This is a genomic window from Rhizobium leguminosarum (assembly GCF_002953715.1).
Classification (GTDB): domain Bacteria; phylum Pseudomonadota; class Alphaproteobacteria; order Rhizobiales; family Rhizobiaceae; genus Rhizobium; species Rhizobium leguminosarum_V.
The window spans coordinates 4025001-4080841 of the sequence record NZ_CP025012.1; the positions used below are offsets into that span (position 1 = coordinate 4025001).

The 55841-nt window shown below is 61.8% G+C and carries 52 protein-coding genes, 1 tRNA gene and 5 pseudogenes (2 of these 58 cut by a window edge); 29 read left to right on the top strand and 29 right to left on the bottom strand.

Annotated elements, in window-relative coordinates:
• Positions 1-884 carry the end of a M23 family metallopeptidase gene (locus CUJ84_RS19995; RefSeq protein ID WP_105007483.1) on the top strand. Its footprint begins 1057 nt before the window's first position, so 884 of the gene's 1941 nt are visible here — the last part of the coding sequence; its start codon lies off the left edge, out of view; its stop codon occupies positions 882-884.
• Between the two features lie 98 nt (positions 885-982).
• Here CUJ84_RS19995 and clpB read toward each other — a convergent pair whose 3' ends face one another.
• The 6 genes from clpB to CUJ84_RS20025 form a co-directional block, all read right to left on the bottom strand.
• Positions 983-3583 (bottom strand): ATP-dependent chaperone ClpB, encoded by a 2601-nt coding sequence (gene clpB, locus CUJ84_RS20000; RefSeq protein ID WP_105007484.1) that lies wholly within the window; start codon positions 3581-3583, stop codon positions 983-985.
• A 252-nt stretch (positions 3584-3835) separates the two neighbouring features.
• A complete protein-coding gene (locus CUJ84_RS20005) occupies positions 3836-4606 on the bottom strand; it encodes a DUF4167 domain-containing protein (protein ID WP_105007485.1) in 771 nt (256 codons plus the stop codon).
• Positions 4607-4947: 341 nt separating this feature from the next.
• A complete protein-coding gene (gene prmC / locus CUJ84_RS20010) occupies positions 4948-5808 on the bottom strand; it encodes a peptide chain release factor N(5)-glutamine methyltransferase (protein WP_105007486.1) in 861 nt (286 codons plus the stop codon).
• A complete protein-coding gene (gene prfA, locus CUJ84_RS20015; RefSeq protein WP_027666756.1) occupies positions 5805-6884 on the bottom strand; it encodes a peptide chain release factor 1 in 1080 nt (359 codons plus the stop codon). The genes prmC and prfA overlap by 4 nt, the downstream gene beginning before the upstream one ends.
• Before the next feature lie 29 nt (positions 6885-6913).
• Positions 6914-9181 (bottom strand): phosphoenolpyruvate--protein phosphotransferase, encoded by a 2268-nt coding sequence (ptsP, locus tag CUJ84_RS20020; RefSeq protein WP_105007487.1) that lies wholly within the window; start codon positions 9179-9181, stop codon positions 6914-6916.
• Positions 9182-9270: 89 nt separating this feature from the next.
• Entirely contained in the window at positions 9271-10545 is a 1275-nt protein-coding gene (locus CUJ84_RS20025) for an aspartate kinase (protein WP_011653679.1), read from the bottom strand.
• A 295-nt stretch (positions 10546-10840) separates the two neighbouring features.
• Between CUJ84_RS20025 and ubiG the strand changes: the two genes are divergently transcribed.
• Positions 10841-11587, top strand: coding sequence for a bifunctional 2-polyprenyl-6-hydroxyphenol methylase/3-demethylubiquinol 3-O-methyltransferase UbiG (ubiG, locus tag CUJ84_RS20030; RefSeq protein WP_105007488.1), 747 nt, complete (start codon positions 10841-10843; stop codon positions 11585-11587).
• 85 nt (positions 11588-11672) lie between these two features.
• Here the strand turns inward: ubiG and CUJ84_RS20035 are convergent, their stop codons facing one another.
• From CUJ84_RS20035 to CUJ84_RS20050, 4 genes are read right to left on the bottom strand one after another with little or no spacing between them, the layout of a single operon-like run.
• Positions 11673-12101 carry a DUF1178 family protein gene (locus CUJ84_RS20035; protein WP_105007489.1) on the bottom strand — a complete coding sequence of 143 codons (429 nt, stop codon included), beginning with the start codon at positions 12099-12101 and terminating at the stop codon, positions 11673-11675.
• Complete coding sequence (locus CUJ84_RS20040; RefSeq protein ID WP_105007490.1) at positions 12098-12955, bottom strand: carbon-nitrogen hydrolase family protein; 858 nt, start codon at positions 12953-12955, stop codon at positions 12098-12100. The genes CUJ84_RS20035 and CUJ84_RS20040 overlap by 4 nt, the downstream gene beginning before the upstream one ends.
• Positions 12956-12965: 10 nt before the next feature.
• Positions 12966-13223: a glutaredoxin 3 gene (grxC, locus tag CUJ84_RS20045; protein ID WP_011653683.1), complete on the bottom strand. Its 258-nt coding sequence runs from the start codon at positions 13221-13223 to the stop codon at positions 12966-12968.
• Positions 13224-13254: 31 nt separating this feature from the next.
• Complete coding sequence (locus tag CUJ84_RS20050) at positions 13255-14031, bottom strand: ComF family protein (RefSeq protein ID WP_105007491.1); 777 nt, start codon at positions 14029-14031, stop codon at positions 13255-13257.
• Positions 14032-14208: 177 nt separating this feature from the next.
• Between CUJ84_RS20050 and CUJ84_RS20055 the strand changes: the two genes are divergently transcribed.
• A complete protein-coding gene (locus tag CUJ84_RS20055) occupies positions 14209-15093 on the top strand; it encodes a methyltransferase domain-containing protein (RefSeq protein WP_105007492.1) in 885 nt (294 codons plus the stop codon).
• Between the two features lie 15 nt (positions 15094-15108).
• Here CUJ84_RS20055 and CUJ84_RS20060 read toward each other — a convergent pair whose 3' ends face one another.
• From CUJ84_RS20060 to argJ, 5 genes are all read right to left on the bottom strand, one after another.
• Entirely contained in the window at positions 15109-15276 is a 168-nt protein-coding gene (locus tag CUJ84_RS20060; protein ID WP_105007493.1) for a Flp family type IVb pilin, read from the bottom strand.
• A gap of 74 nt (positions 15277-15350) precedes the next feature.
• A complete protein-coding gene (locus CUJ84_RS20065) occupies positions 15351-15668 on the bottom strand; it encodes a hypothetical protein (RefSeq protein WP_027682734.1) in 318 nt (105 codons plus the stop codon).
• A gap of 126 nt (positions 15669-15794) precedes the next feature.
• Complete coding sequence (mutT, locus tag CUJ84_RS20070; protein WP_012759141.1) at positions 15795-16208, bottom strand: 8-oxo-dGTP diphosphatase MutT; 414 nt, start codon at positions 16206-16208, stop codon at positions 15795-15797.
• Complete coding sequence (locus CUJ84_RS20075) at positions 16205-17011, bottom strand: GNAT family N-acetyltransferase (protein WP_105007494.1); 807 nt, start codon at positions 17009-17011, stop codon at positions 16205-16207. Before CUJ84_RS20075 ends, mutT begins: the two co-directional genes overlap by 4 nt.
• The gene (argJ, locus tag CUJ84_RS20080; protein ID WP_105007495.1) at positions 16992-18233 is read right to left on the bottom strand and encodes a bifunctional glutamate N-acetyltransferase/amino-acid acetyltransferase ArgJ; all 1242 of its coding nucleotides are present in this window, start codon (positions 18231-18233) and stop codon (positions 16992-16994) included. Before argJ ends, CUJ84_RS20075 begins: the two co-directional genes overlap by 20 nt.
• On the opposite strand from argJ, the gene CUJ84_RS20085 reads away from it, so the two are divergent.
• Positions 18232-18426 (top strand): hypothetical protein, encoded by a 195-nt coding sequence (locus tag CUJ84_RS20085; protein WP_105007496.1) that lies wholly within the window; start codon positions 18232-18234, stop codon positions 18424-18426. The two genes, argJ and CUJ84_RS20085, sit on opposite strands and share 2 nt — an antisense overlap.
• A 38-nt stretch (positions 18427-18464) precedes the next feature.
• Here the strand turns inward: CUJ84_RS20085 and CUJ84_RS20090 are convergent, their stop codons facing one another.
• Entirely contained in the window at positions 18465-19346 is an 882-nt protein-coding gene (locus CUJ84_RS20090) for a peptidylprolyl isomerase (RefSeq protein ID WP_105007497.1), read from the bottom strand.
• A gap of 246 nt (positions 19347-19592) precedes the next feature.
• Between CUJ84_RS20090 and secA the strand changes: the two genes are divergently transcribed.
• From secA to CUJ84_RS20105, 3 genes are all read left to right on the top strand, one after another.
• Positions 19593-22310 carry a preprotein translocase subunit SecA gene (gene secA, locus CUJ84_RS20095; protein WP_105007498.1) on the top strand — a complete coding sequence of 906 codons (2718 nt, stop codon included), beginning with the start codon at positions 19593-19595 and terminating at the stop codon, positions 22308-22310.
• A gap of 180 nt (positions 22311-22490) precedes the next feature.
• Entirely contained in the window at positions 22491-23906 is a 1416-nt protein-coding gene (locus CUJ84_RS20100) for a lipopolysaccharide biosynthesis protein (RefSeq protein WP_105008254.1), read from the top strand.
• Complete coding sequence (locus CUJ84_RS20105) at positions 23907-25184, top strand: GNAT family N-acetyltransferase (protein WP_027682726.1); 1278 nt, start codon at positions 23907-23909, stop codon at positions 25182-25184.
• A gap of 45 nt (positions 25185-25229) precedes the next feature.
• Here the strand turns inward: CUJ84_RS20105 and CUJ84_RS20110 are convergent, their stop codons facing one another.
• Entirely contained in the window at positions 25230-26861 is a 1632-nt protein-coding gene (locus tag CUJ84_RS20110) for an AMP-binding protein (protein WP_105007499.1), read from the bottom strand.
• Positions 26862-27084: 223 nt separating this feature from the next.
• Between CUJ84_RS20110 and CUJ84_RS20115 the strand changes: the two genes are divergently transcribed.
• Positions 27085-28065 (top strand): aldo/keto reductase, encoded by a 981-nt coding sequence (locus CUJ84_RS20115; protein ID WP_105007500.1) that lies wholly within the window; start codon positions 27085-27087, stop codon positions 28063-28065.
• 89 nt (positions 28066-28154) lie between these two features.
• On the opposite strand, the gene CUJ84_RS20120 is transcribed toward CUJ84_RS20115, so the two are convergent.
• Positions 28155-28733 carry a TetR/AcrR family transcriptional regulator gene (locus tag CUJ84_RS20120; protein ID WP_105007501.1) on the bottom strand — a complete coding sequence of 193 codons (579 nt, stop codon included), beginning with the start codon at positions 28731-28733 and terminating at the stop codon, positions 28155-28157.
• A gap of 128 nt (positions 28734-28861) precedes the next feature.
• Between CUJ84_RS20120 and CUJ84_RS20125 the strand changes: the two genes are divergently transcribed.
• Both CUJ84_RS20125 and CUJ84_RS20130 read left to right on the top strand, forming a co-directional pair.
• Positions 28862-30157 (top strand): MFS transporter, encoded by a 1296-nt coding sequence (locus tag CUJ84_RS20125; protein ID WP_018495858.1) that lies wholly within the window; start codon positions 28862-28864, stop codon positions 30155-30157.
• Positions 30158-30281: 124 nt separating this feature from the next.
• Positions 30282-30366 (top strand) — tRNA-Leu (locus CUJ84_RS20130).
• Positions 30367-30478: 112 nt separating this feature from the next.
• Here the strand turns inward: CUJ84_RS20130 and CUJ84_RS20135 are convergent.
• Positions 30479-30937 carry a DUF3237 domain-containing protein gene (locus CUJ84_RS20135; protein ID WP_018069222.1) on the bottom strand — a complete coding sequence of 153 codons (459 nt, stop codon included), beginning with the start codon at positions 30935-30937 and terminating at the stop codon, positions 30479-30481.
• 109 nt (positions 30938-31046) lie between these two features.
• On the opposite strand from CUJ84_RS20135, the gene CUJ84_RS20140 reads away from it, so the two are divergent.
• Positions 31047-31904, top strand: coding sequence for a LysR family transcriptional regulator (locus tag CUJ84_RS20140; RefSeq protein ID WP_105007502.1), 858 nt, complete (start codon positions 31047-31049; stop codon positions 31902-31904).
• A 247-nt stretch (positions 31905-32151) separates the two neighbouring features.
• Here CUJ84_RS20140 and CUJ84_RS20145 read toward each other — a convergent pair whose 3' ends face one another.
• The gene (locus tag CUJ84_RS20145) at positions 32152-32439 is read right to left on the bottom strand and encodes a hypothetical protein (protein ID WP_012759154.1); all 288 of its coding nucleotides are present in this window, start codon (positions 32437-32439) and stop codon (positions 32152-32154) included.
• A gap of 169 nt (positions 32440-32608) precedes the next feature.
• Positions 32609-32893: a hypothetical protein gene (locus CUJ84_RS20150; protein ID WP_105007503.1), complete on the bottom strand. Its 285-nt coding sequence runs from the start codon at positions 32891-32893 to the stop codon at positions 32609-32611.
• Between the two features lie 282 nt (positions 32894-33175).
• On the opposite strand from CUJ84_RS20150, the gene CUJ84_RS20155 reads away from it, so the two are divergent.
• Positions 33176-34924: a cation:proton antiporter gene (locus tag CUJ84_RS20155; protein ID WP_105007504.1), complete on the top strand. Its 1749-nt coding sequence runs from the start codon at positions 33176-33178 to the stop codon at positions 34922-34924.
• A gap of 47 nt (positions 34925-34971) precedes the next feature.
• On the opposite strand, the gene CUJ84_RS20160 is transcribed toward CUJ84_RS20155, so the two are convergent.
• The gene (locus CUJ84_RS20160; protein WP_105007505.1) at positions 34972-35256 is read right to left on the bottom strand and encodes a hypothetical protein; all 285 of its coding nucleotides are present in this window, start codon (positions 35254-35256) and stop codon (positions 34972-34974) included.
• 202 nt (positions 35257-35458) lie between these two features.
• Here CUJ84_RS20160 and CUJ84_RS20165 point away from each other — a divergent pair, with 202 nt between their 5' ends.
• On the top strand, positions 35459-36055 hold the full coding sequence (locus tag CUJ84_RS20165; protein WP_105007506.1) for a YqaA family protein: 597 nt from the start codon (positions 35459-35461) through the stop codon (positions 36053-36055).
• Positions 36056-36077: 22 nt separating this feature from the next.
• Positions 36078-36596, top strand: coding sequence for a disulfide bond formation protein B (locus CUJ84_RS20170; RefSeq protein ID WP_105007507.1), 519 nt, complete (start codon positions 36078-36080; stop codon positions 36594-36596).
• 74 nt (positions 36597-36670) lie between these two features.
• Here CUJ84_RS20170 and CUJ84_RS20175 read toward each other — a convergent pair whose 3' ends face one another.
• Positions 36671-37228 carry an HNH endonuclease gene (locus CUJ84_RS20175; RefSeq protein WP_011653702.1) on the bottom strand — a complete coding sequence of 186 codons (558 nt, stop codon included), beginning with the start codon at positions 37226-37228 and terminating at the stop codon, positions 36671-36673.
• Between the two features lie 111 nt (positions 37229-37339).
• Positions 37340-38032, bottom strand: a complete 693-nt coding sequence (locus tag CUJ84_RS20180) for a DNA-3-methyladenine glycosylase family protein (RefSeq protein ID WP_105007508.1) — start codon at positions 38030-38032, stop codon at positions 37340-37342.
• Between CUJ84_RS20180 and gluQRS the strand changes: the two genes are divergently transcribed.
• A complete protein-coding gene (gene gluQRS / locus CUJ84_RS20185; RefSeq protein ID WP_105007509.1) occupies positions 38031-38912 on the top strand; it encodes a tRNA glutamyl-Q(34) synthetase GluQRS in 882 nt (293 codons plus the stop codon). The two genes, CUJ84_RS20180 and gluQRS, sit on opposite strands and share 2 nt — an antisense overlap.
• Here the strand turns inward: gluQRS and CUJ84_RS20190 are convergent.
• Positions 38877-39800 (bottom strand): YihY/virulence factor BrkB family protein, encoded by a 924-nt coding sequence (locus CUJ84_RS20190; protein WP_027682666.1) that lies wholly within the window; start codon positions 39798-39800, stop codon positions 38877-38879. The genes gluQRS and CUJ84_RS20190 overlap by 36 nt on opposite strands.
• A 76-nt stretch (positions 39801-39876) precedes the next feature.
• Between CUJ84_RS20190 and CUJ84_RS20195 the strand changes: the two genes are divergently transcribed.
• From CUJ84_RS20195 to CUJ84_RS20230, 7 genes and pseudogenes are all read left to right on the top strand, one after another.
• Positions 39877-40710: an SDR family oxidoreductase gene (locus CUJ84_RS20195; RefSeq protein WP_105007510.1), complete on the top strand. Its 834-nt coding sequence runs from the start codon at positions 39877-39879 to the stop codon at positions 40708-40710.
• 18 nt (positions 40711-40728) lie between these two features.
• A complete protein-coding gene (locus CUJ84_RS20200; protein ID WP_018243774.1) occupies positions 40729-40932 on the top strand; it encodes a twin transmembrane helix small protein in 204 nt (67 codons plus the stop codon).
• Between the two features lie 21 nt (positions 40933-40953).
• Positions 40954-41532 carry a cob(I)yrinic acid a,c-diamide adenosyltransferase gene (locus CUJ84_RS20205; protein WP_105007511.1) on the top strand — a complete coding sequence of 193 codons (579 nt, stop codon included), beginning with the start codon at positions 40954-40956 and terminating at the stop codon, positions 41530-41532.
• 33 nt (positions 41533-41565) lie between these two features.
• On the top strand, positions 41566-42351 hold the full coding sequence (locus CUJ84_RS20210) for a rhomboid family intramembrane serine protease (protein ID WP_105007512.1): 786 nt from the start codon (positions 41566-41568) through the stop codon (positions 42349-42351).
• A 186-nt stretch (positions 42352-42537) separates the two neighbouring features.
• Positions 42538-43286, top strand: a pseudogene (locus CUJ84_RS20220) (electron transfer flavoprotein subunit beta/FixA family protein).
• A 25-nt stretch (positions 43287-43311) separates the two neighbouring features.
• Positions 43312-44238, top strand: a pseudogene (locus CUJ84_RS20225) (electron transfer flavoprotein subunit alpha/FixB family protein).
• A gap of 148 nt (positions 44239-44386) precedes the next feature.
• Positions 44387-45266 (top strand): annotated as a pseudogene (locus CUJ84_RS20230) (3-hydroxybutyryl-CoA dehydrogenase).
• Between the two features lie 12 nt (positions 45267-45278).
• On the opposite strand, the pseudogene tlpA reads toward CUJ84_RS20230, so the two are convergent.
• Positions 45279-45938, bottom strand: a pseudogene (tlpA, locus tag CUJ84_RS20235) (thiol:disulfide interchange protein TlpA).
• Between the two features lie 40 nt (positions 45939-45978).
• On the opposite strand from tlpA, the pseudogene argH reads away from it, so the two are divergent.
• From argH to CUJ84_RS20255, 4 genes and pseudogenes are all read left to right on the top strand, one after another.
• A pseudogene (gene argH, locus CUJ84_RS20240) lies at positions 45979-47380 on the top strand (argininosuccinate lyase).
• Positions 47381-47515: 135 nt separating this feature from the next.
• Positions 47516-47728 carry an LPS translocon maturation chaperone LptM gene (gene lptM / locus CUJ84_RS20245; protein ID WP_017995323.1) on the top strand — a complete coding sequence of 71 codons (213 nt, stop codon included), beginning with the start codon at positions 47516-47518 and terminating at the stop codon, positions 47726-47728.
• Positions 47729-47739: 11 nt separating this feature from the next.
• Complete coding sequence (gene lysA, locus CUJ84_RS20250) at positions 47740-49008, top strand: diaminopimelate decarboxylase (RefSeq protein ID WP_105007514.1); 1269 nt, start codon at positions 47740-47742, stop codon at positions 49006-49008.
• A gap of 165 nt (positions 49009-49173) precedes the next feature.
• Positions 49174-51828, top strand: a complete 2655-nt coding sequence (locus tag CUJ84_RS20255; RefSeq protein WP_105007515.1) for a TIGR02302 family protein — start codon at positions 49174-49176, stop codon at positions 51826-51828.
• 144 nt (positions 51829-51972) lie between these two features.
• Here CUJ84_RS20255 and CUJ84_RS20260 read toward each other — a convergent pair whose 3' ends face one another.
• The 3 genes from CUJ84_RS20260 to CUJ84_RS20270 all read right to left on the bottom strand — a co-directional run bounded on the left by CUJ84_RS20260 (position 51973) and on the right by CUJ84_RS20270 (position 53880).
• Positions 51973-52332, bottom strand: a complete 360-nt coding sequence (locus CUJ84_RS20260) for a response regulator (RefSeq protein WP_003543311.1) — start codon at positions 52330-52332, stop codon at positions 51973-51975.
• A gap of 219 nt (positions 52333-52551) precedes the next feature.
• Positions 52552-53094, bottom strand: a complete 543-nt coding sequence (hpt, locus tag CUJ84_RS20265; protein ID WP_003567049.1) for a hypoxanthine phosphoribosyltransferase — start codon at positions 53092-53094, stop codon at positions 52552-52554.
• A 132-nt stretch (positions 53095-53226) separates the two neighbouring features.
• Entirely contained in the window at positions 53227-53880 is a 654-nt protein-coding gene (locus tag CUJ84_RS20270; protein WP_105008255.1) for a hypothetical protein, read from the bottom strand.
• 205 nt (positions 53881-54085) lie between these two features.
• Here CUJ84_RS20270 and ftsE point away from each other — a divergent pair, with 205 nt between their 5' ends.
• The 3 genes from ftsE to CUJ84_RS20285 all read left to right on the top strand — a co-directional run.
• Positions 54086-54745 (top strand): cell division ATP-binding protein FtsE, encoded by a 660-nt coding sequence (ftsE, locus tag CUJ84_RS20275; RefSeq protein ID WP_003543317.1) that lies wholly within the window; start codon positions 54086-54088, stop codon positions 54743-54745.
• The gene (locus CUJ84_RS20280) at positions 54738-55751 is read left to right on the top strand and encodes a cell division protein FtsX (RefSeq protein ID WP_105007516.1); all 1014 of its coding nucleotides are present in this window, start codon (positions 54738-54740) and stop codon (positions 55749-55751) included. The genes ftsE and CUJ84_RS20280 overlap by 8 nt, the downstream gene beginning before the upstream one ends.
• A gap of 73 nt (positions 55752-55824) precedes the next feature.
• Positions 55825-55841 carry the 5' end (the start) of a YdcF family protein gene (locus CUJ84_RS20285; protein ID WP_105007517.1) on the top strand. It continues 691 nt past the right edge of the window, so only the first 17 of its 708 coding nucleotides appear in the window; the start codon lies at positions 55825-55827; the stop codon falls past the right edge of the window.

A 55841-nucleotide genomic window follows, 5' to 3' on the forward strand; every position in this document is an offset into this window, starting at 1 on the left:
GCAGCGAACCGCCGATGCTGGATGCCATCGCCACCGCCTTCGACGACAATTCCTTCGCACCGCCCCCCGGCCAGAACCTGCCGCGCGTCTATGACGGCATCTATCGTGCTGCCCTTTCCTACGGCATGACCAAGGATATGACGGCGCTGATCATCAAGCTGCTCGCCAGCAATGTCGATTTCCAGGCGCAGCTGAGGCCGACCGACAGTCTCGAGGCTTTCTTCTCCGTCGCCGACAGCGCCGGCCAGGCGACCGAGGATTCCGAACTGCTCTATGTCAATGCCCGTTTCGGCGACACGCAGACGCGCTTCTATCGCTTCCAGGACCCCGACGACGGCACGGTCGATTATTTCGACGAGAACGGCAAGAGCATCCGCCAGTTCCTGCTGCGCAACCCGGTGCCGAACGGCATCTTCAAATCGGGCTTCGGCATGCGCCGCCACCCCATCCTCGGTTTTGCCCGCATGCACACCGGCGTCGATTGGGCAGCGCCGCGCGGCACGGCGATCATCGCCGCCGGCAATGGCACGGTCGAAAAAGCCGGCTGGGATTCCGGCGGTTACGGCAACCAGACGATCGTCCGCCATGCCAATGGCTATGAATCCTCCTACAATCACCAGAGCGCCATCGCCAAGGGCGTCGTCCCCGGCGCCAAGATCCGCCAGGGCCAGGTGATTGGCTGGGTCGGCACGACGGGCGAATCCACCGGCCCACACCTGCATTACGAGCTGATCGTCAACGGCACCAAGGTCGATCCGCTGCGTATCCGCCTGCCGGGCGGCAAATCGCTACAGGGCGAGGCGCTGGCGAAATTCGAGGACGAGCGCAAGCGCATCGATACGCTGCTGAACAACCAGACGCCGGACCAGGTGGCGAGCAAGTAGCGTCCATCTACGCTGCTTCCCCTCCAACAGACGCCTCGGCCACCAGGCGAAAAATGGCGGCCCGAAGCCGCCATTTATCATTCATCCGGCAAACCGGTTTACGCCGCTTCGCTCACCGTCTGCCTCGTCCTGAACTGCAGCCGGTCCGAACCGCTCGTCACTTTTACCGTCGATCCGTCCGGCACCTGGCCAGACAGGATCTGCTCGGCCAACGGATCCTGCACGAATTTCTGGATCACCCGCTTCAGTGGCCTTGCGCCGTAGACCGGATCGTAACCCTTGTTCGCCAGCCAGTGGCGGGCTTCCTCGTCGAGATCGATGACGATCTTGCGCTCGGACAGCAGGGCCGCCAGCCGCTTCAGCTGGATATCGACGATCGCGCCCATTTCCTCGCGCTTCAGGCGATGGAAGAGGATGATCTCGTCGATGCGGTTCAGGAATTCCGGCCGGAAATGCCCGCGCACGACCTCCATCACCTGCTCGCGAACCGTGTCGCTGTCATCGCCGTCCCTCAGCTGCGTCAGATATTCGGCGCCGAGGTTCGAGGTCATGATGATCATCGTGTTGCGGAAATCGACCGTCCGGCCCTGGCCGTCGGTCAGACGTCCGTCGTCCAGCACCTGCAGCAATATGTTGAAGACATCGGGATGCGCCTTTTCGATCTCGTCGAACAGTACGACCTGATAGGGCCTGCGGCGCACGGCTTCTGTCAGCGCTCCGCCTTCATCATAACCGACATAGCCGGGAGGCGCACCGATCAGCCGGGCAACGGAGTGCTTCTCCATATATTCCGACATGTCCATGCGCACCATCGCCGTTTCGTCGTCGAAGAGAAAGCGGGCCAGCGCTTTGGTGAGCTCCGTCTTGCCGACGCCGGTCGGGCCGAGGAAGATGAACGAGCCGATCGGCCGGTTCGGATCCTGCAGGCCGGCACGTGCGCGACGGACGGCGCGCGACACGGCCTGCACCGCATCGCCCTGACCGATCACCGATTTCGCCAGCTCATCTTCCATCCGAAGCAGCTTGTCGCGTTCGCCCTCCAGCATCCTGTCGACCGGAATGCCGGTCCAGCGGGACACGACATGGGCGATGTTGTCGGGGGTGACCACCTCCTGCACCATCGCGCCGCGGTCACCATCCTGCTTCTCGGCATCGACGAGCTGCTTTTCAAGGTCGGGAATGACGCCGTAGGTCAGCTCGCCGGCACGCTGGAATTCGCCTTTGCGCTGGGCGATCGCCAGTTCGTTGCGGGCATCATCGAGCTGCTTTTTGAGATCGGCGGCAAGGCCGAGTTTCTGCTTTTCCGCCTGCCAGCGGGCCGTCAGCGCATCGGCCTGTTCCTCGAGATCGGTCACTTCGGTTTCCAGCCGCTTCAGACGGTCGGCGGACGCGACGTCCGTTTCCTTTTTTAGCGCTTCGCGCTCGATCTTCAGCTGCATGATGCGGCGGTCGAGTTCGTCGAGCTCTTCCGGCTTGGAATCAACCTGCATGCGCAACCGCGCCGCCGCCTCGTCCATCAGGTCGATCGCCTTGTCGGGCAGGAAACGGTCGGTGATATAGCGGTTGGAAAGCGTCGCAGCGGCCACCAGCGCCGCATCGGCGATACGCACCTTGTGATGCTGCTCGTATTTTTCCTTCAAGCCACGCAGGATCGAGATCGTGTCTTCGACCGTCGGTTCGTCGACGACGACGGGCTGGAAGCGGCGGGCAAGGGCCGGATCCTTCTCGACATGTTTGCGATATTCATCAAGCGTGGTCGCGCCAACGCAATGCAGCTCACCGCGGGCAAGGGCGGGCTTGAGGAGGTTGGAGGCATCCATCGCCCCATCTGCCTTGCCGGCGCCGACCAGCGTGTGCATCTCGTCGATGAACAGGATGATCTCGCCGTTCTCAGCCTGGACTTCATTGAGCACGGCCTTTAGCCGCTCCTCGAATTCGCCGCGGTATTTCGCACCGGCAATCAGCGCGCCCATGTCGAGCGCCATCAGCTTCTTGTCCTTGAGCGACTCCGGCACGTCGCCGTTGACGATGCGCAGCGCCAGGCCCTCGACGATCGCCGTCTTGCCGACGCCGGGTTCGCCGATCAGCACAGGATTGTTCTTGGTGCGGCGCGAAAGCACCTGGATGGTGCGGCGGATTTCGTCGTCGCGGCCGATCACCGGGTCTAGCTTGCCCTCGCGGGCTTCGGCAGTGAGATCGCGTGCGAACTTTTTCAGCGAGTCGAAACCCTGCTCGGCATTGGAGGAATCCGCCGTCCGACCCTTGCGGATGTCGTTGATGACCTGGTTGAGGCCCTGGGCCGTCACGCCTGCGTTCTTCAGCGTCGAAAAGGTCGAGGCCGAGGATTCGATCGCCAGCGCCTGCAGCAGGCGTTCCACCGTGACGAAGCTGTCGCCGGCCTTCTTCGCCGCTTCTTCGGCGGTCGAAAGGACCTTGGCGAGTGGTTGTGCCAGATAGATATTGCCGTTGCCGCCGGAGATCTTCGGCAATTTGGCGAGAGCCGCGTCATTGGCAAGGCGGGCGGCCTTGGCATCGCCGCCGGCGCGCTCGATCAGCGACGCCGCCATGCCCTGATCGTCGTCGAGCAGGACTTTCAGCACATGTTCCGGCGTAAATTGCTGGTGACCCTGCGCCAACGCATAGGTCTGGGCGGACTGGATGAAACCGCGCACCCGCTCCGAATATTTCTCGATATTCATATTCTACCTCCATGGATCGCCCTGCCCTGTCGAGGCGCAGACCGATGATTGAGATCGACCCCCTGAAAAGGCAGGTCGTGCTTTGCCCGTCTGGGATTTGGGCGAAGCAGTTCGAAGAGAATATGGTAGCCTGTTCTATGAGTTTAAAGAGCCCATAAAATGAAAATCCCCGGCACAAGGCCGGGGATTTTCAAGCTAATTCGAGCAGATGGCATGAACCTCACGCTCTCCCCTGAAGGGGAAGCGAAATCCTCATTCCGATGCGACGTCAGCCAGCACCGGCGCCTCGGCAGAGGCGCCCTCGCCTTCAGCCGCGGCTTCTTCGCCCTCAGCACCGCGACGCGGGCGACGGGGACGGCTGCCGGTGCTGCGGCGGCGGGGCTGGCGTTCGCGCGGCTGGCCGCCGGCACCTTCCTCGTCCATCGCGACTTCAGCCGGAATGCCTTCGATCTCCGGCTGCGGGCCGGTTCCATCGATGACCTCGGACTGGGGTGCCGGTGCAGGCGCCTGAGCGGCTACCGGCTTCGGCTGTGCCTGCGGCTGGTGTTGTCTGCTCTGCTGCGGCTGGTGCGGCCGGCTCTGCGGCGGCTGGACGATAACGACATCGTCGCCGTCATTGTCATTCTCGTTCTCATTGTTATCCATATCATCGCCGTCGCGGTCCGCACCGTCGCGATCATTGTACTCGCCGCGGTCGTCGCGCTGGAAGCGTTCCTGCATCTGCGCCTGGGCGCTGGCGATGATACGATTGTAATGTTCGGCGTGCTGGAGATAGTTCTCGGCCATCACACGATCACCGGAGCTATGGGCGTCGCGGGCGAGCTGCGCGTATTTTTCGGCGATATGCTGCGCCGTACCGCGAATCTTCACATCGGGGCCGGAGCTGTCATAGCTCCGGGTGAGCGGATTGCCGCCCTTGCGGTTGAAATTGTTGTTATTGTTATTTCCACCGCCGCCGCCACCGCCGCCGCCGTTATTGTTACCACGCCCTCGACCGCGCTTGTTCTGCTGTCCTGGCCTCATAGATCGTTCACCTGAATTCTCTGTTTGTGATGGATACATGGCACCAACCGCCATGACCGGAAACCGGGTCAGGACCTTTGTGCCGCGAGCATACTGCGCCTTTGCGCCGACCTGCCGCTTGGTTCTCAAGTCAGTTTGACTGATTCACGCATTGGGTCGTGTTCAACCGTTGAAACTCTCGTTTAAAAGAGCGGACCCCCGAGGCAAACCAAGTACCGAACGAATCTCGTTCATTCCTATCTGCCCAACACGTGACCGCAACCTATATTGCTTCACCGGGAAATCCAAGCCTTTTCTTCGCAATAACAATAATGTCCTGTTCAATGCCGCATTATCGTCTCTCACGCGAGCGCGAACACAAGCACCCTGTCGTTCTGACCATAATCTTTCACGGATTTGAGGCACCTGAAGCCTTTCGCTTCAAAGATCGCCGTCACGTCGTTACACTGATCGTAGCCGATCTCCAGTCCGACGACCCCATCGGGCCTGATGAACCTTGCCGCATCCTTGGCTATCGCTTTGTAAGCGTCAAGCCCATCCGGGCCGCCATCCAGAGCCGCAGCCGGATCAAATTTCGTCACTTCGGGAGCGAGATCGTGAATGACATTGGAAGCAATATAGGGCGGATTTGAGACAATCGCGTGAAAGGATCCCTGAATGTCCTCGAACCAACTCGATTGGACGGCCTGAAAACGATCCTGCAACCCGTTTCTTTCTGCATTCGATCTTGCCGTCAAAAGTGCATCCGCCGATATGTCGCTGCCGACACCTGACGCATCAGGACATTCGCTCAAAAGCGCAAGGCATATCGCCCCGGTCCCGGTTCCCATGTCAAGGATATGGAGACGGCTTTGTGCCTTTGCAAGGTCTTTGAGATAGACGAGAACCGTATCGACTAGGATTTCCGTATCCGGCCGCGGTTCCAGCGTTTCTGCCGAGAGCCGCAGCGGCAGGCCATAGAATTCCCGCTCGCCGAGAATCCGATGCACCGGTTCATGGCCGATCCGCCGCTCCAGCGCCTTGAAAATCACTTCGGCCTGCTCAGGAGAAAGCCTCTCGGCCGATCGCGTCAACAGCTCGGTCGGCGACAATGTCAGAAGGCCCGCGACAAGCAGCCGCGCATCGGTCGCCGGGTCGACGATACCTGCTTCGGTGAAGCGACGGCGCGCTTCGGCAAGCATATCGGCGACCGTCGAGCTCATTGTTGCTCGCCGAGCTGTGCCAGCTGGCTGGCCTGGTAATCGGCCATCAGCGCGTCGACGACCTCCTCGATCTCGCCTTCCATCATTCGGTCGAGCTTATAAAGCGTCAGATTGATGCGATGGTCAGTCACTCGCCCCTGCGGGAAATTATAGGTGCGAATGCGTTCGGAGCGATCGCCGGAGCCGACCTGGCTTTTGCGATCGGCAGAGCGCTCGCTGTCGGCCCTCTGCCGCTCGGCATCGTAAAGCCTGGAGCGCAGCACCTGCATCGCCTTGGCGCGATTTTGGTGTTGCGATTTTTCCGAGCTGGTAACGACGATGCCGCTCGGCAGGTGGGTGATGCGCACCGCCGAGTCAGTCGTATTGACGTGCTGGCCACCAGCACCCGAAGAGCGCATCGTGTCGATGCGGATGTCTTCAGCCCGGATCTCGATGTCGATCTCCTCGGCCTCTGGCAGCACCGCCACCGTCGCGGCCGACGTGTGGATGCGCCCGCCCGCCTCGGTTTCCGGCACACGCTGCACGCGATGCACGCCGGATTCGAATTTCAGCTTGGCGAAGACGCCCCTGCCGGTGATCGTCGCGATGATTTCCTTGTAGCCGCCGGCTTCGCCCTCGCTCGCCGAGAGCACCTCCACCTTCCAGCCCTTTTCCGCCGCAAAGCGCTCATACATGCGAAAGAGATCGCCGGCGAAAAGGGCGGCTTCCGAGCCGCCCGTGCCGGCGCGGATTTCGAGGATCGCGCTCTTTTCGTCCGCTGCATCCTTCGGCAGAAGCAGGATCTGCATCTCCTGTTCCAGCGCCTCGATCTGCTCTTTCACCTCGGGCAGCTCCAACTCGGCGAGGTCGCGCATCTCGCGGTCGACCGACCTGTCCTCGAGCAGCGTTTCGAGATCGGCAAGCTCGGCGACCGCCTTCTCATAGACGCGGATCTTCGTCACGACAGGCTGCAGCTCGGAATATTCGGATGCGAGCTTCACATAGACATCGGCAGCCGGACCAGCCGACATGCGCGCCTCGATCTCGCCGAAACGGCGTTCCAGCTCGCGCATCTTTTCAACGGGAAGTTTCGCCACCCTTCACTCCGATTCTTCTTAATATCTGTCTAAAGGGGAATATTGTGGCTCTCGGCGAAGCGGGCAAGCACCTCGCGCATCGGCATCAAGGCGTGGTGATCATCCAGCACCTCGTTCATCGCCTTCGTCAGCGCTCCGACATCCAGCCCGAGCAGCATCGCCTTCACCGGTCCGATCGAGGCCGGCGACATCGAGATCGAGCGGAAGCCAATGCCGAGCAGCGCCATCGCCGAGATGGGTTTGCTGGCGAGCTCGCCGCAGAGCGTCACCGGCGTCTTGTTCCGCTCCGCCCCGCGCACGATATCGCGCAGGATACGCAAGAACGGCTTGCCGAGCGGATCGAAGCGGTCCGAAACCCTTGCATTGCCGCGATCGACCGCCATCGAGAACTGGAAGAGGTCGTTCGAACCGACTGACACGAAATCGACCGCCTCCATCAGTTCGTCGAGTTGCCAAAGCAGTGCCGGCACCTCCAGCATCGCCCCGAATTGCAGCTTGCGCGGCAAGCCGTGGCCGAAGCGCGAGAGATGCTGCACTTCCTTCTGCAAGAGCTCGCGCACCATCTTCAGCTCAGAAACCTCGGTCACCATCGGCACCATCAGCTTCAGCTCGGTGTCGGCCGATGCCTTCAGCAGGGCGCGCAACTGGGTGCGCAACAGTCCCGGCCGGTCGAGCGACAGCCGGATGGCGCGCCAGCCGAGTGCCGGATTTTCTTCCTCATGGCCGCGGAAATAGGGCACCACCTTGTCGCCGCCGATATCAAGCGTACGGAAGGTGACGGGGCGGCCCGCCGCCTGTTTTATCACATTGCGATAGAACTGTTCCTGCTCGTCCGCCTTTGGCATGGTGGAGGCGATCATGAACTGCAGCTCGGTCCGGAAGAGGCCGATGCCCTCGGCGCCCGATTCCGAAAGCTGCGGCAGGTCGACCAACAGCCCCGCATTCATCATCAGCGCGATCCGCTGCCCATCCTTGGTCACCGGCTCGACGGCGCGCAACGCCCGGAACTGTTCCTGCCGCCTGGCGCGGAAGCGGACCTTTTCCTCATAGGAACGCCGGTGATCGGCCATCGGCCGCAGATGAACATGTCCCTCGTCGGCATCGATGATCACGGCATCACCATTCTCGGCGAGCGCCACCACACCAGCCGCCTGGCCGATGACCGGAATGCCCATGGCGCGCGCGACGATCACCACGTGGCTCGTCACCGCCCCTTCTTCCAACACCAGCCCACGCACATTGGAACGCGGATAATCGAGCAGCTCGGCTGCCCCCATGGCGCGCGCCAGGATGATTGCGTCGCTGGGGAAACCTTCGGCAGTCGTCCGGCCGGTATAACCCGTCAACTGTCTGAGCAGCCGGTTCGCCAGATCCTCGAAATCATGCATGCGTTCGCGCAGATAAGGGTCGGTCAACCGCATCATCCGCGCCTTGGTGTCGCTCTGCACCTTCTCGACCGCCGCTTCCGCCGTCAGGCCGTTGCGGATCGCCTCCTCGAGCTTGCGCACCCAGCCCTGGTCATGGGCGAACATGCGATAGGTTTCGAGCACCTCACGATGTTCGCCCTCCATCGACACGTCGCGACGCGACAGCATGTCGTCGATCGAAATCCGAAGCGAGCCCATGGCTTCGGCCAGCCGCCGGATTTCCTTCTCTGCATCCTCGTTGAGCAGGTTGGTGACGACGATGCGCGGCTCGTGTAGCACGACGTAGCCGAGGCCGATGCCGTCATTATAAGTGTCGCCGTCGACGGTCACCGAGCGCGTCAGGTCGAGTTCGAGGCCCGGCTTGGTGATCTTCTTGAGTTCGCCGGTGGCGATCATCTCGGCAAGCACCATCGCCGTCGTCTCGAGCGCTTCCAGCTCTTCCTCGCGATAGTTGCGGCTCGCCTTGTTCTGCACGACGAGAACGCCGAGCGATCGCCCGGTCCTGAGGATCGGCACGCCGAGGAAGGAATGGTAGATTTCTTCGCCCGTCTCCGGCAGGTAGCGGAAAGCAGGGTGCGACTGCGCGTCGGAAAGGTTCAACGGCTGGGCCGAAGCCGCGATGGTGCCGACCAGGCCCTGCCCCATCTTCAGTTGCGCCAGATGCACGGCCTCGCGGTTGAGGCCTTCGGTCGCGTAGAGTTCGAGTACGCCGTCGGCGCGCAGCACATAGACGGAGCAAACCTCCGCCACCATATTGCCGGCGATCTGGCGGACGATCCGGTCAAGACGCTCCTGCGGCTCCAGCGGCTCCGCCATCAACTCGCGCAGCCGCCTGAGCAGCACGCGCGGACCGCCGGAAAGGTCTCTCATGGCGTCTCAAGCTCCCGAAACAACGCACTCAGTCCCGGCAGGCCGGCCCTCGTCTCCTCAACCTGAAGGGGCAGGCCGCCCACTGGGAATCAATTCTTATCCAGACCGTAGCAGGAATGCAAAGTCCTGACAGCGAGTTCTGCATAGGGACCGTCGATCAGGATGGAAATCTTGATCTCGGAGGTGGTGATCGCCTTGATGTTGATGCCTTTTTCGGCAAGTGCACGAAATGCGGTCGCAGCCACGCCCGCGTGGCTGCGCATGCCGATGCCGATGACCGATACTTTCACCAGCCCCGATTCGTTCTGCACGACATCGTAGCCGATCTTCTCCTTATGGTCGCCGAGCACCTTGATCGCCTTCTCGACGTCGCCTGACGGCACGGTGAAGGTCATGTCGGTCTTCGACCCGTCCTCGGAGATATTCTGGACGATCATGTCGACATTGATATGGGATTCGGCGAGCGGCCCGAAGATCGCCGCGGAAACGCCCGGCCGGTCGGCAAGACGGCGAAGCGAGATCTGAGCCTCATCCTTGGCATAGGCGATGCCGGTGACTACTTCCTGTTCCACGATTTCATCCTCGTCACAAATCAGCGTTCCGGGTGGGTTCAGCAGATCACCCATGCCCGGAGCATCGGGGTCTTCGAATGACGAGCGCACGAAGGTGCGCACCTTGTGCACCATGGCAAGCTCGACCGAACGCACCTGCAATACCTTGGCGCCGAGCGAGGCCATTTCCAGCATTTCTTCGAAGGCGATCTTCTTCAGCCTGCGCGCCTTCGGCACGATGCGCGGGTCGGTCGTGTAGACGCCGTCGACATCAGTATAGATATCGCAGCGGTCTGCCTTGACAGCTGCCGCGATTGCGACGGCCGAAGTGTCCGATCCGCCGCGCCCGAGCGTCGCGATACGGTTGTCGGGTCCCAACCCCTGGAAGCCGGAGATGACCGCGACCTGCCCCTCGCCCATGCGTTTGACGATGTCGGAGCCGTCAATCTCCATGATCCGTGCCGCGCCATGCGCGTTGTCGGTGCGGATCGGGATCTGCCATCCCTGCCAGGAACGGGCATTGATATCCATCGCCTGCAATGCGATCGCCAGCAGCCCGGATGTCACCTGCTCGCCGGATGCGACCACCGCGTCATATTCCCGCGCATCGTAAAACGGAGAATTGGCGCCGATCACCTTTGGCGTGCCCTGGACCCAGCCGACCAGTTCATTGGTCTTGCCGGACATGGCCGACACCACCACCGCGACCTCGTGCCCGGCATCGACTTCGCGTTTTACGTGGCGGGCAACATTCTTGATGCGGTCCAGGTCAGCGACGGACGTGCCGCCGAATTTCATTACGATGCGTGCCATATGCCTCTACCACGACTGGCGCCGGGAAAGCGGAAAACCGGACCCGGCATCACGAAAGCTCTGGGGCAGACCGCTTGGCCCAAGAGCCGGATTCCCAACTTCCGGAGCCGCTCTAAAGCCCAGGTCCCCAAAGGCCCCAAGTTGCGGCGTCTCTTAGCGAGTTTGGCGGGGGGAGGCAAGCGCGGGGATAAAAGCTATTGGCGAGCGGTTCCGCCCTCGCCAGTCCTTTGGTCTGCACCCTTGACTTATGCCCCCGATCGTCCGACTTCACTTTTAGCGAATGAAGGAGTGGACGATGACGGAAGGCGCCAGAAGCACGATCGACCAGGGCGAAGTGGACCGCTTCTCGGCGATGGCGGCGGAATGGTGGAGCCCGACCGGAAAATTCAGACCGCTGCACAAGTTCAATCCCGTCCGCCTCGGCTATATCCGCGACAAAGCCTGCGAGAATTTCGGCCGTGATCCGAAAAGCGCCCGCCCGCTCGAGGGCCTGCGCGTGCTCGATATCGGCTGCGGCGGCGGTCTGTTGTCCGAACCTGTCGCCCGCATGGGCGCCTCCGTCGTCGGCGCCGATCCGTCCGAGAAGAATATTGGCATCGCCTCCACCCATGCGAAGGCCTCCGGCGTTTCGGTCGACTATCGCGCCGTCACCGCCGAAGAGCTCGCTGAGGCTGGCGAGACCTTCGATATCGTCTTGAACATGGAGGTGGTGGAGCACGTCGCCGATGTCGAATTCTTCATGACGACCTGCGCAAAAATGGTCCGCCCCGGCGGCCTGATCTTCGTTGCCACCATCAACCGCACGATGAAGGCGGCAGCGCTTGCCATCTTCGCCGCCGAGAACATTCTGCGCTGGCTGCCGCGCGGAACGCATCAGTATGAAAAGCTGGTACGCCCGGAAGAGCTGGAAAAGCCGCTGGCGGCAAACGGCCTCGAGATCACCGACCGCACCGGCGTCTTCTTCAATCCGCTATCGAACCAATGGAACCTGTCCAAGGATATGGACGTGAATTATATGCTGCTGGCGAAGCGGCCGGCATAGTTTCCGCCGCCAGTAAGCCGGCTACACTTTCAGCAGCTCGACATGCAGGCTGAAATTGCAGACGGCCAGACGCGCGGACTGCATGTCAGTTTACGTCTTCCGGCAAAACAGGAATGGCTGCGATCTCGATGCCCTCTTCGAGGAGCGCCTGCGCCTCGTCGAACGTCGCCTGGCCGATGATGCCGCGGGCATCCGCCTCGCCGTAATGGATCTTGCGGGCTTCCTCTGGAAATTGCGCGCCGACGTCCTCGGAATTGGCCTTGACCGCCGCAACGGCCTCCTTGAGTTTTTGCAGGGCCTCGCGACGCATGGCATCCATCGCCAGCGTCTGCCTCTCGTCCTTCTTCCGCGCCGTCGACACCGAAGGCGCCATCAACAGCTTGGAAATGGCGGCGGAATGACAGACCGGGCAGGTCAGGAAACCGGTTTCGACCTGACGATCGAAATCGGCGCTTTCCGAAAACCAGCCTTCGAATTCATGGGCATTGTCACAGGTGAGGGAATAGCGGATCAAGCGGCGACGCCTCCGGCGACTGCTCCCGCAATCTTCTCGACCGAGAATTCCCGGCCATTCCTCAGGTTCGGGATCTTGTCATGCGCGGCCTTGACCGCGGCGGGATCGATCTCGGAGACGATAACCGCCTCACCGCTGGCGCCGGCCGAAGCCAGCACCGTGCCCCAGGGATCGATGATCATCGAATGGCCGAAGGTCTCGCGCCCGTCCTCGTGCCAGCCGGCCTGCGCGGCGGCAATGACGAAGACACCGTTCTCGATCGCCCGTGCCCTGAGCAGGATCTCCCAATGCGCCTCGCCGGTCTGCTTGGTAAAGGCGGCGGGAACTGTCATCACCTCGGCGCCGGCCATGGCCTGGGCGCGGAAGAGCGCGGGAAAACGCACGTCGTAACAGATCGCAAAGCCCATTTCGGCAAAGGGCAGCGACAGGACGCGGGCCTCCGAGCCGGCTGTATAGGCGGCACTTTCACGCCAGCTCTCGCCATTATCGAGATCGACGTCGAACATATGGATCTTGTCGTAGCGATTGAGAATCCTGCCGTCGGGGCCGAACAGGAAACCGCGATTGGCGATCTTGCCGTCGGCAAGGGCAATCGCTGTCGAACCGACATGCATGTGGATGCCGAGTTCCACGGCAAGCTCTGAGCCTGTCTTAACGATAATGTCATGCGCCTCGTCGGCAAGCACGGCGCGTGCCGCCGCACGGTCTCGCTGCAGCATGCCGGTCATCTCGGGTGTCTGCACATAGGTCGCGCCCTGGGCAACGGCCTCGCGCACCAGCCGCGCCATGGCGGCGGCATTCTTCACCGGATCGACCCCGGAGCACATCTGAACAGCTGCGGCCTTGAAGCTCATCGGTTCTTCCTCAAGCCGCCAGCATCGGATCGAGCTTGCCGGCCCGATCGAGCGCAAAGAGATCGTCGCAACCGCCGACATGATCGGCGCCGATGAAAATCTGCGGAAAAGTGGTCCGTCCGTTCGACTTGCCGATCATCTCCTGGCGAAGATCCGGCGAAAAGGTCGCGTCGTGCTCGACATATTCGACGCCCTTTTCTTCGAGAAGGGACTTGGCGCGGGTGCAATAGCCGCAAAACTGCCGCGTATAGATGGTGACGGGTACCATAATCTCTCCAGACTGATGCCGGGTATTCCTGTCATATAGGCTCGGAGAGAGCCCTTGCAAAGGTCAAAACCGTTATGTCGGCCGCACCCGCCTTGCGCAGTGTCCGGCTTGCCGCAGCGACCGTCGCCCCTGTTGTATAGACGTCGTCGACGAGGACGAGACGCTTGCCGAAAATGTCGTTTTCGCAACCCTTGGTAATCGCAAAAGCGCCCCTGACATTGTCCTCGCGCGCCTTGGCGCCGAGGCCGACCTGCTGGCTGGTGCGCTTGACGCGAACAAGCGTGGCGGCAAGCAGCGGCTTGCCCGAGAGCCTTGCCATATGGCGGGCAAGCTCGGCTGCCTGGTTGAACTTGCGCGCCAGCATGCGGGTGCGGTGCAGCGGCACCGGGATCAGCGCATCGCAGCTCTCGACCGTCCCGTCGGAAGCGCGCAGCATCCAGGCAGCCATCATCGGCGCCAGATCGGTGCGATCGCGATATTTGAGCCCATGAACAAGATCGCGGACGGCATGGTCGTGCGTTGCCGCCGACCGCAGCCGGTCGAAGGGCGGCGGGTTGGCGATCGCCTCGGCGCTGAGGATGCCGGCGCCGAGATCGTGCGAGAAGGGAATGCCGAGCACCTCGCAATAGGGCCGTTCGATAAAGCGGATGCCGGACCAGCATTTTGCGCAGAGCCCGCGATGGTCGCCTGTGGAAATACCGCAGACGGAGCAGGCGGGCGGATAAAAGAAATCGGCAAGCGCCGAAAACGGCCGCAAGAGATGCGCCCGCAAGAACTCTGACGGTTTTTCAGTGTTGATCAGTCCCATGCCGCCGAGACTAGCGCATAACCCCGAAAATCGGAATCGATTTTCGGAAAGGATTATGCGCAGATTCAAAGTGATAGAGCGTCCTTAGCGCGTCCTGTGGACGCGGCGCTCTAGCCTATTCTTCGCGAAAGGAAAATCGTCTTGCCGCACAGGCGGCACGGGACTAAGGACATCGCCATGGAAACGATCTTCGACAGAGCCCTGATCGCCGCACATCGCCATCGCGCGCTTGTAAACAACGACGCGAAAGCCGCCTTCCTGCTCGACATTGCCGCTGAGGAAATGGCCGAGCGGCTTACTGTGGTCGAGCGGACTTTCGAGACCGCCGTCGAACTGCATGGCGCAACTGGTGCTGCCGCCCGTGCCGCGCTGGCGACGGGCAAAATCGGCACGATGATCCGCGTCGAAAGCGAGAAGGCCTATGCCAGGCCGGGCGAAACCTTGATCGAGGCGCCGCTCGAGGACGTGCCGCTTGAACCGCAATCGGCCAATCTTATTCTTGCGCCGCTCAGCCTGCATCTGACCAACGATACGCCGGGTGTCTTCATCCAGATCCGCCGCGCCCTGAAGCCGGACGGCCTGTTCATGGCCGCGATCTCCGGCGCCGGCACGTTGCAGGAACTGCGCGATGTGCTGCTGGCCACCGAGGTCGAGATGACCGGTGGCGCAAGCCCGCGTGTCATTCCCTTCGCGGATGTGCGCGATGTCGGCAGCCTCATGCAGCGCGCCGGCTTCACCTTGCCGGTAATCGATGCGGAGAACTATACGGTGCGCTATGATTCGCTCTTTCCGCTGATGCGGGATCTGCGAGCGATGGGCATGAGCAATCCGCTTGCGGCCCGCGCCCGGATGCCGCTGACACGCGCCTTCTTCCTGCGCGCGGCGGAGATCTACGCCGAACGTTATTCCGATCCCGATGGACGTATCCGCGCCACCTTCTCGATCATCTATGTCTCGGGATGGGCTGCCCATGAGAGCCAGCAAAAGCCGCTCAGGCCGGGTTCGGCCAAGGCGCGCCTTGCCGATGCACTGAAGGTGGACGAACACAAGCTCAAGCAGTAAGGGCCGGCTGCTTCTTCAATTCACCGTCATATTGTTGTTGATCACGTTGAAGACGTCCTGCAAGGCGCCGGTGAAGACCCCGAGACCGGAGACGAGAGCGCCACAAATGAGGGCGGCGATCAAGCCATACTCAATTGCCGTCGCACCGCTGTTATCTGCAAGAAATGCTTTCAAAATACGCATTATTTCGCGACCCTCTGAGCGAAACCAACGGCAAACGACCAATTCCACGACCATCGGGCGACGGCCGGCATATTTCAGCAACCGGCGCCGACGCCATAGCCCTGGACGACGCAGACCGAACCGGGCGTATCCTGAAGGACGCTGCGGCGGATCGTATAACGCTTGCCGCTGTCAGTCTTCGGGATTGATCCCGTCGTGATCGTATCGAAATCCACCGGCGCGCTGGCAAAGACGCTTTTCTTCGAGGAATCCGCAAGCATTGGCGTCAGAATGAGCGTCAGCGCGACCACCGCCGTGCCGAACAGAAGGGCGATATTCAGCGCACCCGTCCTGCGCGAGGCAGACGAAGCCCGTTCCTTTTCCCGGACAGCTTTCCAGAAATCATCGTCCATGACGTCAAGCCTTTTAATACACGCACGCCAGATGCTTGATTGAGGCCGATCTTTGGCAGAAGGTGTTAAACGATCCATTAATATCCACAGCCGAAAACGGTGTGGCACAATAATAATCAGACAACGCTAAAGTAAATCCTGCAACATCGGGATGAGCGGCTCGTCGGCCGGCGGCATTGGATAATCGCGCAGCGCCTGCGGACGCACCCATTTTAGCGCCTGCCCCTCCCGGCCCTGGGGAATGCCCTCATAGCGCCGGCAGATATAAAGCGGCATCAAAAGGTGGAAGGTCTCGTAGGAGTGGCTGGCAAAGGTAAGCGGCGCAAGGCAGGCGATCTTGGTGTTGATGCCGAGCTCTTCCTCAAGCTCGCGCACCAGCGTTTCCTCCGGCGTCTCACCGGGTTCGACCTTGCCGCCCGGAAACTCCCACAACCCGGCAAGCGACTTTCCCTCGGGACGCTGTGCCAACAGGATACGCCCATCGGCATCGATCAGCGCACAGGCGGCGACCAGCAATATCTTCCGGCCTGCCTCGCTCATCGCGGCTCCTTTTGCCAATAGCAATAATGATAGGCGTCACGAAAACCGAGGCGCTCATAGAGTGCGACGGCCGGGCGGTTGGACAGCTTCACCTGCAGCCAGGCCGAACGGGCGCTGCGCATGCGCGCCCAGCGCAGTGCCGAGGTGAGGATCTCGGTGCCGAGCCCCTCGCGCCGCCGCGCCTCGGAGACGGAGAGCGACATGATGCCGGCAAGGTCATTGTCCTGGACGCAGAGCACGGTCGCAAGCGGGCCGTCCGCCGCGTTCTCGATCATGAACAGGCCGGATGGCGGCTTGATCGCCGAGATGATTTCGGCAAGCGCCGGCTTCAGCGTCGGCGGTGCCTGGTCGACGGCGAGATTGGCGTCGACGAAACGGCCGACGTCATGGGTCGGCAGGTGATCGAGCGTATCCGGCAGCTCCGCCTCGGCAAGGTCGCAGGTCATCACCACCGTATCGTCGAAGCGCGTCCAGTTCTGCGCGCGCAGAAGTTCGATCAGCACCGGCGAGGCAAGCGGCGTCTGGCGGACCACGGCGGCACGGCCATAGGCCTCGAACTTCCGGCGCGCCTTTTCCAGGCGGATTTCGACGTCGCGATGATCCGAGGGATCGAGCGGCACGATCGAATTCAGCCGGTTGGATGGGTGACCGGCCGTCAGCCGCACTTGCCAGCTGCCGTCATATTGCACGGATGCCGCCGGCCAGGCACGAAAGCCGACGGCCTCCAGCCTGCGCACCAGTGGCAGATTGTGTGAGAAAATGGATACCTGCGCCAATGAACGATCAGCTCCGATAGTCGCCATTGATCGCAACATATTCCTTGGTGAGGTCGCAGGTCCAGACCGTTGCTGTGCCGGCGCCGAGCCCGATATCGACTTTGACGGGGATATCCTGCGCCTTCATGACGTTCGAGGCGGCCTCCTCGGAATAATCGGGATCACGCTCGCCATTGACGGCGACCCTGATGTCGCCGAACCAGATGGCGAGCCGGTCACGGTCGGCCATCTCGCCGGACTTGCCGACGGCCATGACGATACGGCCCCAATTGGCGTCTTCGCCGGCGGCCGCCGTCTTGACCAGCGGCGAATTGGCGATCGACAGCGCGATACGCTTGGCGGCGGCATCACTCTCGGCACCCGTCACGGTGATTTCAAGCATCTTGGTGGCACCCTCGCCGTCGCGCACCACCTGCAGCGACAGGTCCTTCAGCACTTCGTTGAGTGCGGCCCGGAAGGCAGCAAGGCGCGGATCATCGGCACGTTCGATGCGGGCCTGGCCGTCCTCAGCCGCGGCACCCGTCGCAAACAGCATCAGCGTATCGGAGGTGGACGTGTCGCTGTCGACGGTCATGGAATTGAAGGTCGGGCCAACGCCGTCAGACAGAAGCGCCTGCAGCGCGGCAGGCGCAATGTCGGCATCGGTGACGACGAAGGAGAGCATCGTCGCCATATCAGGCGCGATCATGCCGGCGCCCTTGGCGATACCGTTGATCGTCACGGCCACGCCGCCGATCTCGGCGCTGCGGGTGGAAACCTTCGGATAGGTGTCGGTCGTCATGATCGCCTTGGCGGCCTCGAACCAGAAATCGCCGGTCGCTTCGACCTGCATCCGGTCCAGAACGCCTGAGAATTTGGTGGCATCGAGCGGCTCGCCTATGACGCCGGTCGAGGCCAGATAGACCTCGTTTTCGGCGCAGCCGACGGCAGCGGCAGCCGACTTGGCCGTCAGCGCGGTCGCCTGGCGGCCCTTCAGGCCGGTGAAAGCATTGGCATTGCCGGAATTGACGACGACGGCGCGGGCGCTGCCATGGGAGAGATTGGCCCGGCAGAAATCCACCGGCGCCGACGGGCACTTCGAGCGGGTAAAAACGCCCGCAACAGTCGCCGGCCGGTCGAAGACCATCATCAGCACGTCTGTGCGGTTCTTGTACTTGATGCCGGCGGAAGCCGTCGCCATGCGCACGCCGCGCAGCGGCGGCATCGAGACGAAGGATTTCGGGGCGAGCGGAGAGACGGAACCGGACATGATGAGACCTGCCAATGAGCATTTCCAGGCGAAATGGAAACCGGTTCGCCGTCCGGAAATGCGACAACAAACGATGCCAGAGCATGATGCCGAAAGGTGTCAGCGGTTTTCGGACGACACCATGCTCACCTTCTTTGATTTAGATCCGGATTCCGTTTTTAGGCGGATCAGGCCCAAAATCATCCGGATCTAATGAAGGGCCCGGAAAACCGGGCCCTGATGCGATTATTATTACTGCTGCGGCGCCGGGGCGACGGGCTCACTGCCCGGCTCCGGCTGCTTGTTGGCCTGGTCGTAACCCTTGCGCAGCGTCTCGTCCGTGATCTCGATCTTGGCGGAGGCCTTCGCCTTGTTCAGGAGCTCAAGATACTTGTCGCGCATGACGAGCTGACGAACCTGATCCTGCACCTGCTCGAAGGGCGGCGGCGGAGCGTCGCGCTTATCCTCGACCTTGATGACGTGGAAGCCGAAATCGGTCTTCACCGGCGTCTTGGAATAGGTGCCCTTCTCAAGCGCGAAGGCTGCGTCTTCGAATTCCTTGACCATGCGGCCGCGCGAGAAATAGCCGAGATCGCCGCCTTCCGACTTGTTCGGATCAGTGGATTTTTCCTTGGCGAGTTCGGCGAAATCCTTGCCGGCGTCGAGCTGCTTGATGATGTCCTTGGCTTCGTCCTCGGTCTTGACGAGGATATGACGGGCGTGGACTTCCTCCTGCTTCGGCAGGGCGGCGACTTCCTTGTCGTAGCGGGCCTTGACTTCGTCAGGCGTCACGATGTCGACGACATGCTTCTTGAAATAGGCATTGTGCAGCTCGCGGTCGGTGAGATACTGCATGCGCTTCTTGAATTCGTCGGTCTGATCGAGCTTCTCGGCCGCAGCGTCGGCGGCGAGCAGCTTCACGTCGATGGCGGCGGAAAGGGCTGCGACCTTCTTCTGGTCATCGGGAAGCTGCGCCAGCTGCGGGTCGAGATTGGCGACCGCGAGGTCGAGTTCCGACTGGTGGATCTCCAGGGTGCCGACCTTGGCGATGACGGCGTCATCGGCATGGGCCGGGGCCTGGAGCGCAACAAAAGTTGCAAACGCCAGAACGGCAAGTTTGTTGGTGCTCAACATGAAATACCCTTCACAGTTACATCGCCGGTTTCAGCATCCCCTGAATCCAGCTCAAAATAGCCATCAACACCGGATTGTGGCCTTTCTGTATCCGCCAAATCCGTTGACATCATTCGACCCCCCTCTTATCTGTCACGCAACCTCGCGTCCAGAACAGTTTCCGGGCGTTTTAAGGCGCGCGCCTGATTTTCGGCTGGGCCGCGGACAAGAAACGCCGGGGATGAATATTGAGAAAGGGCCAGTCATATGGTCAGCTTTGGCGGTATAGCCCGCAAGTTATTTGGGTCTTCCAACGACCGCCGCGTGCGGTCCTATCAGCCGAACGTCACTGCCATCAACTCTATCGAAGAGAAGACGAAGGCCCTGACGGACGAGCAGCTCGCGGCAAAGACCGTGGAGTTTCGCGCCCTGCTCGCCGAGGGCAAGACGCTCGACGACATTCTGATCCCGGCCTTTGCCGTCGTGCGCGAAGCCTCGCGCCGCGTTCTCGGCCTGCGACCTTTTGACGTACAGCTGGTCGGCGGCATGATCCTGCATTCGAATGCGATCGCCGAGATGAAGACCGGCGAAGGCAAGACCCTGGTCGCCACCCTGCCGGTCTATCTGAACGCGCTTTCCGGCAAGGGCGTGCACGTCGTCACCGTCAACGATTACCTCGCCCAGCGTGATGCCGCGACCATGGGCCGCGTCTACGGCTTCCTCGGCATGACCACCGGCGTCATCGTCCACGGCCTTTCCGACGAGGAACGCCACGCGGCCTATGCCTGCGACATTACTTACGCCACCAACAACGAACTCGGCTTCGATTATCTGCGCGATAACATGAAGTACGAGAAGAACCAGATGGTCCAGCGCGGCCACAACTTCGCGATCGTCGACGAAGTGGACTCGATCCTCGTCGACGAGGCGCGCACGCCGCTGATCATCTCCGGTCCGCTCGACGACCGCTCCGAACTCTATAATACGATCGACGCCTACATTCCGCTGCTGGTGCCCAGCGATTACGAGATCGACGAGAAGCAGCGCTCGGCCAACTTCTCCGAAGAGGGCACCGAGAAGCTGGAAAACCTGCTCCGCCAGGCCGGCCTCTTGAAGGGCAACGCGCTCTACGACATCGAGAACGTCGCGATCGTCCATCACGTCAACAACGCGCTGAAGGCCCACAAGCTCTTCCAGCGCGACAAGGACTATATCGTCCGCAACGACGAAGTCGTCATCATCGACGAGTTCACCGGCCGCATGATGCCGGGCCGCCGCTATTCGGAAGGCCAGCACCAGGCGCTCGAAGCCAAGGAAAAGGTGCAGATCCAGCCGGAAAACCAGACGCTGGCCTCGATCACTTTCCAGAACTACTTCCGCATGTACGACAAGCTCGCCGGCATGACCGGCACGGCGCAGACGGAAGCGGAAGAATTCGCCAACATCTACAATCTCGATGTCATCGAGGTCCCGACCAACCTGCCGATCAAGCGCCTCGACGAGGACGACGAGGTCTACCGGACCTTCGACGAGAAGTTCAAGGCGATCATCGAGGAGATCCTCGACGCCCACAAGCGCGGCCAGCCGGTGCTGGTCGGCACCACCTCGATCGAAAAATCGGAACTGCTTGCCGAGCGCCTGCGCAAGCAGGGCTTCGACGACTTCAAGGTGCTGAACGCCCGCTACCACGAGCAGGAAGCCTATATCGTCGCCCAGGCCGGCGTGCCGGGTGCCATCACCATCGCCACCAACATGGCCGGCCGCGGCACCGACATCCAGCTCGGCGGCAACCTCGACATGCGCATTGAGCGTGAACTCGGCGAAGTCGAAGCCGGTCCGGAGCGTGACGCCCGGATCCAGGCGATCATCGAGGAGATCAAGGCACTCAAGCAGAAGGCGCTCGAAGCCGGCGGCCTCTACGTCATCGCTACCGAACGCCATGAAAGCCGCCGCATCGACAACCAGCTGCGCGGCCGCTCCGGCCGTCAGGGCGACCCCGGCCGCTCGAAGTTCTACCTCTCGCTTCAGGACGACCTGATGCGCATCTTCGGCTCCGACCGCATGGACAGCATGCTGACCAAGCTCGGCCTCAAGGAGGGCGAGGCGATCGTCCATCCCTGGATCAACAAGGCCCTGGAGCGCGCCCAGAAGAAGGTCGAAGCTCGTAACTTCGACATCCGCAAGAACCTCTTGAAGTATGACGACGTTCTCAACGATCAGCGCAAGGTGATCTTCGAGCAGCGCCTCGAACTGATGGAATCGACCAATATTTCCGAGACCGTTTCCGACATGCGCCGTGAGGTCATCGAGGACATGGTCGAAAAGCATATCCCCGAACGCGCCTATGCCGAACAATGGGATGCCGCCGGCCTGAAGACCGGCGCTTTGAACATCCTCAATCTCGACCTGCCGGTCGAGGACTGGGTGAAGGAAGAAGGTATCGGCGAAGACGATATCCGTGAGCGCCTGACGGAAGCCACCAATGCCGCCTTCACGGAAAAGGCCGAGCGTTTCGGCGACGACATCATGCATTATGTCGAACGCTCGATCGTCATGCAGACGCTCGATCATCTCTGGCGCGAGCACATCGTCAACCTCGACCATCTGCGCTCCGTCATCGGCTTCCGTGGCTATGCCCAGCGCGATCCGCTGCAGGAATACAAGTCGGAAGCCTTCGAGCTCTTCACGGCGCTGCTCAACAATCTGCGCGAGGCCGTCACCGCCCAGCTGATGCGCGTCGAATTGGTGCAGCAGGCGCCTGCCGAGCCCGAACCACCGCTGATGCAGGCCCATCACCTGGATCCGACGACCGGCGAGGACGATTTCGCCCCGGCGATCTACCAGGCAACGGAAGTCATCGTTTCTCCCGAAAACCGCAACCCGGATGATCCATCCACCTGGGGCAAGATCGGCCGCAACGAGACCTGCCCCTGCGGCTCCGGCAAGAAATACAAGCATTGCCACGGCGCCTTCGAGCAGGTCTGAGGCAGGCCGCAAAGATCCGCGAAAATGCCGCCTCCGGGCGGCATTTTCTTTTCTGCGGCAATGCCGGAAAACCGGAATTTCAGCGTCGGACGGCAACCCCAAACCAGAACCGTTTCTTAACCCTGTTCTGTCAAGACTTCAGGGACGATTTGCCTGACCTCAGAGTTTTGCGTGTTCATCATGGCGGTCATAGAAACAGCGGAGAAGATGCTGCCCGCGGGCCTGCGCCCGATCGGCGGTCGCACGCTGCGCATGCTTGCTGCCGTGCTCACCGAACGCGGTGAGAAGGCGGCCGCGCAGCGCATGGCGCTGACGGCCTTTTCGATCCGTATCCTCAGCGCCGCACTCGCCTTCGTCTCCCAGATCGTGCTCGCCCGGCTGATGGGCGAATATGAATATGGCATCTTCGTTTTCGTCTGGGTGCTGGTCGTCGTCTTCGGTGATCTCTCATGCCTCGGTTTCCACACCGCGATCATCCGCTTCCTGCCGCAATACAGGGCAGCGGGCGCTTTCGAGGAAATCCGCGGCCTGACCGGCACGGCGCGCATCTTTGCGCTGCTTTCCGGCACGGCGGTGCTCGCCGCCGGCATGCTCGGCCTGCATTTCTTCGGCGATAAGATCCAGGTCTATTATCTCGTCCCGATCTTCATCGGCCTGCTCGCCATGCCGATGATCGCGCTCGGCGACATTCTGGAAGGCACGTCACGGGCCAACCACTGGCCGGTGATGGCGCTGAGCCCGGTCTATATCGTCCGCCCGATCCTCATCATCCTTTTCATGCTGATCGCGATTGCCATCGGCGCCGAGCACACGGCCGTCACCGCGATGCAGGCAGCACTCGTCGCCACCTTCGTCACCGCCCTCGGCCAGTATGCCGCAACGCTCTACCGCCTGCGCCGGCATTATGACGAAGGCCCGCGCAAGGTCGATTTCATCGCCTGGTTCAGCGTCGCCTTTCCGATTTTCCTGATCGAGGGCGTGAGCTTCCTGCTGACCAATTCCGACGTCGTCGTCGTCGGCATCTTCCTCGAGCCGCACGACGTCGCCATCTACTTCGCCGCCGCCAAGACGATGGCACTGGTGCATTTCATCAATTTCTCGGTCAAGGCAGCCTCCGGCCCGCGCTTTTCCTCGATCATCGCCGAAGGCGACCACGCCCAGCTGGCAACCGCTGCCATCGACGCCGCCCGCTGGACCTTCTGGCCGGCGCTCGGGGTCGGCCTTGTCGTGCTTGCGGCCGGTCATCTGCTGCTGTCGCTCTTCGGCGGCGCCTTTACGTCAGGTTATCTGGTGATGGCGATCCTGCTCGCCGGCATCCTCGCCAAATCGCTGGTCGGCCCGGCCGAAACGCTGCTGATGATGGCAGGCAAGCAGAACCTCTGCGTCGCGCTCTATGCCGGCGCACTGACGGCCAATGTCAGCCTCAACCTCGCTTTGATCCCGCATTACGGCATCGAGGGCACGGCGATCGCCACCGCCTCGGCCATGGCCGTCGAGGCGATCCTGCTGCATGTCGCCGTGCGCCGCACGCTCGGCATCGTCCTTTTCGCCTTCGCCAGCCCCTCCGCCGCAACACCAGAAATGAGAGTTCGATAGATGGTGCGTGTTCCCCCCGTTACCGAAAGCACCGACAGCACCGCGAACCGCATGGTGCATGATCTCGCCTCGCTGAATTTCGAAGCGCCGCAGGCCGAGGCTCGCGCCGAGATCGGCCGACCGGGGCGCGAGCTCTGCCTTTATCCCGGCAAGCTCGGCTATGAACTTCAGGATGAGCTCGATTTCCTCTCCAACCGGGCGATGGAACCGAACGTCTTTTTCTCCGGCCGCTTCCTCGCCCCCGCCATGCCGCGGCTCGAAGATCGGCAGGTGAACTTCGCCCTGATCCGCGACCACAATGCCGGCCGCAGCCGCATGCGGTTCCTCTTGCCGTTTTCGGTCGACAAGCCGGGCTTCGCCGTCGGTCCGTCGATCATCCGCGGCTGGTCGAACAGCTTCGGACCGCTCGGCACGCCGCTCGTCGATGGCGAGGATGCCGCCGAGACCCTCGACAATCTCTTCGAGGGACTGACCGCTCGCGATCTCAATCTGCCTGGCATACTGGTTCTGCCGGATCTCAGGCTGAACGGTATCTTCGTGCGCATGATCAAGGCAGTGGCGCTTAGCCGCAATCTTCCCGTCACCGTCACCAATCCTTACCAGCGCCCTATGCTGCAGAGCGAGGAAGAGGCGCCGGCCTATCTCGGCAAAACCATCTCCTCCTCGCATATGCGCGAGATGCGCCGCCAATGGCGCCTGCTGGAGGAGTTGGGAACAGCGGTCTATACCGTCGCCCGCCAGCCGCGCGAAATCCATATTCGCTTCGAGGAATTCCTGGCAATGGAAGCCGGCGGCTGGAAGGGCAAGCGGCGAAGCGCTCTCGTCACCGATCGTTATCATACGGCCTTCGCCCGCGAGGCGGTGTCGAACCTTGCCGCCGTCGATGCCGTGCGTATTCACACGATCGATCTCAACGGCAAGGCGATTGCCGCCATCGTCGTGCTGATGATGGGCGGCGAGGCCTATACCTGGAAGACCGCCTACGATGAAAACTATGCCCGCTTTTCGCCTGGCAAGCTGCTGATGAGCGAACTCACCGAATGGCATCTCGACGATGCCAACATCGTGCGCTCCGATTCCTGCGCCGTCGCGGATCATCCGATCATGAGCCGCTTCTGGCAGGAGCGCGAGGAGATGGGAACGCTGGTAATCGGCCTGACGCAGAACGGCGATCGCGACATGCGCCAGGTCACCGCTCAGCTTCACATGTACCGCAGCACCCGCAACATGGCGAAGATGCTGCGCGAAAAGATCATGTCGCTCGCCGGACGGGGCTAAAGCAATTCCAGCAAAAGTGCCTAGCGGTTTTGCGCCGGAAATGCTCTATCGCTCGCTGGCCGCCCTCTCCCGCAGCAGCCGGCGTATCACCTTGCCGGTGGTCGTCAGCGGCAATGCATCGATGAATTCCACCTCGCGAGGATATTCGTGCATCGAAAGCCGCGTCTTCACCCACTCCCTTATGTCGGCGGCCAGCGCCTCGCTTGGGTGATGGCCCGGTGAAAGCACGATATAGGCCTTGACGATCTCGGTGCGCACGGCATCGGGCTTGCCGACGGCGGCGGCAAGCTGCACGGCGGGATGACCGATCAGACAGTCCTCGATTTCGGCCGGGCCGATGCGATATCCCGACGAGGTGATGACGTCGTCGTCGCGGCCTTCGAAGGTCACATAGCCCTCGGCGTCCTGCCTGCCGATATCGCCGGTGAGCAGCCAGCCCTTGGCGAATTTTCGTTTCGTCGCCAGCGCATCGTCCCAGTAGCCGAGGAACATGACAGGATCGGGACTGGCGATGGCGATCTGGCCCGGTTCGCCGACGGGCAACTCGTCGCCCGTCTCGCTGACGATCGCGACGCGATGCCCGGGCACCGCCCGTCCGATGGCGCCCGCCTTGGTGACGCCATAGGCAGCGCTAGAAGCGAGCACGAAATTGCACTCCGTCTGGCCGTAGAATTCATTGACGGTGATGCCGAGCGTGCCCCGCGCCCATTCATAGGTCTCGCGGCCGAGCGCCTCCCCGGCCGAGCCGACGGTGCGCAGCACCAGATCATATGTCGAGCGCGGATCGGAAACGGATCTCATCAACCTCAACGCCGTCGGCGGAATGAAGGCATTGCGCACTTTCATCTCCGCCATGATGCGATAGGCCATGTCGGCATCGAATTTCTGCGCCGGCGACGAGACGACGGGAACGCCGAGCAGAAGGCTCGGCAGCAGCGCATTGAGCAGGCCGCCGGCCCAGGCCCAGTCGGACGGCGTCCAGACCTTGTCGCCGGCTCGCGGAAAACCCTCATGGGCAAACTGCATGCCGGGAATATGGCCGGGCAGGACACGGTGGCCATGCAAGGCGCCCTTGGGCGGCCCCGTCGTTCCCGACGTGAAGATCATCAGCGCCGGATCATCCGGACCGGTCTTGGCAACGTCGAAGACAGGGGGATAGCCATCCATCAGTTCGGCGAAAGCGGCCGCATCGCCACTCGCCCCGTCGATACTGATGACATGTTTCAGCGCCGGCAGGCGCCCGCGGATCTGCCGGATGCGTTCGAGACCGAAGCCATTGGTGACGACGGCCACAACACCTGCCGCCTTCAGCCGGTATTCCAGCGCCTCGACGCCGAAGAGCAGCGCCAGCGGCAGCGCAATCGCGCCTGTCTTGTAGATCGCCACATGCGCGATCACCGTTTCGAAGGACTGCGGCAATAGCAGCGCGACGCGATCGCCGCGTTTGATATCAAGCGAAACGAGCGCATTTGCGAAGGCCGAGGAACGGTCGGCGAGCGCGCGATAGGTCATCACGCGGTGATCGCCGTCCGGGCTGAAATGTTCGAGACAGACGCGCTCGGGCGCACGCGCCGCCCAGTCGTCGCTGACGGCGCGGCCGATATTGAAATCCTCCGGAATCCGCCAGGAGAAATCGCGATAAAGATCGTCGTAGCGATCGTGGGACGGCAGTTGCATGGTCGGATTCCGGTAAAATGCTGCATCAGCTAACACCTTGCAGCGCGGATGTGCAAGCTGAAGCCAGAAGCGGCAATCATGAGCGCGGCTTCAAAAGCCGATCACGGATCATTGTGCGCATGCAGCATAGATTCTTCATTGGCTGCCCCTGCGACTTTGGTCATCTCGCGCTAAATCATCGAAGGCAGCCTGGGGATCATCGAATTCATCACGGAGTCGTTTCATGGAATATGCAAAATTTGGGAAGACCGGTCTCGAAGTGTCGAAAATCTGCTTGGGCTGCATGACCTTCGGCGATCCCGGCCGCGGCAATCATGCCTGGAGCCTGCGGGAAGAAGAAAGCCGGACGATGATCAAGCAGGCGATCGACCTCGGCATCAACTTCCTCGACACCGCCAACACCTATTCCAACGGTTCATCGGAGGAGATCGTCGGTCGCGCCATCAAAGACTTCGCCAAACGCGAGGACATCGTGCTGGCGACCAAGGTGTTCAACCGCATGCGGCCGGGCCCGAACGGCGCCGGCCTGTCGCGCAAGGCGATCTTCGACGAGATCGACAATAGTCTGCGTCGTCTCGGCACCGACTATGTCGATCTCTACCAGATCCACCGCTTCGACTACACGACGCCGATCGAGGAAACGCTGGAAGCGCTGCATGACGTCGTCAAATCTGGCAAGGCGCGTTATATCGGCGCCTCCTCCATGTATGCTTGGCAATTCGCCAAGGCGCTTTACGTCTCGAGGCTGAACGGCTGGACCGAATTCGTCAGCATGCAGGACCACCTGAACCTGCTCTACCGCGAGGAAGAGCGCGAAATGCTGCCGCTCTGCGAGGATCAGAAAATCGCCGTCATCCCCTGGAGCCCGCTTGCCCGCGGCCGCCTGACCCGCGACTGGGATGAAACGACGGCGCGCAGCGAAACCGACGAATTCGGCAAGACGCTCTACACGCAGTCCATCGATGCCGACCGCAAGATCGTCGGAGCCGTGGCCGAAATCGCCAAGGCCCGCAACATCTCCCGCGCCCAGGTCGCAACCGCCTGGATCCTGCAGAAGAGTGCGGTGACCGCCCCGATCATCGGTGCGTCCAAACCGAACCACCTCAGAGACGCCGTTGCCTCGCTCTCGGTCAAGCTCACCGCCGAGGAAATCGCAGCACTGGAAGCACCCTATGTCCCGCACGCCATCGTCGGCTTCAAATAGGCTCTGGCTTTTCGGTCCTCAGGCATATGCAAGGGCAGATCCCTCTCCACCCGGAGAGGGAGAGCGAAACCATGGGCCCGCGACTGAGATTATGTCTGGCTGTCAGGATCGAGCTGCCGGCGCATGGTCACCAGAAACTGCTCGGCAAGCGCCCTGTCCTCGGCCGCGCGGGCAAGAATGACAGCGCCCATCATCGATGAGAGTGTCGTCGTCGCATTGGCGCGGCGCTCCTCCTCCGTTTCGCCGGGAACGATATCGGCAAGCGTCTCGACCAGCACGGACAGACCATCGCTGAAGACCGCGCGGACGGCGCCGCGGCTGCGGCTGACTTCCTGGATCAGCGTTGCGAAGACACAGCTGCCGCCGGGATCGTCAACCGTGCGCCAGTGGATATAATGGTCTAGAAGAGCGGCCAGCGGCCGGTCGGGCGATTCGGCGATATGTTCCTTCCAGCGCTCTTCCACCCTGTCGATCAGCTTGCGGCTGACCTCCAGCGCCAGGTCGTCCTTCGAATCGAAATGACCGTAGAAGCCGCCATGCGTCAGCCCCGCCGCCTTCATGATGTCGGCGACGCCGACCCCGTCGAAACCGTTTTCGCGGAAAAGCACGCCGGCAACGCTCAGAATCCTTTCGCGGTTTTCGGCAAATTTTTCGCGGCTGACCCGCATTGTCGTCTCCAGAAATAGTCGCTTGACAAAATATATGACGTCCATCATCAATACGCAAGAAATATGATGACCATCATGTAAATCGATCCAGTATCTTCTCGAACCTGAATTCAAACGGAATCTTGCCCATGGTTTCCACAGCCCTCGCCTCCTCCCTTGCCCGGCGCAACATCCATTACGGCTGGGTCGTCGTCGCCGCGACCTTCCTCACCATGTTGGTCACCGCCGGCGCCATGGGCGCACCCGGCGTTCTCATCAAGCCGCTGCAGGACGAATTCGGCTGGGAGACCTCGCAGATTTCCTCGGCCCTTGCGATCCGCCTGATCCTTTTCGGCTTCATGGGTCCGTTCGCCGCCGCCTTCATGAATTATTTCGGCGTGCGCAAGGTCATCGTCTTCGCACTGGCGCTGATCGGCGCGGGCTTCGTCGGTTCGCTGTTCATGACGACGCTGTGGCAGTTGCTGCTGCTTTGGGGCATCGTCGTCGGTTTCGGCACGGGATTGACGGCCATGGTGCTCGCCGCAACGATCTCCAGCCGCTGGTTCACCAAGCATCGCGGTCTCGTCGTCGGCATGCTCTCGGCAAGCTCGGCCACCGGCCAACTCGTCTTTCTGCCACTGATGGCGGAGCTGACGGAACGTTATGGCTGGCGCTCGACGGTGTTTTTCGTCTGCGCCATGATCATGGTTGCAGCCCTTGCCGTGCTTGCCTTCATGCGCGACCGCCCCGCCGACCTCAACCTGCCCGCCTTCGGCGAGACGCAGGTGACGCCGCCACCGGCAAGCACCTCCCTCGGCGCCGCGCTGATGACGCCGATCACCGTCCTCAAGGAAATCTCGAAGACCTCGACCTTCTGGATCCTCTTTGCCACCTTCTTCATCTGCGGTCTCAGCACCAACGGCCTGATCCAGACCCATTTCGTCACCCTCTGCGGCGATTTCGGTATCGTGCCGGTGGCTGCCGCCAGCGTGCTGGCCGTCATGGGCATCTTCGATTTCTTCGGCACCATCGGTTCCGGCTGGCTGTCCGACCGCTTCGACAACCGTTGGCTGCTCTTCTGGTATTACGGCCTGCGGGGCCTGTCGCTGCTCTACCTCCCATTCAGCGATTTCAGCTTTTACGGCCTCTCCATCTTCGCCGTCTTCTACGGCCTCGACTGGATTGCCACCGTGCCGCCGACCGTCAAGATCGCCGCCGACCGCTTCGGCCGCGAAAAGACCGGCCTCGTCTTCGGCTGGGTCTTTGCCGGACATCAGCTGGGAGCCGCCACCGCCGCCTATGGCGCCGGCCTCTCGCGCACCGAGCTTTCGAGCTACCTGCCCGCTTTCTTCGTCGCCGGCGCCTTCTGCCTGCTGGCCTCGATCCTGGCGATCACGTTGAAGAAGTCCGGCCTGAGCAACCCGGCACCGGCCGCCGCCCATTGATATCAGACAGGATCCGGCCTCGAGTGAGGCCGGATCTCTCTACCGGATCAGTCCGATAACTTCGCTTGCCCGTCTTGCGCGTCCGGGCGCTCGCATGTTAGACAGCCGCCCGTTCGTATCCGTTGCCCCATTGGCGGAATTGGTAGACGCGCTCGACTCAAAATCGAGTTTCGAAAGAAGTGCTGGTTCGACTCCGGCATGGGGCACCACCAAAATCTTCAAGCTCTTCGTCAGATAGTTCAAGCAACGCAAGCGGACTGCGTCGTCTCGCGCGGACGATCTGGCCCCCGCAATGTGAGAGCGGCGAGGACAATATCGTGGTCACAGAACTTCAAAGACTTCGTATTCGACACCGCCCGGACACCTGCCGCCCTTTGCGACCGCGACAATGCTGTTGAGCCACGCATGCGCAGGCGCGGCGGTCTCGAAATACGGTGTCGTGCGCAGATAATATTCCGAAGCGTCGACCGTTTCGCCGCGCGCCAAACGCTCGTCGACGGCCTGTGACGCACGCCTTATGCCGCGATAGGTCATGAGGACGAGGCCCCCGTCGTCGGCGACGAGGAGGAGCCTGACATCTTGCTGAAATGTGCCGTCGGTGCGAGCGAGCAGGAGATCCGATCCGATCAACGGCGATACTTCTCCTTTCAGGCGCTCCCCTTGGAAATGTCCGCCCGAGACAGGAAAAATGCGCCGGCCGCCGGCTGGCGTCTGCCCAAGCTCCAGCGTCGGATGAAGCGCGATAAAGAGTGTAAACAGGTGCTGAGATTGCAGGGACACAGTAGATCTCCTATTCTTGGCCCCCAAATTGCACCAGAGCGTTCCGCCTTCAAAACGCGCTTTGCTTGTCGTCACCGCAAGATAAATTGATCGTGAAGGGAAGCTGGTCATGCGACCGTCATTGGAGTCTCTGCGCGTATTGGAGGCGTGTGTCTCGGCCGGGAGCTTCGCGCGCGCAGCCGAACGCTTGTTTCTGACGCCGGCGGCGGTCAGCCTTCGTATTCGCACCTTGGAGGCTGAACTCGGTCAGCCGCTATTTATCCGCGCCGGTCGGCGAGTGGTCCCGACGGGCGCCGCCTCCGTTCTGGCAAACCGGGTCCGGGAGGCATTAACCGGGATCGGTGAGGCGCTCGCAGAATTTCAGGCGGCGACGCCGCCACTCAGGCTCACGGCGCCGCCGACCTTTGCGTCGCGCTGGCTTGCACCGCGTCTGGCGCGCTATCCTACGCCTGGAGCTTCCGTCATCGAGGTCGACGTCTCGGCGGAAATACGTGACACGGGCGCATTCGACGTCGCCATAAGGACGGGTCGCGGTGGATGGGCCGGGCTGGAAGAATATCGGCTCGCTCCCGTAGAAGTGACGCCGATGCTGTCGCCTTCCCTGCTTGGAACGCGGACGCTTGCCGCACCGGAGGCGCTGGCTGACTTCGAGCTTTTGCCGCACCCTGATTGGGAGCAATGGTTTAAGGAGGCTCAATGCGCAACCCCGCAGGGTTTGCGCTTTTTGGCGGTCGATTACCCCACGCACGAGTTGGATGCCAATGCGGCGCTGGCAGGCGTGGGTGTGGCGCTGTTGTCGCCGTCGCTGTTTCGGCCGCTTTTGACCGAGGGCCGGCTGATCGCGCCGTTCCCCTACGTGCTGAGCGGGCCAGCCTGGCATTTTGCGCTCATGCGCTCCAATGACGCGCGCCAGGCGCCACGGCAGCTCTGCGCATGGCTTTGCGAACAGGCACGTGAAGTCGCATAGTTCCGAACGAAGACACTGTGAAGCTTGAGCGTCATAACGGTCGCCGTCGCTGGCGGCTGTGCGCCAGCGAAAGACGACACTGCATCACCGCCTCGACCGCCTCGACCGCCGCCCGTACCTGATAGAATTCTTATTGGCCAGGTCGCTTTGGCGGCGATCTCAAGTCCCTCCCGAAAACTCAGATATGAGGCCGTCATATCCCGTTAGGCTGGGAGGCTTGTGAAAATACTCAGCGCTTAAGCGGAGCTTACTTGTTTTTCAGCAGCCACATCTTGCCGGCCATCGTGATGCCGTAGACGTCTTTTGTTGCGTCATCATCCAGATGCCGCCTCTCCAGAAAACCCGGCTCCTTCAACTCACCCAGCGTCTTGGCAGTGACCGACTTTATTTTCTGCGGCCGCTCTTTCCACCGGTCAGTTTTTGCATAAGTCACCGTCGCGTTCTCGTGCGTCCATTTATTGGCTGGCTGAGGATAAAGGTCTCCATCCCTGGCGAGTTTAAGTGCGGCAATCTGGGACGGCGTAAGCTCAATCATACTAAAAGATCCTGTGCGGGCGGTGTTTGCGCTGGGAACGCGCTGTTACCAAAGGCGTGCTCATAACACCGACAGACGACTTTCACCACTGCATTGAAATATTCGTGCCACAAAAGGCGAAAACCCGGCTCGTCGGAACCGGGCTTCGTCCTTATCGCACATTTTTTCGTTAATTGCAGCGCCGGACCGTCTTGGTGACCTCGCCTTCGTCGGTCTGTCGGGTGACGCTCCTGGTTTCGCAGCCATTATCGCGATAGCGGCGGTGCTCACGTTCGCGCACGGCACCGAAAGTGACGCCACGCTCGCTGATGGTGATGCCGGGTCGTACCCGCTCGTGGCGATAGCCGTCGTCATAGGAACGCTCCCTGACATAGACGCTGTCGGCAAGAACAGGCGCTGCAAACGAGCAGGCGGCGAGGGCCGCCACAGTACAGTTCAAGATCATCTTTCGCATGTCGTTCTCCTTTCGTGATGAAATGGCAACGAGGCAAGACACAAGTGGTTCCAACATCGTGACGGCCCGACCGTGCCGCGAAAAAGGGCCGTGCCTACAACGCCGCGCGTCTTTTTAGACCTGAGAAGGACGCTTTAACATTTGGAATTGCAGCATTATTCTATCCTACCCGCCAAAATGAGAGCGAAGGCCCCCGAACAGTAGCCGGTCATCCAAATCAACTGTTTAATTTTGCTTGCGCTTCGTCCAAAGTGGCCGCCGCTATCACAAGAGAGGGCGGACGTGCATCAGGAAGTAGGACTTATCGCAACGGTCGCCGTCAGTTTCGTTTTCGCAGCGATCCTGGGCTATGCCGCCGACCGGCTTCGGCTGCCGCCACTCGTCGGTTATTTGATGGCGGGCATCCTGATGGGGCCGTTCACGCCGGGCTTCGTCGCCGATACCGCCCTTGCCGGCCAGCTCGCCGAAATGGGCGTCATTCTGCTGATGTTCGGCGTCGGCCTGCATTTTTCCGCCTCCGACCTGCTCGCCGTGCGCGGCATCGCCGTGCCTGGCGCAATCGGGCGGATCATCCTCGCCACCCTGTTGGGCATCGGCCTATGCAAACTCTGGGGCTGGAGCCTCGGCGCCGGCATCGTCCTCGGCCTCAGCCTGTCGGTGGCGAGCACGGTCGTGCTCTTGAAGGCGCTGGAGGAGCGCAATCTCGTCAACGCGGCCAGCGGACGCGTCGCCGTCGGCTGGCTGATCGTCGAGGATCTGGTAATGGTGCTGGCGCTGGTGCTGCTGCCGGCGCTGGCAGAGCTTCTGGGTGGTAACGCCAGCGATACGACCAATCACGGCCTCGGCGACCTGCCGCTGGTGCTGACCATCGGCCTGACGCTGCTGAAGGTGGCGGCTTTCGCCGCCATGGCGATCTTCCTCGGCCCTCGTATTGTGCCCTGGCTGCTGACGATGATCGCCCGCACCGGCTCGCGCGAACTCTTTACGCTGACGGTGTTGGCGATCGCACTCGGCATCGCCTTCGGTTCGGCGGCGATCTTCGGCGTCTCCTTTGCGCTCGGCGCATTTTTCGCCGGCGTTGTCATGAGCGAATCCCAGCTCAGCCACAGGGCGGCGGCCGACTCGCTGCCGTTGCAGAATGCCTTCTCCGTGCTGTTCTTCGTCTCCGTCGGCATGCTCTTCGATCCCTCGATCCTGGTGCGCCAGCCGCTGGCCGTGATCGGCGCGCTGGCGCTCGTCATCCTCGGCAAAGGCATCATCACCTTCCTCATCGTCATCCTGCTCAGATATCCGATCAGCATGGGGCTGACGCTGGCCGGCGGCCTTGCCCAGATCGGCGAGTTCTCCTTCATCCTCGCCGGCCTCGGCGTCTCACTCGGGCTCCTGCCGCATGAGGGCCAGGATCTGATCCTGGCTGCCGCAATCCTGTCGATCACGCTCAACCCAATCGTAATCTTCGCGACCGACGGTCTGAAGAAATACATCCATTCGAAATGGCCCGCCGTCTGGGAAAGCTACGGCAGGAGCAGGCAGAAGGCGCTCGGCAAAGAACTGGAAAAGATCAGGGCGCTCGGCGAAGAGCGCGAGCGCCAGCATCAACTCAAGATGCAGCAGCTGATCGAGACGTTCCCGCTGTTCTCCGAGGTCGACGAGGACGCGCAGGAGGAGCTGCTGCTGCTCTTCAAGGCGAAGTCCGCGCCGCCCGGCGAACGCGTCATCCGCCGCGGCGACCGGGGTGATAGCATGTATTTCATCTCCTCGGGCGCGGTGGAAGTGCGGCTCGCCAGTGGCGCGATCCGACTGGAACCGGGAGCCTTTTTCGGGGAAATGGCGCTACTGACCGGCGGGCGGCGGACAGCCGACGTCATCGCCGTCGACTTCTGCCAGTTCGAGGTGCTCGAACGGCGCGACTTCAACATGTTCATGTCGCACCATCCACATCTGCGCGCCGCCGTTAGCGAAATGGCCCAGAAGCGGACGGAAATGAACGTCCTGCGTCAGCAATGGGAAAAGTCGATGGACCTGTCCTGACGCAAATATCACCGCATTTCAGCGGCAATCGCGCTACCGTGATGGCTTCAGCCCGCCGGCCAATAGCCATCGGAGCGGAAATCCTCCGGGATCGGGTCGAGCCGCAACAATGTCTCGGCTGCGAAATCGATCTGCAGCGACAAGTATTTAAGAGACGCCAGCATTGGCACGCCGGTCGCGAATTCCCGGATGCGGGACAGATGATACCCGCTCTCGCTGATCCGTCGCGCAGCCTCGCGGCGCACATCGTCTTTGCTTGGACTGCGCCGCTCTTCGGACCAGTCATCCATTTGCGCGGCCTGCCCACGGCCGCCTTCAATCACTTTGAACATTCTCTTACCACCCTGCACGTCGACCCCAAACTAGCTTGCCGCAGAATGGCCGATTCGCAATCCCGTGAAATCTTGGGAGAGGCGCCACCACCCCGCATCACGAAAATTTTTGGACGGCGGTGGCAGGAAGGACACGGGCGAGCATTTACAGCGCCGCGCACGGCCCCTAAAGCTTTTTGCACCGCAACAGGAAGGAAACGGAATGCTCCGCAGACTTTACGACTGGACCATGTCTTTGGCCTCGCGCAAATCGGCCGAAGTCTGGCTCGCCGTCATCGCCTTCGTCGAAAGCTCGGTCTTTCTCGTCCCCGCCGATGTGCTCTTCCTGCCGATGGCGCTTGCCAAGCCGGAACGCTCCTATCGCTATGCGCTGATTGCAACCGTCGCCTCCGTGCTCGGCGGCATCGCCGGCTGGGCGCTCGGCTATTACGCCTATGACGCAATCGCCAGACCAGTTCTTGAGTTCTACAACAAACTCGATGAATTCGAGCAATTGCGAAGCGCAATTCACGGCGAATGGGAAATCCTGTTACTGTTGCTGGTGACTTCCGGCTTAGCGCATCTTCCGCCGATTAAGGTCGTGACCATTATGGCTGGCGTCATTGGCATGAATCTCGGCTTCTTCGTTATCTCAGCCATCATTGCTCGCGGTGCTCGGTTCCTGCTTTTGGCGTGGCTGCTTCGTCGATATGGCGAGCCGATCCGCCACTTCGTCGAGAAGCGCCTTGGTCAGATCGTCGGCATCGGTGCCGGCGTCCTCATCACACTCGGAATCGCTTATAAACTGCTTGCCCACTGAGCCAATTTCGCGGAGTTCCGCCATGACTGCCACTTCCTCGCCGCTCGCCCGCCCCGGCTTTATCTATTCCCTGTTGCTCGCCATCGGCATGGCGGCGGCGGTCGGCACCGCGCTCGGCTTCCAGTATATCGGCGGTTATATCCCCTGCGCGCTCTGCCTGTTGCAGCGCCAGCCCTATTATTACGCCATCCCGATCGCGATCCTGGCAGCCATCTCCGAGCTCATCGGCCTGCCGAACTGGATCACCCGGGCGCTCATTCTCGCGGCCGGCATGCTGATGCTGGTGACGGCAGGCATGGGTGTTTATCACGCCGGCGTCGAATGGCACTTCTGGCCCGGCCCGGCCACTTGCTCGACGACGGCAAGCAGCATGACCACCAATGCCGGCGATCTGCTCGGTGAGCTCAACACCATCAAGGGCCCGTCTTGCACCGATGCGGCGCTACGCGTGCTCGGCCTGTCTTTTGCAGGCTGGAATGTGATTGCCGGAATCCTGCTCGCGGCCTTCGCCTTTGTCGGCGTTCGCAAGGCGGCCTCGTAAAATTATCCAGCAATTCAAAGCGCTGCAGCGTCCTTTGCGCGGCTGAAAGGACACGCAGCGCGTAGGTCGTTCGATCAGGGCTGCAGTTCGGTATCCCAGTAGAGATAGTCGAGCCAGCTTTCATGCAGATAGTTCGGCGGGAACAGCCGGCCGTTATTGTGCAGATCCTGCACCGTCGGCTGATAGGGCTTCTGCGCCGGGAACATGCCTGCCTGCTTCGGAAGCTTGCTGCCCTTGCGCAGATTGCAGGGCGAGCAGGCTGCGACGACATTTTCCCAGGTGGTCTCGCCGCCATGGGCACGCGGGGTGACGTGGTCGAAGGTCAGGTCGTCATGGGCGCCGCAATACTGGCACTCGAACCGGTCACGCAGGAAGACGTTGAACCGGGTGAAAGCGGGATTGCGGGACGGCTGAACGTAAGTCTTCAGGCACACGACACTCGGAAGACGCATCGAAAAGCTCGGCGAAGAAACCGAATGTTCATATTCTGCAATGATGTTCACACGGTCGAGAAATACCGCCTTGATCGCGTCCTGCCAGGACCACAACGACAAGGGGTAATAACTCAGCGGCCGGTAGTCAGCGTTCAGGACGAGCGCCGGCAGGGCCTGTGGGGAGACTGCAATCGTCAAGGGACTCTCCTGATCGATTCGGCATCTGCACCTGTATATTAGGCCGGTTGTTACAGGATTGTGAAGTCCAATAAATTCAGAGGATAAAGGCAATTTGAAGAGTGTTGCCGATCAGCCGATCGGCACCATGTCACGGCGCATCTTCGTGGCGTAGTAGGCCCAGAAAAGCCGTGCTGCCACCGAGCGCCATGGCGACCAGACTTCCGAAAGCTCAGCAAGCGCCTTCGCCCGCGGCCGTGCTGCAAGACCGAATGCTGCCCCCACGGCATTCTGCAGCGCGACATCGCCGGCCGGGAAAACATCGGCATGGCCGCCGCAAAACATCAGATAGACCTCAGCCGTCCACGGCCCGACACCCTTCAACGCCGTCAGTTCGCCAAGCGCCTCGCCCGGCGGCTTCATGCAGAGTCCGGAGAGATCGAGGCGGCCGGAGGCGACCGCTACGGCGATCCGCGACAGGGTCTCGGCCTTGGCGCGCGACAGGCCGAATTCCCGCCAGGCCTCGGAATGAAGCAGCACGTAACCTTCGGCAGTCAAGAGACCGTCCGCCGGCAGCATGCGCCGCCAGATCGCATCCGCACTGGCGCGCGACACCATCTGCGAGACGATGATATGGGCAAGGCCAGCAAAACCTGGCTCACGCAGCCTGAGCGGGACGGGTCCGGCTTCGGCGACTACAGGCGCAAGGCGCGGATCGAGGCGAAGCAGCGCTTCGAGCCCCTGCCTGACATCGTCGTCGTTGCGGATGATCTGCACTTTGCCTCGCAGTGGTTCAAAAACCGAATCCATGGCAGAAGAAAGCATGACCACGAGTGAGCGTCAAAAACCCGTTTTTCGTTTTGCGCCGAGCCCCAACGGACCGCTGCATCTTGGACATGCCCTCTCGGCCCTGCTGAACCGCGACATGGCGGAGGCCGAACAAGGCCGCCTGCTGCTGCGCATCGAGGATATCGACCAGGCGCGCTGCACGCCTGAGTTCGAGGCCGGCATCCATAGGGATCTCGAATGGCTTGATATCAGTTGGGAAAGCCCGGTGCGGCGCCAGTCGGAACATTTCGCCGAATATCAGGCGGCGCTGCACACGCTGATCGAACGCGGGCTGGTCTATCCGGCCTTTCTGACGCGCGGCGAGGTGAGGGCGCGCATCGCCGCCTACGAGGCGGCGGGTGAACCCTGGCCGCGCGATCCCGACGGCACTCCGCATTATCCCGCAATTGATCGCGAGCGTCCGGCAGACGAATGGCGGGACATGCTGACCTCGGGGAAGAAACATGCCTGGCGGCTCGATATGCGCAAAGCGCTCGACCTTATCGGCGAGCTGCTGTTCTGGACGGAAACCGGCGACGGCAGGACAGGCGAGATTGCCGCCGAGCCCGACGTCTGGGGCGATGTCATCCTGTCGCGCTCGGATGCGCCATCGAGCTATCATCTGTCCGTGGTCATCGACGATGCGCTGCAGGGCGTCACCCACGTCGTGCGTGGGCTCGACCTCTTCCACGCAACATCGGTGCACCGGCTGTTGCAGGTGCTGCTCGGCCTGCCGCAGCCGGTCTATCACCATCATCGTCTCATTCTCGACGCCGAGGGCCGCAAGCTTTCGAAGAGCCGAGGCGACAGCGGGCTTGGCGAATTGCGTGCCCGGGGCATGTCAGGGGCGGATATTCGCCGCCTTGTCGGGCTCTGATTGCCTTTCGACACGCTCTCTGCCGACGATCGAAAGCGTGTGGGAGAACATCCGGAAGACGCGGAACTTGATCAGCGCCGCATTGATCTCTGCGCCGATGATGAAGATCACGCCGACCATGTAGAGGAAGATCAGCACGATCATGACAGAGGCGAGACCGGCATAGGTTGCCGTATAGTTGGCGAAGGTCACCAGGTAATAGGCAAAGATCAGCGCGCCGGCGAGCCAGAGAAGCAGCGTCAGCAAGACGCCGGGAATGACGTCGAAGACCCGCCGCTTGCCGGCTGGCAGCCAGAGATGCATGACCAGCAGTCCGACCGTCAGAACCACCAGCGTGCCGTAGATGCGCCAGCTGAAGACGATGTCGAGCGTATCGGCAAACAGCGGAAACCACTTCCTGGCATAATCGAGTGCCAGCGGCAGGGCGACGAGCAGGATGCTGATTGCCGCGAAGATGATGACTGCGATCAGCACGTAGCCCAGGCTGGCGAGACGCGTGAAATACCAGGGGCGCGTTTCCTGCACCCGGTAGGCGCGGTTGAGCGAGATGCGCAGCGCCTCGACACCGTTCGAGGCGAAATAGGCGGCCGCCAGCACCGAGATCGTCAGCAGCCCGCCACGTGGAATGGTCAGCACCTGCAGCACCTGGTCGGCGAGCGGCTTGGCGATCGCCTCGGGCCAGGTGTCGAAGATCAGGTGGATGGCGGTCGAGGAAAACTGATCGGCGCCGAGGAAGTTTGCAAGCGCCGTGCCGAAGATCAGGAAGGGAAAAACCGCAAGCAGGCTCGACAACGCTACGTGACTTGCCATGGCGAAGCCGTCGTCCTCGACCATGTGACAGATGGCGTCATAGACCACGTCGTAGATCGTGCGTAGCACCTTCAGCATTCCGTCTCCGGCTTTCCAGATTGTATCCTCTGGCCGAATATGGGAAACGAGTCCCATTTTGTACAGGAATCATTCCATGGCGGGAGAGCGTACCATCGTCGTGACCGGATGTTCGTCCGGTATCGGCGCTCATTGCGCACGGGCGCTGAAAGCCGATGGCTGGCGTGTCTTCGCGACGGTGCGCAAGCCGGACGATCTCAAGGGGTTGGAAGCGGAAGGCATCGAAGCCTTCCTGATGGACTATGCCAGGACCGAGACGATTTCCGACCTGGTCGGCGCGGTTCTGGAACGCAGCGGCGGTCGTATCGACGCGCTCTTCAACAACGGCGCCTACGGCCAACCGGGCGCCGTCGAGGATCTGTCGACGGCAACGCTGCGCGCGCAGTTCGAGGCGAATTTCTTCGGCTGGCACGAGCTGACGCGACAGGTCATTCCGCCGATGCGCAAACGCGGCGCGGGGAGGATCGTTCAATGCTCGTCGATCCTCGGCATCGTCCCCTATCGCTATCGCGGCGCCTACACCGCTTCCAAATTCGCGCTCGAAGGTCTCAGCATCACCCTGCGCATGGAGCTGCAGGGCAGTGGCATCCATGTCAGCCTGATCGAGCCGGGACCGATCGCCACGCGGTTCACCGCCAATGCGCTCGCCAAGATCAAGGAGCATGTCGACCTCGAGAATTCGCCGCACGCGGGCGACTATATCAGTCAACTGGCAAGGCTCGACGGATCGGGGCCGGTCAGCCGCCATAAACTCGGCCCGGAAGCGGTCTATTCCGTATTGAAACACGCATTGAACTCGAAAAATCCGAGGCCACATTATCCTGTAACGACTCCGGCTAAGCAGGGCATGTTCCTGAAGCGGCTGCTTCCGGCAGACCTCTTCTACCGCCTGATGCGCTGGACGGACTGACTGAGAAAGCTGAACGCCATGTCCACAGTCACCTATATCCTCGCGATCATCGTCATGGGCGTCGTCGCCCTCGTCCTGATCCGTGGTCTCTTCAACATGATGAAGGGCGGCGATGCCAACCGTTCCAACAAGCTGATGCAGCTTCGTGTCCTGTTGCAGGCGATCGCCGTCGTCCTGATCATGCTGACGCTCTGGCTGACCGGCGGTGGCCGCCCGACCTGACCGGACTTCAAGGGGGAAACCATGGTCAAGCTCAACAAGATCTACACGAAAACAGGCGATGACGGCACGACCGGGCTGGTTTCCGGCCCGCGCCGGCTAAAAGACGATCTGCGCGTCGAGGCCTACGGCACGATCGATGAGGCCAATTCCGCGATCGGCCTGGCGCGGCTGCACACGGCCGGCTTGCCTGAACTCGACGCCATGCTGATGTTGATCCAGAACGATCTCTTCGATCTCGGCGCCGATCTCGCCACCCCTGACACCGGTGAGGCACCGGCCTACGAGCCGCTGCGGATCGCCGAGACGCAGGTCGACCGCATCGAGCACGATATCGACCAGCTGAACGCCGATCTCGAGCCGCTGAAATCCTTCATCCTGCCAGCTGGCAGCCCGGCTGCCGCACATCTGCATCTTGCCCGCACGATTGCGCGGCGCGCCGAGCGTTTGATGGTGGCACTTGCCCGCACCCAAGGCGAAATCGTCGGCGAGCCAGCGATGAAATACGTCAACCGCCTCTCCGATTTCCTCTTCGTCGCCGCGCGTCATGCAAATGACCAGGGCCATGCGGATGTACTTTGGGTTCCGGGAAAAAACAGATAGGCTTGCCGCGTTCACGATCGCCGGGGGGCCTTTATGTTCATACCACTTCACGATGCCAATACGCTGAAACATATCAAGGTTCAGTGGGTGACGCTCGCACTGATCGCGCTGAATATCGCGGTCTGGCTGTTGACCAGCCTGGAGAGCGAACAGGCAGCCCAGGCGACGACTGTCGGGCTCGGCTACATCCCGGCGATTGCCTTCGGCCATGCGATGCTGGCGCAGGGACTCGAAATCGTGCCGGAACCGCTGACCTACCTCACCTATGCCTTCGTCCACACCGGCTTCTGGCATCTGGCCGGCAACATGATCTTCCTCTGGGTCTTCGGCGACAATGTCGAGGATGCGATGGGACATCTGCGCTTCCTGATTTTCTATCTCGTTTGCGCCGCCGGCGGTGCGCTTTGCCACGGCCTGCTGACCATGACCTCGGAAGCGCCGCTGGTCGGCGCATCGGGGGCGGTCTCCGGCGTCGTTGCCGCCTATGTCATGCTGCATCCGCGCGTCCGGGTCTGGGTCCTGGTGTTTTTCCGTGTGCCGTTGCCCCTGCCGGCCTTCGTGCCGCTGCTTCTGTGGATCGGGCAGCAGTTTTTCATGCTGGCGATCGCACCTGACGGCGACGTTTCCTGGGGCGCGCATGTCGGCGGCATCCTGGCCGGGGCTTTTCTGATCCTCATGTTGCGCCGGCCTGGCGTGCCGCTCTTCGACCGGCAGATCGTCACGCCCCGCGCCGTCAGAAACGACCCGGGCGCCGGCCCGGCCATCGCAGCCGGCACGGACGGGCGGACGGCACAGCGATTTCCTTGGGGCCGCCGCTGACGACAATATTGACGTGAACGTAAACGTCCATATATTGCCGAGGCAAATTGCCTGCCGGCGTCATGCAAGCGTTGAATTTGGAGGAAAAACGCGTATCCATGTCGCCATTCGACAATCGGAGCGGCGCCCAAGCGCGCATTTTCAAAAAAAGTCTCTGAAGCCAGTTTCTCCTGAAGGAAGGACCCCATGAAGATACTCGTCCCAGTCAAACGGGTTGTCGACTACAACGTGAAGATCCGGGTGAAGCCGGATGGCACGGGTGTCGAGCTTGCCAATGTGAAGATGTCGATGAACCCGTTCGACGAGATCTCGGTGGAAGAGGCGCTGCGGCTGAAGGAAGCCGGCAAGTGCGAGGAAGTGGTGGTCGTCTCGATCGGCCCGGCCAAAGCCGAGGAGACGCTGCGCACCGCACTCGCCATGGGCGCCGACCGGGCGATCCTGGTCGAGACCGACGATCAAATCGAGCCGCTCACGGTTGCCAAGATCCTCAAGGCTGTCGCCGATGCCGAACAGCCGGGACTGATCATCGTCGGCAAGCAGGCGATCGACGACGACAGCAACCAGACCGGCCAGATGCTGGCGGCGCTGCTTGGGATGCCCCAAGCGACCTTCGCCTCGAAGATCGAGATCGGTGATGGCAAGGCTCAGGTCACCCGCGAAGTCGATGGCGGCCTGCAGACGATCGAGATCAAGCTGCCGGCGGTCGTCACCACCGATCTGCGTCTGAACGAACCGCGCTATGCCTCGTTGCCGAATATCATGAAGGCGAAGAAGAAGCCGCTCGACAAGAAGAGCCCGGCCGATTTCGGCATCTCCACCACGCCGCGCCTCAAAGTCTTGAAGACCGAGGAGCCGTCCGGCCGCAAGGCCGGCGTCAAGTCAAGTCGGTCGCCGAACTCATCGACAAGCTCAAAAACGAAGCCGGCGTGCTGTAATCAGCTTGGAACAGGAGCCATCATCATGACCATTCTTCTTCTGGCTGACCACGACAATGCAAGCCTGTCCGACCAGACCGCCAAGGCGCTGACGGCAGCAGCCAAGATCGGCGGCGATATCCATATTCTCGTTGCCGGCAAGGCTGCCAAGCCTGCTGCCGATGCCGCCGCCAAGCTTGCCGGCGTCTCCAAGGTGCTGCTGGCCGAAAGCGACGAACTCGCCAACAATCTGGCCGAGCCGCTGGCCGACCTGATCGTCTCGCTGGCGGGCAGCTACGACACGATCATCTCGGCTGCCACCTCGGTCGGCAAGAACGTGCTGCCGCGGGTGGCCGCTCTTCTCGATGTCGCCCAGGTCTCGGAGATCATCGAGGTGATCTCGTCCGACACCTTCAAACGGCCGATCTATGCCGGCAATGCCATCCAGACGGTGCAGGCGAGCGATGCCAAAAGGTGATCACCGTGCGCACCGCATCCTTCGCCTCCGCACCGGAGGTGGTTCGGCGACCGTCGAAGCAATTCCGGCGGTTTCCGATCCGGGGCTGTCGACCTTCGTCAGAGACGCTCTGTCGGCCTCCGACCGTCCGGAGCTGACGTCGGCGAAGATCATCATCTCCGGTGGCCGGGCGCTCGGCTCGGCGGAAAAGTTCAGGAGGTCATCCTGCCGCTTGCCGACAAGCTCGGGGCTGCCGTCGGTGCATCCAGAGCCGCCGTCGATGCCGGCTATGCGCCGAACGACTGGCAGGTCGGCCAGACCGGCAAGGTGGTGGCGCCGCAGCTCTATATTGCCTGCGGCATTTCAGGCGCCATCCAGCATCTGGCCGGCATGAAGGATTCGAAGGTCATCGTCGCCATCAACAAGGACGAGGAGGCGCCGATCTTCCAGGTCGCCGACTACGGATTGGTCGCCGATCTCTTCGACGCCCTGCCGGAATTGCAAAAGGCGCTCTGACCGCGCCAAATGCTTTTCTTTCGCACTTGCGAATGACTGGAAAATTATCTTTTATCGGGCTACTACTGCTGCCGGGCGATCCTTCGTCCGGCAGTATTCTAGAAAAAATGCGGCGGCGCGGGGGCGAATGCCGTGCGGGGGTTTGGAGATGAATGCGGTGTTGAAGAATATTGGTATTATCGGTGCCGGTCAGATGGGCTGCGGCATCGCGCATGTTTCGGCCGCCGCAGGTTACAGGGTTCACATCTACGATCTCTCGCAGGACCGCATCGAATCTGGCCTTGCCACCATCAACGGCAACCTGGCCCGCCTGGTGACGAACGGCAAGATGACCGAAGAGGAGCGCAAGTCGACCTTATCGCTCATCACAGGCTCGTCCGATGTCAATGATCTCGCCCCTCCGATCTCGTTATCGAGGCAGCCACCGAGGATGAAACGGTCAAGCGCAAGATCTATACGCAGGTCTGTCCGGTCCTCAAGCCGGAAGCACTGCTGCCACCAACACCTCTTCCCTGTCCATCACCCGGCTTGCTGCCGCCACCGACCGCCCCGAGCGCTTCATGGGCATACATTTCATGAACCCGGTGCCGGTGATGAAGCTGGTCGAGCTGGTGCGCGGCATCGCGACCGACGAGAAGACCTTTTCCGCCGCCAAGGAATTCGTCGGAACGCTGGAAAAGACCATCACCGTCGCCGAGGATTTCCCGGCCTTCATCGTCAACCGCATTCTGCTGCCGATGATCAACGAAGCGATTTACACGCTCTATGAGGGCGTCGGCACGGTCGACGCCATCGATACGGCGATGAAGCTCGGCGCCAACCATCCGATGGGACCGCTGCAGCTTGCCGATTTCATCGGCCTCGACACCTGCCTCTCGATCATGCAGGTGCTGCATGACGGCCTGGCGGATTCGAAATATCGTCCCTGCCCGCTGCTGGTAAAATATGTCGAAGCCGGCTGGCTCGGACGCAAGTCCGGCCGTGGCTTCTATGACTATCGCGGTGAAGTGCCGGTCCCAACGCGTTAAACGCTCGCGGCTCTACGACCCGATCGCGCCCTTGATCAAAGCCTGGCATCCTCGCTGTCCCAGGCAGCCGGCCCGTTCATCGCCGAAATCAGGCATCCTTTGTCGTCGATCAGCAGTGTCACCGGCAGCCCCATGGCGAGGCCCTCTTTTTCAGGCTGTTGAACACCGCAATCGTATTGTCGCGATAGAGCTGCAGCGCATCAACACCGATCTCCGTAAGGAAGGCCTTCGGCTTCTCGTCGTCGCCGGTGTCGATATTGACCGGCACCACCTGGAACCTGTCGCTGCCCATCTCTTTCTCAAGCGCGTTCAGCGCCGGCATCTCCTCGCGGCAGGGGACGCACCACGTGGCCCAGAGATTGAGAAGCACGGTCTTGCCGGCGAAATGATCGAGCGTCAGCGGCTTGCCATCCGGCCCGTTGAAGGAGACTGCGGTCAGTTTCCGTGGCTCATAGGCGGCGACCATGGCGGCCACCTGCCCTTTCATCAGCGGTGTGAGGCTGGCGACGCGATCCTGGCAAGCTTGCATTCGGCCGACGCCGTTTCGCCGCCGCCATTGCCAATCCCCGTCTCCTTCACGTATACCGCTGCCGCACCGGCAACGACACCCGCAACGGCGGCCATCGCGATCCATTTCAGGGATGGCAGCCCAAGGGGTTTTCTTGTCGTCATTTCATTCTCCTGGACATGCATCCTCAAGGCGGACACCTTCATGGCCGACGACACCACGGACACCAAATCCTCCAACCAGATGTGGGGCGGTCGCTTCGCCTCCGGCCCGGACGCGATCATGGAGGAGATAAATGCCTCGATCGGTTTCGACAAGAAGCTATTCGCGCAGGATATTCGCGGTTCGATTGCCCATGCGACGATGCTCGCCCATCAGGGATCATTTCCGCCGAGGATAAGGACAAGATCGTTCACGGGCTAAACACGATCCTGTCAGAAATCGAAAGCGGCAATTTCGAATTCTCGCGTCAGCTCGAAGACATCCATATGAATGTCGAGGCACGCCTGGCGACGCTGATCGGACCGGCCGCCGGCCGCCTGCACACCGCCCGCTCGCGTAATGATCAGGTGGCGCTCGACTTCCGTCTCTGGGTAAAAGAAGAGCTGCAGAAGACCGAGCAGATGCTGACCGGCCTGATCGCGGCTTTCCTCGACCGCGCCGAAGAACATGCCGAAAGCGTCATGCCGGGCTTCACCCATCTGCAGACCGCCCAGCCCGTTACCTTCGGCCATCACTGCATGGCCTATGTCGAAATGTTCGGCCGCGACCGCTCGCGCGTGCGCCACGCCATCGAGCATCTGGATGAAAGCCCGATCGGCGCCGCGGCGCTCGCCGGCACCGGCTATCCGATCGACCGCCACATGACGGCCAAGGCGCTCGGTTTCCGCGAGCCGACCCGCAACTCCATCGATACGGTCTCCGACCGCGATTTCGCCATCGAATTCCTGTCGATCGCAGCGATTGCGGGCATGCACCTGTCGCGTCTGGCTGAAGAGATCGTCATTTGGTCGACCCCGCAATTCGGTTTCGTGCGTCTCTCCGACGCCTTCTCGACCGGCTCGTCGATCATGCCGCAGAAGAAGAATCCGGATGCCGCCGAACTGGTGCGCGCCAAGACCGGCCGCATCAACGGCTCGCTGGTGGCGCTGCTGACAATCATGAAGGGTCTGCCGCTCGCCTATTCCAAGGACATGCAGGAAGACAAGGAACAGGTCTTCGACGCAGCCGAGAGCCTGGAACTGGCAATCGCTGCCATGACCGGCATGGTGCGCGACATGACCGTCAACACCGCGCGCATGAAGGCGGCGGCCGGCTCCGGCTATTCGACGGCGACCGATCTTGCCGACTGGCTGGTGCGCGAAGCAGGCCTCCCCTTCCGCGATGCGCATCACGTGACCGGCCGCGCCGTAGCACTCGCCGAAAGCAGGGCTGCGACCTTGCCGAACTGCCGCTTTCCGATCTGCAAGCGATCCATCCCGACATCACCGACAAGGTCTACGACGTGCTGACCGTCGAGGCCTCGGTCGCCAGCCGCAAGAGCTTCGGCGGCACCGCGCCGTCCGAAGTGCGCAGGCAGATCGCCTTCTGGCGCGCCCGCAACTAAGAGATACCAGGCGTGGCGAAAAGCCGCCGCGCCCTTCCTGCTGGGCGCGCAAAGACCGCCAACAATCAGGGTGCACAAGGCAGATAAACTTCGCTATGAAGATCTCCATCATCCGATATGAATGATGTCCGTCACATGCCGCAGAAGAGGATATCCATGAAGAGCTTGCCGCACCTCGTCCGCCTGACGGCCGTTCTCGCCGTCATCGGCCTTGCCGTTGCCGGATGCGGGCGCAAGGGCGACCTCGATCCGCCGAGCGCTGCGGCAACCAAGGAAGGCGACGTGTCCAAGCCGACGAAACGGCCGGGAACCGTCGACAAGCCCTTCCTTCTCGATCCCCTTCTTTAAGGCATAAGCCCGTGAACCATTTCGAGTACCGCGACGGCGTCCTTCATGCCGAGAACGTCCCCGTTCCCGAGATCGCCAAGGCGGTCGGCACCCCTTTTTACGTCTACTCCACCGCGACGCTGGAGCGCCATTACCGCGTCTTTTCCGAAGCCTTCGCCGACATGGACTCTATGGTCTGCTATGCGATGAAGGCGAATTCGAACCAGGCGGTGCTGAAGACGCTGGGCCGCCTCGGCGCCGGCATCGATGTCGTCTCGGAGGGAGAGCTGCGCCGCGCGCTTGCCGCCGATATTCCGGCAAACCGCATCATGTTCTCAGGTGTCGGCAAGACGCCGTCCGAGATGGATTTCGCCCTCGAAGCCGGCATTTACTGTTTCAACGTCGAATCCGAGCCTGAACTCGAGATCCTCAACCAGCGCGCCGTCAGCGCGGGCAAGAAAGCGCCGGTCTCCTTCCGCATCAACCCTGATGTCGATGCAAAGACGCATTCCAAGATCTCGACCGGCAAGAAGGAAAACAAGTTCGGCATCTCCTGGGAGCGCGCCCGCGCCATCTATGCCCATGCCGCCAGGCTGCCGGGCATCGAGGTCACCGGCATCGACATGCATATCGGCAGCCAGATCACCGAATTGCAGCCCTTCGACGACGCCTTCAAACTGCTGCACGACCTTGTCGCGACGCTCCGCGCCGATGGCCACACCATCCACCACGTCGATATCGGCGGCGGCCTCGGCATCCCCTACAAGGACGACAACAATCCGCCGCCGCTGCCGGAGGCCTATGCCGCAATCGTCAAGAACCAGCTGCGCGGCTTAAACTGCAAGATCATCACCGAGCCCGGCCGCCTGATCGTCGGCAATGCCGGCATCCTCGTGACCGAGGTCCTCTATGTGAAAGATGGCGGCGAAAAGACCTTCGTCATCGTCGACGGCGCGATGAACGATCTCATCCGCCCGACGCTCTACGAGGCCTATCACGAGATTCGGCCGGTAACGATTTCGGCGGCCAACGCGCCGCGCATCCGCGCCGATGTCGTCGGCCCCGTCTGCGAGACCGGCGACTATCTGGCGCTCGACCGCGAGATGGCGATGCCGAAGCCCGGCGACCTGATGGCCGTCAGCACCGCCGGCGCCTACGGCGCGGTCCAGGCCGGCACCTATAACAGCCGCCTGCTGGTGCCCGAAGTTCTGGTCAAGGGTAGCGATTTCCACGCGATTCGACCGCGTAGAACCTATGCCGAACTGATCAGCCTCGACTCCGTTCCGGCCTGGCTCGACTGAACTAGCCATCACTTTTTGGCGAATAAACGTGAAAAGCCGGTAATACCGGCCGCTCGCCCTCGCCTTCGCCACAAAGAGTGTTATCCTTTCGTTCATGAGCGTATTGCCCTGCAATCGCCGGAAGCGCCCTCTGTTCCAGAACGCCAGATCGCGGAGACCGGACCGATGACAAGCCCCTCGCGGCAGAAGAAAGGTGCATTTGCGTTCCGTCCCTCGCTTGCCCGGCTGGTGACGACGAAACGCCTGCTGGCGCGCATCGTGCTCTTTTTCGAGCAGCTGCTGCCGCCTTTGATGCCGGTACTGTCCGTCATTGCCTTTTATCTCTCTGCCTCCTGGTTCGGCCTCTTCCGCAGCGTGCCGGACTGGCTGCGCATCCTGCTGCTCATCGCCTTTGCTGCCGCTTTTCTCGTCTCGCTCCTCCCCTTCCGCGCCCTGCGCTGGCCGAGGGTCGCAGAAGCCGACCGCATGCTGGAGGAGCGCAACGGCCTGTCGCACCAGCCGGTCACCGTCCAGGAAGACGAGCCGGCCTTCGATACGCCCTTCGGCCGAGCGCTCTGGCGCGAGCACCAGACGCGCATGGCCGAAAAGATCGCAGCACTCGATGCCGGACTTCCACGGCCTGATATCGCCGCGCATGACCGTTTTGCGTTGCGCGCCGTCCCGGCGCTGCTGCTCGTCACGGCCTTCGGTTATTCGCTGTCGATCAACGGCGGCTCGATCCGCGACGCGTTGCAGGCAGCACCCGAGCAAGTGGTCAGCGATCCAGCGGTGCGCATCGACGCCTGGGTGACGCCACCTTCCTATACCGGCCGCGCCCCGATCTATCTGACGGCTGACGGCAGCGAGCAGGCGCCGATCGGCATTCCGCAGTTTTCGGGCCTTACCGTGCGGGTCAGCGGCGGAAAGACGGCCGAAAAAGTCGTGTTCCGCAAGGCGAACGGCGAGGCACAGGATATCGCCGTGCAGGCGGATACCAAGCCGCAGCAGACGGCGGCATCAGGCAGCGAGCAGCCGACGGCAGCACCCGCCAGCCAGGCTCTCGTCGCGCAGACGCATATGATGAAGCTCCAGGAGAACGGTGCACTCGAGGTCAACGGTCGGCGCTGGAGCTTCGACGTGCTCCCCGACAAGGCGCCGGAGATTGCCTTCGACGGCCTGCCGAAGCCCAGCGTCAATGGCGCGCTTGAAATCGGTTTCACCGTCAAGGACGATTACGGGGTCCAGGAGGCGCATGCGGAGATCGCTCCCGTCGACACCGATCCGACGGCAACGCCGCTCTATCCGCTGCCGGAATACCGGCTGGATATTCCACGCCGCAACGCCCGCGACGCCAAGGGCGTGACCAGCCGGAACCTGACCGAACATCCGCTTGCCGGCAAGCGCGTGCGCATCACGCTCGTCGCCAAGGATGCCGCCGGCCAGACCGGCCGCAGCCCGCCGCATGAGATGGTGCTGCCGTCGCGGCCCTTCAACGAGCCGCTTGCCGCGGCCGTTGCCGAGGAGCGGCAGGTTTTCGCGCTCGATACGCGCAAGATGCCGCAGGCAATCGCCCTGAACGAGGCACTGACCATCCGTCCCGAGGAGACGATCCCCAAGCTCACCAACTACCTGCTGCTCGAATCCGCCTTGGCGCGCATGAAGCTCGCAAAGGGCGAGGATGCGCTGAAGGATACGGCCCAATATCTATGGGAGATCGCCCTCGGCATGGAGGATGGAGATCTTTCGCTGGCCGAGCGCAAGCTGCGCGAGGCCCAGCAGAACCTCGCCGACGCGTTGGACCGCAACGCTCCGGACGCGGAGATCAAGAAGCTCATGGACGAGCTGCGTAAGGCGATGCAGGACTATATGACCGAGCTTGCCCAACGCATGCAGAACGCGCCGATGCAGCCGAACCAGAGCGCGCAAAATATCCTGCGTCAGCAGGATCTGGAACGGATGATGGACCAGATCGAGAATCTCGCCCGCTCCGGCAATCGTGACGCCGCCCAGCAGATGCTGTCGGAATTGCAGCGGATGATGAACAACCTGCAGGCGGGCCGTCCGCAGCGCGGCCAGCAGAGCCAGGAAAACAGCGAGGCCCGCAAGCAGATCGACAAGCTCGGCGAGATCCTGCGCGACCAACAGAAGCTGATGGAGCAGACCTTCCGGCTCGACCAGCAGCTCAGGGACCGCATGCAGCGCGGCGAGCCCGACATGGGCGAGAACGATCCGCTGCTCGACGAGATGAACCCCGGAGAGAACGGCGAGCCGCAGGATCAGCAGCCGGGCCAGCAAGGCAAGGAAGGCCAGCAGCCCTCCGACCAGATGACGGCCGAGCAGCTGCGCGAGGCGCTGAAACAGCTGCGCGCCCAGCAGGATGCGCTCGGCAAGCAACTCGGCGACTTGCAGAAGAGCCTCGGCGAGATGGGCATGAAGCCTGGCCCCGGCTTTGGCCAGGCGCAGCGCGAAATGGAAGGCGCCGGCCGTGAACTCGGCCAGGGCCGCGGCCAACCCGCCGTCGAGGGCCAGGGCCGCGCGCTGGAAGCGCTTCGCCAGGGCGCCCGCGACATGATGAACCAGATGATGCAGGCGCAACAGGGCCAGCAGGGTCAAGGTCCGAACGGCCAGGTGGGCCAAGGCGACCAGAATGGCCGCGACCCGCTCGGCCGGCCGCGCCGGCCCCAAGGGCCGGATTTCGGCGACAACAGCGTGAAGGTGCCTGACGAAATCGACGTTCAGCGGGCGCGAGAAATCCTTGACGCGATCCGCGAGAAGCTCGGCAACAATCCGCCGCAGGAAATGGAACGGCGCTATCTCGAGCGGCTGCTGGACATCCAGTAGATCCTACGCCACCGCACAATGGATCGCAGTCGCTCTAACAGAATGATTTTAGGCCGGATCGGCCTAAGATCTAAATCCAATTTCAATAAAGGACGGTGAGCACCATGTCGTCCGACGACCGCTCACACCTCTCGGCATCATGCTCTAAGCGACAAGCGCTCGGGCGACTGCCTTGCGGATATCGGGAAGCGCGAATGGCTTGGCGACGACATCGATGATCTTTTCGGCAAGATCGTCAGCCCGTTCGCGTTGTTCGGCATAGCCGGTCATCAGCAGGATTTTCAAACCAGGAAAGGCGTCTTTTGCCTGATGGGCGAGTTCAATCCCGTCCATCACGGGCATGCGGATATCTGAAAGCAGCAGATCGTAGACCCCGTCTTTGAGCTTCTCCAAGCCCTCGGCCCCATCGGCCGCCTCATCGGTCTCGTGGCCATCAAGCCGCAGGGCCCGGGCCACGAAGGACCGCAGGGAGTCCTCGTCTTCCGTAATCAGAATTCTTGCCATATGTGCATCGCTCCGTATCAGCCCCGCGACGGAAATCACCAGACTTTCCTTTTCGATCGGTAAAGATGAGGAAGCGATGGACGAGATGGTTAACAACCCGTCTCGAACGGCAGTACAGCGCCCGCGCGTCTTCAGACGCGCAAAGGACGCTGTGACACTTTGAACCGCTAGACAATCTAATCCTTAAATCGAATTGAATTTAAGGACTTATGCAGTCGCTCAGGCGTCCCCGGTCACCACGCCAACGAAGGGCAGTTCGCGAAAGGCGTAGGCGACATCCATGCCGTAGCCGACGACAAAATAGTCGGGGCATTCGAAGCCGACATAATCAGCCTCCAGCTTTTCCTTGCGCTTGACGCGCTTGTCGAGCAGCACGGCGATCGTGACGTTGCGCGCACCGCGCTCGAAGAGCAGTTCCTTGGCAAACAGCAGCGTCCGGCCGGATTCGAGAATATCGTCGATCAGCAGGACGTCGCGGCCATGCACGTCGCTGTCGATATCCTTGACGATGCGCACGCCCTGAGAAACCGTGCCGATGCCGTAGCTCGACAGCGTGATGAACTCGACCTCCGGGGCAAGCCCGCTATCATGCAGGGCGCGGATCAGGTCGGCGGCGAAGATGAAGGAGCCCTTGAGCACGGCGATGACGAGCAGGTCCTTGGTCGGGCCATTGGCGATCTCCCGCGCCATCGAATGATTGCGCTCGGCGATCTGCTCGGCGGTGAAGAGCGGCTCGATGTTTTTTCCGCGCACGACAGGCATAAGGACTTGCTCCATGAAAAGAAGGGTAAGCCGTTAGCACATATGCGAGCCTGAAACAGCCTCGCCGATCATGAAATTAACGGGATTGGGCGACCTGTGCGCGAAAGTCGGCCATTCCATGTCCCGTTACATCTATGGCAGGAAGGAAAGCCGGACCTCCGGCATTTTTCCGCCGGCATGCTGGACGCGAGCCGAGAAGCCCCGGCTCTGGCCGCTATAGATCACATCCGCCGGCGGGTTGATGACGATGCTTGCGGTCAGCCGCTCGTCGGTCACCAGATCGGCACGGATCGGATGCACCGTCTGCGTCGTGCCGCTCTCGTTTTCGATGATGCCGTTGATAACGAGCACGCGCATGCCGTTCGCATCACGCGGCGTCACCGTTACATGGGTGAAATGCAGCGGCGCTCCGGAAGTGGCTCGCTCGCCGGAAAGGCCGGAAAAACCACCCGCGAGCCCGAAGACGAGAACGACGAGCGCCAGCACCAGCGCTGCGAAGCTCCGCATCGACGCGCGCTGCAGCCAGGATTCCACCGTCCGCAGAACGGAAGCAGCCATCGCCGGCATGAGCGGCGGCTGTGCGGCCTGTGCGGCAGCCATGCGCTTGCGGTTGTCGTTATAAGTCCTTGCACTGAATTCCCTGGGCCGCACTTTGCCGAGGGTAACGAATTCGGCGTCGGAGATATCGGCAGGACGCGCCGAGCGGTACTGGCGGTTGGCGGGTTCCGGCGGCAGGAAATCATAGGCCTGGCCCGGCGTCCGGCGACTGAAGGAGGATGCTTCCATGGTGGCTGCCTCGCAGATGTCCACATGGTTTCGTTGCCAGGAAAAATCTGGCATTGAAACGAATCCTGCTCAGTCGTAAATTTTAATGGTTAATGCTTCGCAAAGATCGCCATCAGACGGGCGTCTTTCCAGCAAAATTTACCGGCTGTTAACGGTGTTGGTTAACAAGTCGTGCGGTGAAACCCACAACAGACTGAGCTGCCCGTTGATCCACTTCGAGAATGTCGGTTTGCGCTATGGCATGGGCCCGGAAATCCTCCGGGACCTGACCTTCGACATTCCGAAGAAATCCTTTCAGTTCCTGACCGGCCCATCGGGCGCCGGCAAGACGTCGCTGCTGCGGATGCTTTTCATGTCGCTGCAGCCGACACGCGGCCTGATCCGCATGTTCGGGCGCGACATTTCCGAAATCCCCCGCCCCGAACTGCCGCTTCTGCGCCGCCGCGTCGGCATTGTCTTCCAGGATTTCCGCCTCCTCGACCATCTCACGACCTACGAGAATGTCGCTTTGCCCTTACGGGTACGTGGCAAGGATGAGAGCTCCTACAAGACCGACGTCCTGGAGCTCTTGAAATGGGTCGGCCTTGGCGAACGCATCAATGTGCTGCCGCCCGTGCTCTCCGGCGGCGAGAAGCAGCGCGCCGCAATCGCCCGGGCGCTGATGGACCGGCCGGAAGTGCTGCTGGCCGACGAACCCACAGGCAATGTCGATCCGCCGATGGCCAAGCGCCTGCTCAATCTTTTCCTCGAGCTGAACCGCCTCGGCACGGCTGTCGTGATCGCCACCCATGACCTGGCGCTGATGGAACAGGTGGAAGCCCGCCGCATGATCCTCTCAGAGGGGCATCTCGATATCTATGACTGAGCCCCCGTCCAGAACCCCCGAGAAGGCGTCTGCCAAGATCCAGCAGAAGCGGCCGGAATTGCGCGTGCGTCCGACCGCGCCGATCCTGCCGCCTTCCAACATCCAGGGCAGTGCGTTGATGGTGGTGATATCCATCATGGCCTTTCTCGCCTGCCTGACGCTCGGCGGCGTCAGCATGGTGCGCTCGACGGCGGCAAGCTGGGAGAGCCAGATCTCCCGCGAGATCACCATTCAGATCAAGCCGGACGACAATCTCGACATGGAGAAGGCACTGACCCAGGCGCGCGACCTGGCGCTGACCTTCGTCGGCACCAAGAGCGGCCAGATCGTCGACGAGGCGGCGACCGCTCGCCTGCTCGAACCCTGGCTCGGCCCCGGTCTCGATCTCAAGGATCTGCCCGTTCCCCGCCTGGTCATCATCACCATCGACGAGAGCAATCCGCCGGATTTCGATTCGATGCGGGCCCTGCTCAAGGACAGTATCCCGCAGGCCACCCTCGACGATCACCGCACCTGGGTCGACCGGCTGGTGTCCATGGCGCACACGACTGTGATGATCGGCACCGGCATCCTGCTGCTGGTTTTCACGGCGATGGTGCTCACCGTCGTCTTCGCTACGCGCGGCGCGCTGTCGGGCAATCGTCACGTCGTCGAAGTGCTGCATTTCGTCGGCGCCGAAAGCTCCTTCGTCGCCACCGAATTCCAGAAGCATTTCCTGAAGATCAGCCTCAAGGGCTCGGCGATCGGCAGCGCGCTTGCCGCTCTCTTCTTCGCCACCGCCGGTTTCTGGCAGAGCCGCACCCTCGCCACCCCGGAAACGGACCAGGCCACCGCGCTCTTCGGCACCTTCTCCGTCGGCGTGCTCGGTTATGCCGGCATCTTCGCGACGATGATCGTCATCGCGCTCCTCACCACCTTCACCGCGCGGCTGACCGTCATGCGGACGATCTACGAAATCGATACGCTACGCTCGGACCCGACACGCACCGATGGCATCGGAACTTGATCGTGACCGTGCCGTTTTGCCATGAAAGCGTCTGTTCTGCGCCGCAATCAGCGTATAATCACGATTCATGACCATGGGAGATACGACACC

Bases quoted from the DNA above. Each gene is read 5' to 3' on its own strand.
- clpB (WP_105007484.1), bottom strand. From the start codon at position 3,583: ATGAATATCGAGAAATATTCGGAGCGGGTGCGCGGTTTCATCCAGTCC.
- CUJ84_RS20005 (WP_105007485.1), bottom strand. From the start codon at position 4,606: ATGAGGCCAGGACAGCAGAACAAGCGCGGTCGAGGGCGTGGTAACAAT.
- prmC (WP_105007486.1), bottom strand. From the start codon at position 5,808: ATGAGCTCGACGGTCGCCGATATGCTTGCCGAAGCGCGCCGTCGCTTC.
- ptsP (WP_105007487.1), bottom strand. From the start codon at position 9,181: ATGAGAGACCTTTCCGGCGGTCCGCGCGTGCTGCTCAGGCGGCTGCGC.
- CUJ84_RS20025 (WP_011653679.1), bottom strand. From the start codon at position 10,545: ATGGCACGCATCGTAATGAAATTCGGCGGCACGTCCGTCGCTGACCTG.
- ubiG (WP_105007488.1), top strand. From the start codon at position 10,841: ATGACGGAAGGCGCCAGAAGCACGATCGACCAGGGCGAAGTGGACCGC.
- CUJ84_RS20040 (WP_105007490.1), bottom strand. From the start codon at position 12,955: ATGAGCTTCAAGGCCGCAGCTGTTCAGATGTGCTCCGGGGTCGATCCG.
- grxC (WP_011653683.1), bottom strand. From the start codon at position 13,223: ATGGTACCCGTCACCATCTATACGCGGCAGTTTTGCGGCTATTGCACC.
- CUJ84_RS20050 (WP_105007491.1), bottom strand. From the start codon at position 14,031: ATGGGACTGATCAACACTGAAAAACCGTCAGAGTTCTTGCGGGCGCAT.
- CUJ84_RS20055 (WP_105007492.1), top strand. From the start codon at position 14,209: ATGGAAACGATCTTCGACAGAGCCCTGATCGCCGCACATCGCCATCGC.
- CUJ84_RS20060 (WP_105007493.1), bottom strand. From the start codon at position 15,276: ATGCGTATTTTGAAAGCATTTCTTGCAGATAACAGCGGTGCGACGGCA.
- CUJ84_RS20065 (WP_027682734.1), bottom strand. From the start codon at position 15,668: ATGGACGATGATTTCTGGAAAGCTGTCCGGGAAAAGGAACGGGCTTCG.
- mutT (WP_012759141.1), bottom strand. From the start codon at position 16,208: ATGAGCGAGGCAGGCCGGAAGATATTGCTGGTCGCCGCCTGTGCGCTG.
- CUJ84_RS20075 (WP_105007494.1), bottom strand. From the start codon at position 17,011: ATGGCGACTATCGGAGCTGATCGTTCATTGGCGCAGGTATCCATTTTC.
- CUJ84_RS20085 (WP_105007496.1), top strand. From the start codon at position 18,232: ATGATGAGACCTGCCAATGAGCATTTCCAGGCGAAATGGAAACCGGTT.
- argJ (WP_105007495.1), bottom strand. From the start codon at position 18,233: ATGTCCGGTTCCGTCTCTCCGCTCGCCCCGAAATCCTTCGTCTCGATG.
- CUJ84_RS20090 (WP_105007497.1), bottom strand. From the start codon at position 19,346: ATGTTGAGCACCAACAAACTTGCCGTTCTGGCGTTTGCAACTTTTGTT.
- secA (WP_105007498.1), top strand. From the start codon at position 19,593: ATGGTCAGCTTTGGCGGTATAGCCCGCAAGTTATTTGGGTCTTCCAAC.
- CUJ84_RS20100 (WP_105008254.1), top strand. From the start codon at position 22,491: ATGGCGGTCATAGAAACAGCGGAGAAGATGCTGCCCGCGGGCCTGCGC.
- CUJ84_RS20105 (WP_027682726.1), top strand. From the start codon at position 23,907: ATGGTGCGTGTTCCCCCCGTTACCGAAAGCACCGACAGCACCGCGAAC.
- CUJ84_RS20110 (WP_105007499.1), bottom strand. From the start codon at position 26,861: ATGCAACTGCCGTCCCACGATCGCTACGACGATCTTTATCGCGATTTC.
- CUJ84_RS20115 (WP_105007500.1), top strand. From the start codon at position 27,085: ATGGAATATGCAAAATTTGGGAAGACCGGTCTCGAAGTGTCGAAAATC.
- CUJ84_RS20120 (WP_105007501.1), bottom strand. From the start codon at position 28,733: ATGCGGGTCAGCCGCGAAAAATTTGCCGAAAACCGCGAAAGGATTCTG.
- CUJ84_RS20125 (WP_018495858.1), top strand. From the start codon at position 28,862: ATGGTTTCCACAGCCCTCGCCTCCTCCCTTGCCCGGCGCAACATCCAT.
- CUJ84_RS20140 (WP_105007502.1), top strand. From the start codon at position 31,047: ATGCGACCGTCATTGGAGTCTCTGCGCGTATTGGAGGCGTGTGTCTCG.
- CUJ84_RS20145 (WP_012759154.1), bottom strand. From the start codon at position 32,439: ATGATTGAGCTTACGCCGTCCCAGATTGCCGCACTTAAACTCGCCAGG.
- CUJ84_RS20150 (WP_105007503.1), bottom strand. From the start codon at position 32,893: ATGCGAAAGATGATCTTGAACTGTACTGTGGCGGCCCTCGCCGCCTGC.
- CUJ84_RS20160 (WP_105007505.1), bottom strand. From the start codon at position 35,256: ATGTTCAAAGTGATTGAAGGCGGCCGTGGGCAGGCCGCGCAAATGGAT.
- CUJ84_RS20165 (WP_105007506.1), top strand. From the start codon at position 35,459: ATGCTCCGCAGACTTTACGACTGGACCATGTCTTTGGCCTCGCGCAAA.
- CUJ84_RS20170 (WP_105007507.1), top strand. From the start codon at position 36,078: ATGACTGCCACTTCCTCGCCGCTCGCCCGCCCCGGCTTTATCTATTCC.
- gluQRS (WP_105007509.1), top strand. From the start codon at position 38,031: ATGACCACGAGTGAGCGTCAAAAACCCGTTTTTCGTTTTGCGCCGAGC.
- CUJ84_RS20180 (WP_105007508.1), bottom strand. From the start codon at position 38,032: ATGCTTTCTTCTGCCATGGATTCGGTTTTTGAACCACTGCGAGGCAAA.
- CUJ84_RS20190 (WP_027682666.1), bottom strand. From the start codon at position 39,800: ATGCTGAAGGTGCTACGCACGATCTACGACGTGGTCTATGACGCCATC.
- CUJ84_RS20195 (WP_105007510.1), top strand. From the start codon at position 39,877: ATGGCGGGAGAGCGTACCATCGTCGTGACCGGATGTTCGTCCGGTATC.
- CUJ84_RS20200 (WP_018243774.1), top strand. From the start codon at position 40,729: ATGTCCACAGTCACCTATATCCTCGCGATCATCGTCATGGGCGTCGTC.
- CUJ84_RS20205 (WP_105007511.1), top strand. From the start codon at position 40,954: ATGGTCAAGCTCAACAAGATCTACACGAAAACAGGCGATGACGGCACG.
- CUJ84_RS20210 (WP_105007512.1), top strand. From the start codon at position 41,566: ATGTTCATACCACTTCACGATGCCAATACGCTGAAACATATCAAGGTT.
- lptM (WP_017995323.1), top strand. From the start codon at position 47,516: ATGCCGCAGAAGAGGATATCCATGAAGAGCTTGCCGCACCTCGTCCGC.
- CUJ84_RS20255 (WP_105007515.1), top strand. From the start codon at position 49,174: ATGACAAGCCCCTCGCGGCAGAAGAAAGGTGCATTTGCGTTCCGTCCC.
- CUJ84_RS20260 (WP_003543311.1), bottom strand. From the start codon at position 52,332: ATGGCAAGAATTCTGATTACGGAAGACGAGGACTCCCTGCGGTCCTTC.
- hpt (WP_003567049.1), bottom strand. From the start codon at position 53,094: ATGCCTGTCGTGCGCGGAAAAAACATCGAGCCGCTCTTCACCGCCGAG.
- CUJ84_RS20270 (WP_105008255.1), bottom strand. From the start codon at position 53,880: ATGGAAGCATCCTCCTTCAGTCGCCGGACGCCGGGCCAGGCCTATGAT.
- CUJ84_RS20280 (WP_105007516.1), top strand. From the start codon at position 54,738: ATGACTGAGCCCCCGTCCAGAACCCCCGAGAAGGCGTCTGCCAAGATC.